The sequence below is a fragment of the Niallia sp. WK069_GA_01 genome (genome assembly GCF_983173855.1).
On sequence record NZ_OZ470138.1, the window covers coordinates 2,941,242 to 2,998,912 of the forward strand.

Below are 57,671 nucleotides of genomic sequence, written 5' to 3' on the forward strand. Positions count from 1 at the left end.
GGCTTGCCAACAGCGATTGTCGATCATACTGTTTTTGATACTCTTTTGAATAATTTAGATCAAAGTATTCAAATGCAGTCAACCACTTATGTTGGAATCGATATAAACGATGAATCGAAACTAGAAAAAGCTAATCAAACTTTTCATGAGCTGGCACTCGATCAAAATATGCCCAACCTTTCTCGACTGGATATGCTAAACGATCGAAAAAGAACAATGGGACTAACGATGTTTATTGTTGCCTTTTTAGGACTTGCCTTCCTCGTTACCTCTGGATGCATTCTGTATTTTAAACAAATGGACGAAGGCGAAGACGAAAAATACAATTATACGATTTTACGAAAATTAGGCTATACACAAGGCGATTTGCTGAGAGGCATTCAAGGCAAACAGCTTTTCAGCTTTGGAATTCCGTTAATCGTTGGACTAGTTCACAGCTATTTCGCCGTCCAATCCGGCTGGTTCTTCTTCGGATCCGAGCTTTGGACGCCAATGATTATTGTTATGGTATTGTATACTGCCCTTTATTCGATCTTTGGCATTCTTTCTGTTTTCTATTATAAAAAGATTATTAAAGCGGCATTGTAATACAAAAAAGTGGTGTCTCTATAAATGGGACGCCACTTTTTTTGCTTGCCATACATGATTTCGTTTTTTCTTTATAGTGCGTGTTCAAAAAGGAGGATAAAAAGGACCGAGAAGTTCGCGGCGTCGTAACTTTGAGCATCGGCCTTTCACAGGATGTGGTGACTTCCGCGTTGCTCGCAGGACGTGAGCGCTTTTAGTGGAAGATCCTTTCGTTGAATACGTGAGAAGCGGAAAAGTAAGACAACGAAGAAATTCGATGTGTCATTTTTACCGGACTTTTTGAACAACCTCTTATAGCTGCTTTCTTCTCGTCTTTCTCGCTTTCCGTAGGAGTCTACTACTTCCAGCCATTTTTTCGGTTAAAAACACAATTTGAGAAAATAGTTTGCTTTTTATATTTGCACCTCTTGTAAAAACTGCATTTTCAGCTGTTTTCTTGCCCGGTAAATTCTTGTTTTTACGGTGCATGGTTTGATGCCAAGAAATTCTGCAATCTCTGCTTCTTTTAAGCCATGCTTTATTTTTAATAGCAATACTTGCTGATATTCTTGCTTCATTTTCCCGATTGCTTCATACACACGATTGAAAAAATAATCGGATTCTATCTTTTTTTCTACAAGTTGTTCCTCTCTATTTCCAATTAGCTCCACCATTTCTTTTTCCATAAAAACATCTTTCTTTTTCCGTTCTTTCCGTACAAAATCAATCGCGGTTCTTGTTGCCGTTACAGACAGCCACGCTCCGATTTTTTTCTCATCGTCTATGCTTCTCATTTTTTTCATTGCTTTAATAAAGGTTTCTTGGACTACATCTTCTGCTAAATGTCGATCTCTTGTGATGGAGTAGCTTATGTGAAACAAGCGTTGATAAAATAACGGGAATATTTCTGAAATATTTATTGGATCCGCCAATTGCTCCATCTTTTCACCTACTCCTCTTTTAAAGAAATGCTTACTTTAAACAAATCTCCATCTGTTTCCATCTGAAACATGCCGTTATGCAGCTCGACAATCGATTTGGCAATCGCAAGTCCAAGACCTGATCCTTCTGTATGACGTGATGTATCTCCTCGCTTAAATCGTTCATGCAGCTCCTCACTGTTGCCGCTCAGTTCATACTTAGAAATATTTTTAAAGGTAATAATGACTTGTTCATCTGCTTTTTCAACCGTAATATAAACGCGGGAATGATCAAGAGAATACTTTAATATATTGCCAATTAAATTATCAAAAACCCGCCAGATTTTTTGGCCGTCTACTAATACAAATATTGGCTTCTCTTTATGGGTTACCCGGAACTGCAAGGTAGATTCTGTGATGCTTTCATCGTGTTCTGCCAGCGCCTGCTGTAATAATTGAACAATATCTACCCTTTCCTTTTTCAAATCAATATTCCCGCTTGCCATTTTCGATACCTCAAATAAATCATCAATCAACACCTTTAAGCGCTTCGATTTACGGTCGATAATTCCAAGATAGCTAGCTTGATCTTCCTTTGTAACAGCACCTGATTGTAATAATTGCGTATACGTAATAATAGAAGTCAATGGTGTTCTTAAATCATGGCTTACATTTGTAATAAGTTCTGATTTCATTCGTTCACTTTTTGCCTGTTCGCTTTGAGAGTTTTTCACTGCCTCTGTTAATAGATTAATATTTCCTGCAAGCTGTGCAAAAACCGTTTTTCCGTACACTTCTAGATCGGGACCTAATTTCCCTTCTGCCAATTCATTTGTTTTTATGACGATTTGATTAAAATAGCCGATTTTTTTGACTAAAATCATCGTTATTGGTGTACCGACAAAAACAAGTACTAGTATATAAATAAGCATAAATACTGGATCTATTATCGCAACTGCTGCTAAAAGTCCTAATCCGAATATTGCTGCGAGCATAATAAATAACTGTGTGCCGACATTTCTATTTAAAAATGCATCTCGTATACGTACGCCTGTTTTTTTAACAAAATTTCTAATAAAAGAAATTATCCTGCTTATCAGTGACTTTTGCCATGCTTGTTTTAATAACTGCAACTTTCTGCATATTTTCCATATTAACTTGCCTTGAATAACAGCGAACCCCCAACAACATGCCCCTATACTTAAAAATAAGATAATATCTCTTATGCTTTCATAAGTACCTACAGTCTCTGGATTACTGAATTCTGTAATAACAACCCCTACACAAACAATCGCAAATATGAAGCTAGTAAGAAATAACACCCATTGCAAATCGAAAGGTATTTTACGGTAAATTCCTTCGCATGCATTGCTGACTTTTGAACTAATTTTCGATTTTATTCCAATGACAAAAGCAAGAATAAACGCTGCCATACATGCTATAGAATAAATAAACAATGTCTTTTTTGCATATTCATACTGATGATACTCTTGCATCAGTGGACTTGATGAATCAAGTGATTTAGATATGCCGATTTCTCCTACAAATTTCCCCTCTTGCTTTGCTGTTATCACATTCCGTCTAATGAGATCGATAAGTTTATATTCAATATATCCATGATCGTAGGTATCTTCTGTTATCGTATAATTTGTATGAAACAGCATATTTTTTGAGTTTATACTATTTTTTCCAGATTGTCGTTCGGAAGATGTTAAATTAGTATATACTTTTCCTGTTTGATCATTTTGAAAATAATAAGTAAAATCTTTCGTATAACTTTGATAATCACCATAATAAGATTCCTTCTCTTTATAAAAATCCTCTAATATCGCTTCTTTTTCTTTTTTTACTTTTGGTTCTATATGCTTATCACTTTCAAAATTTTCTTTAATATCTTCCAGCTTCTTATCTCTTTCAGCGATTAATACTTGCCCTTCTTTTTTATTTTCTTCTGCGTAAGCATCGCCAATTCGCTTTTTATACTGCTCTTTAATATTCTCAAGCTGCTCGTCTAAGTTTCCATATCGATAACAGTGTTCCTTAATATCTTCATCCGTTACTTTTATTAATTGTTTTGCCTCTTTTAATGGTATATTATATAGTTCATACTCATGTAAATACTCGATAAACGGAACAACCTTATACTCAAACTCTATTGTCTCAAAATAACTCCCCTGATATTCATTCATATATAGGTAAAAAGTAAACAACCCACTCACACCACTTGTAAACAACAACGTCCAAACAATAAAAACAATACTATTTTTCCATTTTGTAGCCAATGCCCCACACCACCTTTAAATACCTTGGATTTTTTGCATCAATTTCGATTTTTTCTCTAATTTTACGAATATGTACAGCCACCGTGTTTTCAGCATGATAGCTTGGCTCTTTCCAAACCCGTTCATAAATCTCTTCAATTGAAAAAACACGTCCAGCATACTGCATCAATAGCTCGACAATTTTGTATTCAATGGGAGTAAGCTTCACTGAATCTCCATTCACCTTTACTTCTTTTGCTGCTGTATCTAATGTTAGTCCATTTAGATCAATCACTTTGCTTGCACCTTCAAATGTGCCAAATGTGACATATCTTCTTAACTGCGACTTTACCCTTGCAACAAGCTCCATCGGATTAAAGGGCTTTGTAACATAGTCATCTGCGCCGACTTGCAAGCCTAATATTTTATCCGTGTCTTCACTTTTTGCACTTAGCATAATAATCGGAATGTTTTTTTCTGTACGTATTTTATAAGTCGCTGCAATCCCATCAAGCTTTGGCATCATAATATCTAAAATAATGAGATGAATTTCTTGCTCATGAATCAACTCTAGCGCCTCGATGCCGTCTTTTGCTTTTAACACCGCTACTCCTTCATTTTTTAAATAAATTTCAATCGCATCGCGGATTTCTTTTTCATCATCCACGACTAACACATTTAATTTCTGCATGTTTCCCCCTGCTTTCCGCTTTTCTTTATCTATTTTCTATCATAATGGTAAAATCTTAACATTTACGGATGATAATTCTTAAGATTTTCTTAAGGTTTTTGTTAGGTTTCTTTCAATAATTTTTTAATTCCCTCATTTATAAACCAACATACACTCTCTTTCTTATAAACTCTTAGAATATACAACTGTCTCATTTTACAGCTAATCCACGTGCAAATTGCTTTATGAGTATAATGTAGCGCTATTTTAATTAAGAAAAGGATCACCAGTGATTGGTAATCCTAAAAATATTGCTATCAAATTTTCATTTGCTTTTTCATTATATAATAGATTTGACTACATGAAACCCCAACTTCTCTGCTTCTTCCTTTTTGAAGCTTTCATCCAAATGCATACAATACACTTTCTCTCTAACCTCTTGTTTTACTAATTTATTCAATTTATTTAAGGATAAGTGGACATTCCCATTATAATCAGCCTTACATGTATCTTGATAAAAGTAAGAAAAATCCCCCTTATGCAATCGCTGCAGAATAGTTAGCGGGATATCGTTACAATCCCCACTATAATAAATCGTCTTATTTTCAAAATGAAGAATATAGCCAAAACAATTTAATGTTTTTACATGTGTTACTGGAATGGCCTCATATTGTATAAAAAAATCATTGCAGCAAATTTCCCCTTGATTTTTAAATGAAAACAATTCATATGTATTTTCTTCTACACCCATTCCTTTTAAAAGTGGTTGAATGCTCAAACCATCAGGCGCCAATACCGTTACTGTTGGTTCTGCTAATTTTCCTAAAGAATAATAACCATAAAAGATTAGATCCCCTAAAGAACCAACATGATCTGGATGTGTATGGGTTAGTAGTACAAATACTTGTTCGACTCCCTGTAACAATCCACTTCGTTGCATTCTTTCAAACGTACTACTGCCACAATCGATTAAAAATAAACTTTTTCCTTTTTTTATACATGCGGCATTGTTTCCTAATTGCGTATGAAAAGCACTGCCACAACCAATAAATTGAAGCAATTTTCACGCCTCCTTTTTAAGATATTATAGCAATTTACTCTACCTTTTCCCATTTACCCCACTCTTAATGGGCAAATTTGTCCGTAAAGGTCTGATAAGTGAACTAATCAATTTATGAGAAATCCTCTATTCTATAAGAGAATGACGTTATTCGAACGAATGGAATAGAATGAAAGGAAAACAGATTGCATAAATTGGTCAGATCATAATTGCATTGAATTCTTTTTGGATAAATAATGGAACTATAAAATAGATAACGGAAAAAAATTTAGGGGGAGAATATAATGAAAATTTCGAATGAGCAATCGAAAAATCAACGTGATCGAATTCTTCAAACAGAAGGTTCTGTTTTTCCTGGGAAAACGTATACAGAAGTGGTGCTCGCACCTGCGTATGACGAAGCAAAGCATCATTTGCTCGATCCAATGATGGCCATTAATAAAGCACAGCTTATTATGCTGCGTGAGCAAAACCTCCTTACGGTTGAAGAAGGAAAACAGATTGCAAAGGCTATTAGAAGCCTTGATTTACCTTCTATTCGCACCTCTCACTATACTGGTGAAGTGGAGGATTTATTTTTTCTTGTAGAAGATGAACTTCTTCAAAAGGCAGGAGATATTGCTGGGAATTTGCATATTGCCAGAAGCCGCAACGATATGTGCATTACAATGTTTCGTATGACACTCCGCCAAAAAATGCAGATTGCCTTCACTTCCCTTTTATCGTTAAAAGAGCAGCTTCTCCATTTTGCTGAAGAACATGCTGATACGCTTATGATTGGGTATACACATACTCAGCAGGCACAGCCTACTACATTAGGGCATTACATCATGGCGGTTGTCGATAGCTTAAACCGTGATATCGAGCGGTTTAAACTGGCATACAAACATTGCAATCAAAGTCCGATGGGCGCAGCTGCTTTTACCACGTCAGGTTTTGCGATTAATCGAGAAAGAATGGTGGAGTTGCTTGGATTTGATCGTTTAGTCGAAAATTCTTATGACGCAATTGCGGGAGCTGATTATATAGCCGAGGCTATGACCGCTACCCAAATTACCGCTATTTCCCTCGGACGTTTTGTTCAAGATTTATTATTATGGAGTACACAAGAGTTTGGCGTGTTAACAGTTGCAGATCCTTATGTTCAAATAAGCTCCATAATGCCGCAAAAACGCAACCCTGTGTCTTTTGAACATATCCGTTCTTTATTATCGAGCTGTGTAGGCAATACGCAAACCGTGCTCACGATGCTTCATAACACGCCATTTGGTGATATTGTTGATACCGAAGATGATATGCAGCCATATGCTTGGAAAAGCTTTGACTTATTAGATCAATTATGTCGACTGCTGGGCTGTGTGATTGGTACGGTAAAAGTGAATGAAGCGAAACTGCGGGAAAGAGCTGCTTCTAGTTTTGCGACCATTACGGAACTAGCAGATACCATTGTCCGAACAGATGGGTTATCCTTCCGCAAAGCCCATCAGATTACAAGTCTAGTTGTGCAAGAAGCAATGGCTCAAAATATTGCTGCAAACCAAATCACATTGCGTCTTCTTAATGAGGCTGCAAAGAAAGTGATTGGCAAAACGCTTTGTTTAAATGAAACCATGCTCCTCCAGTCTCTAGATGCTGATTATTTTGTCCGCAACCGCTCCTTGCCTGGCGGTCCAAATTCTGACGAGGTGAAAAGAATGATTTCGGCGCGATGGAGTCAGCAAGCTGTGCAGGGGGAATGGCTTGCTGATGTAAAAAGCAAGACGGAACGCTCATTGGAGAAAATGGATGATCTGTTAGCGGCATGGTTTTGAGCATTAGGAAGAGTAGACAATAAATCTTATCTTTCAAACTTGTTAGAGGGAGAGTCTTAGCAGTTTGTTCTTGATGATTATTCTTTATCGGACAGTTCTCCTTCTTTTCCTTCATTTTTTTGTCCTGATGCTCCTTTTATCGGACACTCCCCCCCTTTGTTTCCTTCCGTTTTTGTCCTAATGCTTCTTATTGTAATATGGTCTCTTCTTTTAACAAATAAAAAACAGCCCCTTCATGCACATGCAAAAGGGGCTGTTGTAAAAAACTTTTATTCTCCTAAATCTACATTATGGTACACTTGGCGGACGTCTTCTAGATCTTCTAGTACATCGATCATTTTTTCAAATTGTTCTTGTGCATCTCCGTCTAGTGTTACATCGTTTTGAGCAAGCATCGTTAATTCAGCAACTGTGAATTCTGTCACACCTGCTTGTTTAAATGCTTCTTGAACAGCATGAAACTGATCTGGTTCTGCATAAACAATGATATTATCCTCTTCTTCTAAAATATCTCGAACATCTACATCTGCTTCCATTAATAATTCTAATACTTCTTCTTCTGTTTTTCCTTCTACTCCGATAACTGCTGTTGCATCAAACATATAGGAAACAGAACCACTTACACCCATATTGCCGCCGTTTTTCCCAAATGCTGCACGTACATCTGAAGCAGTACGGTTCACATTGTTGGTTAACGCGTCCACTATCACCATCGACCCACTTGGTCCGAAGCCTTCATAACGAAGCTCATCATATGTTTCTTCTGAACCGCCTTTTGCTTTTTCAATCGCCCGATCAATTATCGCTCTTGGTACATTATATGTTTTAGCACGCTCAAGTACTACTTTTAATGCTTGATTGGACTCAGGATCTGGCTCTCCTTGTTTTGCTGCTACATAAATTTCGCGGCCGAATTTTGCATAAATCCGACTAGTATTAGCATCTTTTGACGCTTTTTTCTCTTTAATATTATTCCACTTACGACCCATTCTGAACACTCTCTTTCTACTTTTAACTCACCAATATTTATTATATAGAGAAATGCAGCACTTCTTCAACATTTTGTCCAAAATGTTCAACAGATGTCCCTATTCTCTATAATAAAAACGACTTTTTTTCCATTTTATATTATACCTTAATTAGATTATTTGTTCAGCAGTTCCGCTTAACTTTTTCTCATACAAAAAGGGCAGCCACTATTTATGGCCGCCTTTCTTCTTAATAATGATTCTTTATTTCCATCATTCTAATCTTTTTTGAGTTGGTTTGTGTTCCATAGCTGCGGAAAGAACGCTCTACTTCTTCTAAACTACGCCCTTTTGTTTCCGGCATACATTTATAAATAAACAGTATTGATAATAAACCAAGTCCAACAAAAACAAAAAATGTATTGGATAAACCAATTGTTCCAAGTAGAATCGGGAAAAGGAAGCCAATGATAAAGTTTGCCAACCATAAACAGCAAATACTAATCCCAACACCAATTCCCCTTAATCTTACTGGAAATATTTCAGCTATTGTCAACCATGTAACCGGACCAACTGAACCTTGCATAAACGCAAGAAATAAAACCGTTAACGATAGCGTTATATAGGGAAGTACAGGCGATCCGTCCATTGTTAAGGAAAAGATAGCTATTAATAAAAGTGAAGTTGTTGTACCAGCAAGTCCTATTAAAAACATAGGACGACGGTTTACTTTTCCTAAAAGCCAAATTCCGAATAACATGGCCGCGACGGAAACGACTCCGTTTGCAATATTTGCTACTAGCGCGGATTCTGTTGCAAAGCCTGCATCCTTAAGAATCTGAATCCCATAAAACATAATTGAATTTACCCCTGTAAGTTGATTAACAATTGCTATACCCATTCCAATAAATAATATTCTGCGCAGCCAAGGAATCTTAAAGTCTTTTAAACTGCCTTTATCTGCTGTCAATTTCTCTTCAACGGAAGCAACAATTTCCTTCCATTCCCGTTTCGCTTCCTGTTCTCCCCTAATTTTCTTCAGAACTTGTAGAGCATGATTGTTTTTTTCTTTTGTTACCAGCCAGCGTGGACTTTCTGGCACTTTCAACATACCGAAACCAAGCACAAGTGCTGGAATTGCTGCAAACATTAACATATAACGCCAAATATGGCCAGCCTCACCAAAATTTGTTCCCAATATTGCATTCACAATAAATGCTAATAATTGACCAGAAACAATCATTAATTCATTTCGTGTAACAATTCCGCCTCTTTGCTTGGAGGTAGACATTTCTGCCAAAAAGGTTGGTACAGATACAGATGCTCCGCCAACAGCCAAACCTAATAGAAAACGAAACATAACCATCGCTTCCACATTAGGAGCCACTGTGCATCCAATTGTCGCCAAAAAGAATAAAATCGCTAAATACATTATATTTTTCCGACGTCCGTACCGATCTGATAGCTTTCCTCCTAATACCGAACCTAAAGCTGCTCCTAAAAGCAAAGAGCTTGTCACTAAACCTTCTTTTAATGGTGTAAGATTTAATTGGTCTTTCTCTGCCATAAAAGGCAATGCTCCATTTATTACTCCTGTATCGTATCCGAACAAAAGACCTCCAAACGTTGAAATTAACACAATGAAACGTAATTGTTTTTTTGGTGTTTTTTGCTTTTTCTTTGCCTGCCTTTCTTTAAAATCTATTTTTCGTTTGCCAGCAATTCTCTCAGGTTTTTCCATTTCTTAGTTCTCCTCCTCAGTTATTTACAAAAAACACAATTTAGTTCATCCATGTAAATGTAGCAGAAGAAAATTGCTTGTTCTTTCACAATATGTAGCAAAAATTTCGGGAATCAAGTGAATACTTTTCATCTGATAAAAAATCCCTACTTTTTTCGTCTGAAGATAAGAACCCCCTCTAATATACGAAATAAAAATACAATGTTATTTATACATCTCTTTTTCCCTTCTCCTATTTTTTTGAAACATGACGAAAATAAGATTATTCGGAGGAGAATATTCACTTTTAAGAAATTTTGTGGGAATCGTTAAAAGAATTACAGCCTTTCCTTGTTATTTTCTTCAAGACTAACTACAACTTTATGGCATGCATCACTCTATTCCATTATTTGAATATCAATCATTTCATCTAAACCGATATATTCGCTGCCCTTTGCATGGGAAATTTTTATCTCTTTTCTTTCTACTAATATTTTTTGCACCTTACCGATAAAATAAACATCTTCATATTCATGAAATAATTGGATTTTCAATGTTAGTCCTTGTTCTATTGACCGCGTAATATACATAGAAAATAGCGCAATTTGCTGTTCATCCATAATAGGCTTTGTCTTTTTCGTTAACTCCTTTTGATGGCGTTGCAATACTTGTTTGTGCTCTGGCAGCATCATCCTACTAGACTCCCACATTAAATTATATCCTGGTGTCATTTTATTAGGCTTCATTCCTAATCTCTCCGTTCTTCGTTTATTTATAGTGACCACCAATCTTTTCAGCGCGAACAAACACCTGACCTGCTTCTGTTAAAGAGGACGCACGAATAATAGACGTTTTTCCATATTTAGAATAAATTTTATCGATTGCCTCATTAAGATGTTCTTTTCGCAGAGAAAAATCAAACAGGTTTAATTGCTGCATATCGGCTGATTCCAATTGTGCTAATGTAACCCCTAGACTTCTTACCGGAGATCCATCCCAATAGGAACAAAACAGTTTAACGATTGCATAAAAAATATCCATTCCAAAATTTGTAGGAGATGAAAGTTTCATTTGTCTGTGAAATCCTGTCGGAAAATCAAAATCAGCTCCTCTTACACTGATAGAAACGGTCGAACCAAGATAATTTTTAGAACGTACTCTTCTGGCAACTTCCTCACTTAATTCTAGTAGTACCACTTTTATTTCCTCTAGTGTTGTATAATCTCTTGGTAATGTCATATTGTGACCAACTGCTTTTTGATGGTTATGTGATGTCGTTGTAACCGGAGAATAATCAATGCCATTTGCTATTTGCCATAACACTTCTCCATTAATACCCCATCTATTTTTAAGAATCTCCAACGGAAATTTAGCCAAACTGCCTATTGTATAAATTCCCATGCCATTTAGATGTTTTTTCATCTTACTTCCTACCCCAAACATTTCCCCTATAGGCAATGGCCACATTTTTTCCTTTAAATTGGCGGGGGTTAATGAAAAAATCCCTTCCTTATTTTTCTTAGCAAATGCATCACAAGCTATTTTAGCGAGCACTTTATTTGAACCTATTCCGACTCGGGCGTATACTCCCGTATCAGCCTTAATCGAATATTGAACCGTTCTAGCCATTGTCAAAGGATCTCCAAACAACTTTTGACTTCCAGTAACATCCATAAACTGCTCATCGATCGAAAACGGCTCTACAAGATCTGTGAATCGTTCCAAAGCTTGTGTAATTTGATAGGATACATCAATATAACGCTGCATACGAGGTTTGACAATAACAGCATCAGGACATTTCAGCTGCGCTTCCCACAATGATTCAGCCGTTTTCACATCACATTTTTTAGCTAACGGACATGCAGCTAAAATAATCCCACTTCTTCTCTCAGGATCCCCAGAAACGATAACAGGTTTATTTTTCAACTCCGGATTATCTGCTTTTTCAACAGAAGCATAAAATGACTGCATATCAACAAGAAAAATCACTTTGTCTCTCATACAATATCTCCTTTTAAGAAAAGCACAAACTCCTTGTTCAGCACCGAAGAAAAATGTTCTTCTGGCTAAAGGGGCATCAAGCAATACTCACCAAGGCTAGGTGTTTGCGCTAGACACTCATCTAACTTGATTACATAGATTATGACGATTAAAAAAACGAACATACTTTCGTATTTATTATATACGAAAGTATGTTCGTTTAATACTGGAAATTAGTTCTTGAAAAAATTTGTAGTTATTCAGCAATGTCCCCTCTTGAAAAGGGTAGTATTCTTACGCTTAGTCCGCACTTCAACAGAACAACAGACTAAAGAAAACTGCCTATTTTCATCTTTTATGGTGCAAAATTTGTTTGCTTGGATATTCCCTTTCAAATAAACAAATACTAGAAGCATCCATTTTTATAAGGGGATATACTATGATTGGTTTGTTACTAGCCGTATTTCTTTTTAATTTTTTAGCTGTTACACTGAATAAACATTTAAATGGAAACTGTGTATTGCATATATGGATGTTCACCATTTCCTTTCAAATGTTATTTGACATTTTTATTGATTTTAAATACGCAGGATATTGGTATTTTAGCAAGGATATTGATTGGCAATCCATTCTCAATATTGTTTTTTTAGTACCACCGGTTAATATTATATTTTTGAATTATTTTCCTTTCAAACAGGCTATTTTCAAACAATTTTGCTATATTATTTGTTGGGATATTGCCTTATTGCTATATGAAAAAATCGCCTTATTGTCTGAACCTTGGGGATACTTTCATTATGGATGGTGGAAATTATCGTATTCTGCTTTGCTCAATCCAATTTTACTGTTTTTATTAGTCCTATATTTTAAATACATATGCTATCTTGAAAAAAGGCTAACCTAAAAAAATGGGGTATTAATTCTTCTCGGGTAATGCACCCTTAGTTTATTTAAGAAGGAGTCTTTAAGCTCGGAGAAAATCAGTTAAAACCTATATACTATTTAACTGATTTTCTCCGCCAACTCTAAAATAATTCCCTCTGGACCACGCACGTAGCATAACTTATAACTTTCTTCGTATTGCTGTATCTCACTAAAAATTCCCGTGCCATTCTTTTTCAATTTTGCAACAATAGATTCAATATCTTCAACAGCAAAGCAAATATGTCGGATGCCCAGCGTATTTGCAGAAGGTTGCTGAATACCTTTTTCATCTGACGGTGTATAAAATTTGACTAGCTCTATCCATGTCTCACCTTCTGGCATCCCCAATGCTACACATGCCGTTTTAACATCATTAAGTCCAACTATTCTATCCAATTGTTCTCCATCCAATTCCCATTCCGCTTGTACTTCAAGTCCTAAATCAAGAAAAAAAGCTTTAGCTCCTGAAAGATCATTTACGTTTATACTCACATGATCTATTCTATTGATTTTCATATTTAAAACCTCCCTATGTTCCGATTATTTTCCATACCTGTATTCGTGTAAGGTTTGTTTTTTAAATTCTAATTCGCTTAAAACAGAAAATATCCATCTTCAACAATTTAAAAGCTGTTTACCTAAATTAGCAGCAATTCTTTCCGTAAAAAATAACTTTATAAAAAAACCAAGTTTTGAAGAAATACACTTAAACAATTGGGGGCATTCCTTAGTTAATAGGAGGTCCTCCCACCAACATTTCGCTCGTACAACTTCTATTTCAAACGTTATCTACTATGTGATAAAAACTCCCTTAGCAGAAAAGTTTCCCTTATCGTGTTCACAGCATTACTCGATAATGTCGCATTGATTTAGGTATGCCTTTCATTTTTAAAACTCCGCTGTATACTAAATCTCGGATACGATATTCTAAAAATGGATCGCTCATTTTTTCGTCCATTGCATCTACTGCTTCGCCAATAATGTGAGAAACTTTTATAAATTCTTTGTTTTCCTGCTTTTTATGGAGTGCTTCAATTATTTTCAAAAGAAATGCATCGAAGTATTGTTCCGGCACACTGCAAATTTTATTATGCTGACAAAGACGCAGCATTTCTTTCGACTGTGCTAATGCCTCCCACTCTTTTATATAACGTTTTTTCTCCTTATTGGAAAGCGAATCCTCTTCTTGCCTGTTCTCAAAAAGAGCTTTTAATTTTTCTATCCTATAAGGATGATTTTCTTCATTTTGCCGACCAATAGGAAGCAGAAAGATTTCATTTGTTTTATCAGCTAATACATACAGCAGAAAACGAAGTGCTGTTTGTTCTCCCACATCATCATCGCAATACCATATATAAATGGGTGCCTGCTCTGGAATCTCGTCTATTTCTAAAAGGGTATTGGTAAACTTGACTTCTTGATTATATTCATCCATGCCTGTATTGATATGATTGTATAACCATTCAAATCGTTCAGCTTGTCCATTTTTTGTATGTAAATTTCTTATCGGTCCAATAGCAAGATAGTCTGACAAAACGATCACTTTTTTAGGAGAATCCAAAGCAGCATATAAAGAACCAGCTGTTGAATCAGATGCTGCAAGATGGATAGATGCATCGACATCATGAAAACGACCAGTATTGCTTATAGAATATTCTTTTTTGTGTCTACCTATTTGCAGATTAACCACTTTCGTCATAAGAGCAATTCCATCTTCACTTATAAAATAACCAGTTCCACCAGCTGGCCTCGTTTTTTTATGATTAAATGCAGCGAATTCCTCCCCTTCTGCTAATTCATAAACTTTCCACTCTCCAGCTTCCCTTAACTGCGATGGACTTACGTATTTGTTTGCAGATATTTTAAAAACAATCACATTTGGTTCCATCAAAAAATAAATATATGGATAGATGCATCTTGTTTCCAAATCTTTTCCCCCTTTATCCCTTCATAACAGGCAATGAGCTTCCTACTAATGTAAGGTTCATTTCATAAAATATTACCATATTTTTCTTTTTATATCTTAGTTTTTTAACACTTAATTTTGTTTATTAATTATTTTGGATGCGTAAAATTTATTGATAATCAAATAATGGCGGCTGACTCCACCATCATTTGAGTTTGCTCCCATCTTTTTAATTAATAGCACGAACACTCTTTATTCCCAAGTTCTCCATTTTTTTTAACGTTTCTTTCTATTTTGCATCCAATAATTCTTTCATCTTTTCATGTGGGAATTTATCATCCATGTCCGTCAAAACTTCCAATAAGATACTTTCCATATTTTCGGTTAAGTGTATTAATTCTTTTTGCACATTCCCCTTTTCAAATTGTTCTATCTTCTCTGGCAATTCGTCTTCGTCCAAAAGACAAAATTGCCCATCTGGAAAAACAAGCACATCCAGTATTAAATCTTCAAAACGAAGACATTCCTCCGTTCTAGATGTATGTTGAACCATATTAAAATAAGAGCCTAAATAATTACCTTGTTCATCTCGCCATAGATACACATTATAAGGACGGTCGATCCAATAATAGGCAATTGTGTAGCTACCTGCTAAGATAGTCATCTCCATTCCCTTCCCTGTCATCATCGTAAAAGAATCCCTGATTTTATGAAAAAGAACAATACTGGGTTCTGACTGCAATAATAAACAGCTATGCTCTACAATTGTTTTATCATAACGAATTTTTTGTTCGATTATTTTTTTGTTTTGCTGAAAGCTCATTTTAGTAGGTAATCCTTTCTATCATTGTTCTAATAGGTCATTTTACCATTCTTTTATTTATTCGAACCGTCTATTCTACATTCACTTTTTTCACATAAGATTATTAAAGAGGAGCTGAATGTTATGGGGAAAACCGAAGAACAGTTTGAAATCGAAACGCTTAAACTTATTAAAAATAAACTTGATTATATTCACTCTATTGCGAAAAGCTACAAAAATGATAGTCCAGAATTAATGGGAAGTATGGAAAGTTTAGCTTCTATTGCAAAGATGTTTGCAAAAATTAAATTAGAAGAGCTAAATGGCCATGTAGAAACGGAAAGCCCACAAGGATTCATTGTGAGTAAACTAGGAAACTCATACTCTCTTATGAAAGCTTATGAAAAACAGAAGGAACAGATAGATTTTCCGGCTTGGAAGCTTTGATGTTGATTTGCAGTCTTCTTCGATTTATCTTTTGCCTAGTTTCTAAAGCGTCTAATCGGCGCTTATTTTTTCTCATTAATCCGTTTTAAAACAAAAAATGTTTGTAATAAAAAAAACTCACCTTCTAACTAAAGCGAGTTTTTTCCTTGCTAAATAGAAGCAATTTTTTATTTCGACAGCTCCAAAAATCCTTTGCCAAACACATCGCGAACATCATGAATGGTAATAAAAGCATCATTGTCTACTGCTTTGACGATTTTCTTTAAAGCGACCATTTCTTGTTTGTTTATCACAATATAAAGAATTTCCTTCGCATCTTTTGAATAGTAGCCTCTTCCGTACATAACAGTTACGCCTCGATCCATAATATCATTCACTTTTTCGGCAATTTGGCTTTGTTTGCTGGAGATAATTGTTACGGCTTTTTTCGGATTCAACCCTTCAATAATAAATTCCATTACTTTTGTAGCAATATACAACATAACAATCGTAATCATCAGTTTTTCTGCACCTATTATAAAGTAAGAAGAAAAAGCAACAATTAAATCAAAAAACAACAAAGAAAAACTAATATTCCAATCCAAGTACTTATTTGTAATTCTTGCTAAAATGGTTGTTCCTGCTGTTGTTCCGCCAACTTTTAAAATCATGCCAATTCCTACTCCAGCAAGCACTCCTCCGAATATGGCATTCACCAAAACTTCATCTGAATCAATATGCCAGCTTTCTGTCACATGCAAAAACAAAGAATTAAAAATAACCGCAATAATCGTATAAATACATGTTTGCTTATCTAAAAACTTGTATCCTATTAAAATCAAAAAAGCATTAATAATAAAGTTGACAAGCCCTGGTCCCCATTGAAATAAATAGTACAAAATAATGGTAATTCCGGTGACGCCGCCTTCTCCAAGATCATTCGGAATTACAAATAAATTAACTGCTAAAGCAAATAAAAAGGCACCTGCCATAATAAAAAGAATATCTTTTCCCATTTTATACAAATTTCTGTTCATCTTTTTCACCTATTCTATCATTTCTATTCATACAATATTATTTTTACATATTTTTGATTTATATCATGTTTTCCTTTGGTTTGTAAAGAGATTTTGAGAAAGAATTTTTTTCTACTGATATATGGGTAAACCAGAAGCAAAAAAAGGATTCATTACAAGTTTCCTACTCATAAGTACGGCAATTGCCAAAAGAGTTAAATAGGAAAAAAAGTGGATTCAGACCGTAACTTACACTACTACAGCCTATAAGAAAAAGATATTTACAGGAATATTCACATCATAAGTGGGTAAAGAACACTAAGCTTTTCTCTAGGAGTACCCATTACTAAATTTTCTTTTTTGATGAAAGAAGATTTGGTGGGGGGTGATTACATGAGGAAAGTAAACGGAATAAAAAATCTACTTATTTATCTTGATTCGTTAGGCTATGCTATAACAAAAGAAGAAGTTATGCTATTAATGAAAAAAAGAGAAATTCCCCATCAAAAACCAATGCGTCATTTAGTAATTTTTGATTTAGACCATATCGATTGGTGGGTAAAAGAACAAAGAAACAAAGAGTAGATTAAGAGAGAATTTCCAGGGTATTTATGCCTGATTCTACTCAAAAAACAAAAGGATAATCAGTTCCTATTAAACTGATTATCCCATAGGCTGTCGAAAACTGGATTGTTCATGCAAAATTCGTTATTATTCTGGTTCGCTAGATTTATGCATAGAATCAATCCGCGTTTTCGCCTAGCCAGAAATGATTTAAATATCCTTTTTTAAGCTTCCGTTACAAGCAGCTTTGCTCTTGTTTGTTTAGCAGCTTCTACCATCACTTTTAACGCTTCTACCGTTTCATATTCGCCACGTGTCTTTAATCCACAGTCCGGATTAATCCAGAATAATTTTGAATCAAGCACTTTTAAAGCGCGGTCGATATTTCTTGTGATTTCTTCTAATTTTGGAATACGTGGGCTGTGAATATCATATACTCCTAGACCAATTCCTTTTTTGTATTCATTCTCTTCAAAGGCATTAATTAATTCACCGTGACTCTTAGATGTTTCAATAGAAATAACGTCTACATCTAATGCATCAATGCTGTGAATGATGTTTTTAAAGTCAGAATAGCACATATGTGTATGAATTTGCGTATCATTTTCTACACAAGATACAGCCAGTTTAAATGCATATACCGCACCATTTAAGTAGTTTTCTCTTTTGCTTTGTTTTAAAGGCAATCCTTCACGGATAGCTGGCTCATCCACTTGAATCATGCGAATGCCGCTTTTTTCTAATTCTGCTACTTCTTTGCGAAGTGCCAACGCGATTTGATTTGCTACTTGTTGTCTAGAGATGTCATTTCGTACAAAAGACCAATTTAAGATTGTAACTGGACCTGTAAGCATTCCTTTTACTGGTCTTTCTGTTAAACTTTGTGCATATACTGTTTCTTTCACTGTCATTGCTTTAATGAATGCAACATCTCCAAAAATAACTGGTGGTTTTACGCAGCGTGAACCATAAGATTGCACCCATCCGAATTTTGTAAACTGGAATCCAGCTAATTTTTCACCGAAATATTCCACCATGTCTGTTCTTTCAAATTCACCATGTACTAATACGTCAATATCTAATTTCTCTTGGATTTCAATCCATTTTTTTGTTTCCTCTTCAATAAATTTATTATACGCTTCGTTAGATAATTCGCCTTTGCGCCATTTTAAACGCTCTTTTCTTACTTCCGCTGTTTGTGGGAAGCTTCCAATAGTTGTTGTTGGCAAAATCGGCAAGTTGAATACTTTTTCTTGAAGCGCTAAACGTTCTGCAAATCCAGCTTTTCGTTCCGAAGCGTAAGAAGAAATATTTTGAATTGCTTCTTGTACTTCTGCATTATTACGATGAGACGATGCTGCTAATGCGGCAATTGCTTTTTCACTGTTGTCCACTTCGTTTTGAATCGCAGCTTTGCCTTCTTGTAATCCTTTCGCAAGAATCGCTACTTCTGCTAATTTTTCATCTGCAAAAGAAATAGCTTCTTTTAATACTGCTTCTAATGCTTGTTCACTATTAACTGTAACTGGTACGTGCAAAAGACTACAAGAAGGTTGTACAACGACACGATCTTTGCCTACTGCTGCTTCAATTTCTTCTAATAGAGAAGATGTTTTTTCAAGGGATGCTTTCCAAATATTTCTGCCATCGATTACACCAGCAAATAATACTTTATCTTCTGGGAAACGATTTTCTTTTAATGCCGCAAGATTTTGTCCTTCATCATGAACAAAGTCAAGTCCAATTGCCTGAACTGGAAGAGAAACGACTTCTTCATACTGCTCAACTGCTTCAAAATATGTTTGTAAAATGAATTTTACTTTTGGTGCCGCATTTGTTAACGCAGTATAAACTGGTTTAAATAATGCCAACTCTTCTTTTGTAATCGTTGTAGATAAGATTGGCTCATCGATTTGTACCCACTCAACGCCCTCTTCTTGAAGTTGTTTCGCAATTTCTTCATATAAAGGCAAGAATTGATTAACAACCTCTGCAAAATCTTCTTGTTTATAGCCTTTTGATAATTTTACAAACGTAATTGGACCTAAAATAACTGGTTTCCCGTTAATATCAAGCTTTTCTTTCGCTTCTTTATAAAAACGTAATGGACGGTTTTCCACTAGTGCTGGTTTTGCTCCTTCTAATTCAGGAACGATATAATGATAGTTTGTGTTAAACCATTTTGTCATTTCGGATGCTACAGCATTTTTTGCGCCACGAGCAATTTCAAAGTATGTTTCAAGAGATACTTGACCACCATTATATTCAAAACGATTTGGCACAAGCCCAAACATTGCAGCTGTATCCAATACATGATCATATAAAGAGAAATCGCCAACTGGAATTAAATCAATGCCCTTGTCTTTTTGCTTTTTCAAATGGTTTAAGCGAAGATCTTCAATTGTTGTTAAAAATTCTGTTTTTTCAATTTTCCCTGCCCAAAACTGTTCTAACGCTTTTTTCCACTCTCTGTTTTCCCCAATTCGAGGGTACCCTAAATTCGAACTTTTCACTTGACTCATTTTTCCCACTCCCAATTTTAAATTTTTCAATAAAATAAAAATCTCCCTGTTCCTATTGGAAAGGGAGATTAGATGGCATTATAAATAAAGCTGAGATATATTGATTTTCTCAACAATATGAAATGTGCACCTCCCCTATATCCACGTAGAGTATTAGCTGACACATTAGGCAGGTCTCCTGACTTAGGTTCAACGCAACTTACCCCTTCCCATTTCTTTTTTGAAACAGTGGTTTGTACTAAATAAGTTGCTCCCCATCACAGTGGCGGGACCGTGCCGGATTTTAACCGGTCTTCCCTTTTAAACTGTATAACGTTGTACACAGTACCTATAGTGTTATGTATGAAATTTTCAAAAGAAAAATATTCCCTTTTCTTCAAGCAATATCTTCCTTAAGACAACAAGCCTCTCTAAATTTAGAGAGGCTTGTTGTCTTAAGGATTCCTCTCTTATTTTTCAAAGCAACTATGCTTTGCTGGAATTAGCACCTTTTCCAATCAGAATGGTTGCTGAGGCTTCAAAGGGCCAGTCCCTCCACCTCTCATCATAAGAGTTTATATGCGCTTTTTTTAATGTAATTGGATAGTATCACATTTAATAATAGTCTGTCAAAAAGAATTTTCAAAAAAAATGAATTTTCTTTATTATCTTAATGAACCAAAATCAGCAATTCTACACATTATTTTATTGTAAAAAAACAAATACAAGAAAAATCAGTTTATACACAAAAAGAGCACCCATCATAAATGAGTGCTCTTTTTGTGTTTTTACACCTGCTTTATACTAACTTATCTGTTTCGTCTTCTGCATGGTCTGCTTGGTCTGCAAGAAGGATTATTCAAATCACTTCCGCAGTTGTAGTTTTCTACAACGGTTTTATTTACTTCTCTTTCGGTAGTTGGATAATAATGCTCATTACGGTAAACATCTCGATTCACATTAACAACATTGGTTGGATGCACATATCTTACTACATGTTCATTAGTCGTTGTATTAACGATAGTTTCCGTTGGCTCCGTCACCGTTCTTACGTCGTCTTGTGCAGGGGATACATTTGAACAGCCGTTTCTTCTACAGTTTCCATTGTTGACAGAGTTTCGACGGCCATTTCCATTACGCTGATTTCTACTCATTTTCTATTCCTCCTTGTTTTTTGTAATGCCTTACTCTATAAACTATGAAAAAAGAAAAAGCTTGTCCAAGCAAAAAAACTAGATTTGTAAAAATATGCTATTCACATATAGTAAAACGCCTTTTACTTGTTTCTTTATTACAAACTAAAAATTTGACAAAAAATATTATTTGTGCTATAATTTACAGTTAATCATTATAGGTTTATAATAGGATTCTCATGGCCATGAGAATCCTATTTTTGTGTATAAAAAGGAGGCTGCTTTTTTTGAAAATAAGTGAGTCTAGTGTTACTTCATTGGTTTCCGCTTTTAGCAGAGCTTATCATAGTCAGTATGACCATCCATTACTATTTGATGATTATATAGCAAAGGAATTAATCTCCCATCCAGAACAAAAGATGATAAAAGAGAATTTGATTCAAGGAATACATTTTTTCAACAAAGATATTGCCAGCAAATTAAACAATAATGCTGATGAACTTTTAAAATGGATTACACAAATCCAGCTTTCGCCAACTCCTTTAGCACGAGCCTCTTTTTGTGAAAACGTCCTATTAAAAGAAATAGTATTAGGCGCAAAACAATATGTGATTTTAGGAGCAGGCTTAGATACTTTTTGTTTCCGTCATATGCCTTTAAAAGATAAGCTGCATATTTTCGAGGTGGATCACCCAGCCACACAGGAAGGGAAAAAACACCGATTAAAAGAGGCAAATCTGCAAATTCCAGATCATTTGCATTTTATACCAATGGACTTCACAAAGGACTTTTCTTATAAAAAGTTAATAGAAGCAAGTTTTAATGATAAGAAAAAAACTTTTGTTAGTCTTTTAGGCGTTTCCTATTATTTAACAGAAAAACAACTATTTCATCTATTAGAACAAGTATTTGCGCATATACCAGCCGGAAGCTCCATTATTTTTGATTATGGAGATGAACATCTTTTTACAGAAAAAGGACGCTCTAACCGAGTTGAAAACATGGTGAAAATGGCTTCAGCAGGTGGTGAACCAATGAAATCTTGCTTTTCTTATCAAAAAATAGAGAATCTCCTTGAAAAAGCAGGCTTGCTGATTTTTGAACATTTAACACCAGATGATATTGAAAAACGTTATTTTCAATATCGAAACGATTATTTATCAGCCTTTGAAACTATTCATTATATTCATGCAGTAAAAAATAAAAAATGATAAATAGACCTCTCTTCCATGTTTGAAGAGAGGTCCTTTTATATACTTATAATTACTCAAACTTCGCAGTTATAAATTCTTCTTCATGTATTGACGTAACATGGTTTAGAGCAATTAGAAAAGGATGATTGATTCGTCTTTTAGGATGTTTTTTTGCAAATATTATTCCTTATAAATAGGGGCAAGATTCTCGTTTCAGGATGCTCGCTTTCCGTGGGGCTCAGCTTTAGCCGCTTCGGCCCCTGGCCTGCAGGATCTCAGCTGTCTCGCTAATCCCACAGGAGTCTCGCACCTTCCACTTCAATCAAGCAGTTTTTGATCCATTAGTTGCTGTTGTCGAACTGGTAAAAACATCCATCTTATAGAAATAGACTAACAGTGAACATTTTGGGAGAACAACGTTGAATAATAACATAAAAAATCAACCCTACTAGTGTTTAGTCATCATACCTTGTCATGAAATTCGAAGACAAGAACTTATTCTAAAACAGGTTGCTTGTAACGGAGGGTGCGAAGACTCCTGCGGGAAATGTGGGAAGGCTGAGACCCCGCAAGGCAACGCCGAGGAGGCTCAGATCCCCACCCCGCGGAAAGCGAAGCAACCCGTAGTGGAAAGCAACCCCATAAGAAAAGTGCAAGCGCCTTGTTTAGCCCCGAAGAAAAATGTTCTCCAGACTCAAAAAGTGTTTTTTACTTTTAGAGGCTGGAGGCAATACTCACTGGGGCTAGGGCACTGACCGGCTAAATACGCCACGGCCTTATGTCTTCGCCGGCACTTGTACATCCTGTACGGCGAAGCTAGATAGCCTTCACATTTCAAAAAATATATACTTTTTCACCTTTTAAAAAACAAACCTCCCATTTTATTGTTCTAAACCGAGTAATATCAAGACTTGCAAACGAATTTGATGGTGCGAAGTTTGAGTAATTACTAATAGGCAGTTCTGCTAACAAAGAAAAAGAGCTAATCAGCAGAATGACAGCTCTCTCACATCGTATAAAGGAATGGTGTCCTATCATTTAATGCGAATTTTTTGATTTACATATATTACGTTTATATCTTGGATATCTGGATTTAGTTTTTTAATAGAGGTTATCGTAGTATTATACTTTTCAGCAATTTTTGTTAATGTTTCTCCCGCTTTAACAAGATGATAATTTGCTGCTGATTCTGATGAAATTATTTTGTTTTCGGAGGGATTGATCCAGCTGCCAGGAACCTCTTTTTCCTTCGTTACATTTATCATTCCTTGAAATTCATTAAATACATAGTACTTCCCTTTTGCAACAGTTCCCTTTTTATTTCGTTTTGTCTTTGCATCAGCTGCATTTATATAGGCATTCACTGATTTTACGATAGAATAGATCCTCGCTTTTGTCTCTTTCTCTTTTTTCTCTGTCGTTACAGTTTTCGTTGTTTTTTCTTGCTCCCAATGACCAGGACTTTTTTTTATAATATTGCGATCGATTACCACTCCCGCCACTCGAACATCATTTTCATATTGATGCATATGAATAAAATCTGCAACTTGACCACGAGACCAAGCATATGTTTGCCAATAATAATCAACAGTCCCCTTTACTGCATTTATCACTGCATAAGATCCATAAATTCCTATCCGATAGTTCCTTAACGTTTTTTTTACTCCACTGAAATAGGATTGAACAGATTTAAGCTCGGAGGAATACGCATCAAAGTCAACTGCAAAATAGATGGCAGTCATCTTAGGCTGTCCAACTGCTTGTGCATATTCCATCGCCTCTTTCGCATCCACCACTCCCTGCTCATAGGTAAAGTAATCTCCAAAATTGGCACTCTTTTGAAAAATACTAATTAAGCGTAATCCTGCCCCTTGAATACCTGCTGCCTCTGCTTTATCAAATGATTTCCAGCTGTTGTTACCAAGATAGCGAGCGACATACTCAAATCCAGCATCCTTTAGACTTCTTGCTGTTTTGCTCGTTAATTTTGTAGCACAATCAAATCCATTTGCCATACACAACACACTCCTCTACTATTTATTTCTTAAATAGATAAAAGTGCATCTAAAAGACACCCTTTTTATAATTTTCATTGGTAAAATAGGTGAAATGGTATTAGTGCGCCAAAGGTACATTAATAGGTTTTATGATTTTGCTAAAACTTAAATATAAAATTAGATATTTCTATTATTTTCATCATGTTTAAAAATCACATCATTTTTATTTCTAAATAATCCCTTTTTTAAGTTTGTATGCTCCTCTAATTAGGGTACATACAGAATATAGACAATCTCTCTCGCCTTTGTATAGAAAAAACTTAGTTTGGAGGTCTGTTATGACTAAAATCAAGGTATTATACCAAGGGAAAGAATATACCGTTATTTTTCAATACGACTCAGGATTTTATGAAATAAGGCAAATTGACAATAGTAATGTAGTCGAGCTAGTGCATCTTTCTGAATTAACCATATTAGATTAGGACTTTGATCTGGAGGGAAAACTCCTCCTTTTCACTTTATTACTATAATAAAGTTTATAACGATAGAATAGGGGGAATCATTATATTATCATGAATTACTATTCGGAGGTTTTTTTTATGTCTTCATTAAAACAGCTTAGCGACAAATTTTTAATTGACGCATACATAGACGCCAGAAAACTCAAATTATCGTCTGACTTTATTCGCATTCTTAGAGAAGAAATGTTTAAAAGAAAATTAAATAGATAATATATCTATTGTTGAAATAAGATAAGATGTAAGTTATTTCTTATAGATAGCCCTAAAACCACTGGGATAATGTAAATGTATCCTTCTATTTGTCTGTGTAATTCTTTTTATTTTCCCTCTTTCTATTACTAATCCTCCCTATTTAGCCATCCATTTATTGAAGGATCTAAGGATAATTATGCTCTATTTAGTGAATATTCTGCTGATACCTGTAAATACTATCTGTAGATGAAGAAAAAGGATGATTATATATGGAGGACCGATTACAACAATTTAATCAGTTTGTTGAACAACGTAAAGCTTCAACAGAAAAGCTAATAACGTATTGGCATACATATTCAGATATTCATACATGGCAATTTTGGTTTATTCTAGCCATGTTAATCATTCCATTGATCATATTATATATGAAAATCGATCGTACAAAAATTTTCCACATTTGTTTTTATGGGTACACGATCCATCTTTTCTTTAGCTATATGGAATTAATCGGGATAAATAAAGGGAAAATTGGCTATGCCTATCAAATCTTTCCTCAATTGCCAAGTTTCTCACTAGACTCTTCGTTAATACCAGTTGCATTTATGCTTGTCTATCAATGGACATTAAATCACCAGAAAAATTATTTTTTATATACGATAGTCACTGCCATTATATTTTCCTTTCTATTCAAACCGTTTCTTGCCTGTATAGGAATATTAAAATTATATAATGGCTTTAATTTTCTTGATATATTTTGGGTTTATCTTCTTGCTCTCTTTATAGGAAAAATCTTCGTATCCCTATTTCTAAAATTACAGAAGCCAGTAAATGATTAATTCAATTTCAGAAAAAACGGAGCACAACAGAAACATTTGCTTCTTTATTTCCCCTTTTCTATAAATTTTCTCAGCAAGTTAAGGTCGTTTTGTTATAAAATTCGGGTAAAAGAAAGGTGTAATTACATGGATTTTCCTACCATTCAAACGAATTTTTGGGATGCTGTGATTGCTGTACCTGCTGTCATGATCATCACACAATTACTGAAGATTTTTCTCAAAATACATAAAAAGTACGTTCCAACAACTGCACTTATCATCGGACTTTTTATTTCTGTCTTTATAAGCCACCGTCATTATCTTGTTGCTGGATTGTTTATGGGGTGGTTTTACGGGTACGCGGCAATAGGCTCCTATGCCTCTTTAAAAACAACGATATTGTCTTTCTTTAAGAAGAACTCAGAATCTTGAAAGAGTAGTCCTTACATCAGCAGAAGTATTTCAGAAAATAAAAATACTTCTTCCATTACGAAATACCGTTATCTTCAAATGGATTATCATACAGATCTATAATTATGCTACTGGCAAATTGAATCAATTCGTCTTCTAAGTACATGCTAGGTGTTTGGCCATTCTCTATTATCATTACGATATAAATTTTACATTCCAGTTTATATTCTTCTTTTAACTGATTTATAATAACAGCTCCTTTTTCTAATGGGTTAAAAATCTGTTCTATCTGTTCCTGCACATCACAAAATTCTTGATATCCAGTACTTAATTCCCACTCTGAATCTTTCCGGTATTACGGGGGTGGGTTTACTTCGAATGAGTTCCCGTTTTTTTGTATGTATGAGTTGGCGTTATTCCTAATTTTTTTGTTATATCACTTATTGAAAATTCCTCACCAAACAAACTGAAATATACTTTTACTTGTGTTTTCTCGATCAATATTATCCCCTCGAATAGCTACTGTTTCTTCATTAGAAATAATCGACATACAATTAAGCTGATTTTCTGTATTAATTTGTTTCATTTATCTCCCCACTTGATTCAACTATACATTCAATTCTCAAAATGGTATAAAAATCCTTTCTCCTATAAATTCCTACTTTTATTTATGGTAAAATAAAGAAAGCAGCTTATGTTTAGAAAGAAGTCAATTTTTCCATTCAGGATAGGAAAGATGAAACCTCTAAAAAGACAAAGTATTATAACTGAATGAAGAAAGCGGTGAATAATATGAAAAAAATTCATGAAACACAAACAAATGAAGATCTTACTAATCAACAGGACAATGATGTTTTTGTTCCACCTGAATTAGATGCATTAGCAAAAAGCACTAGTAGTAAAATGGTAACAAACTATGATATAAAATCACTCCCTAAACCACTTAAGATTATTGGTTATATTATCTTGAGCTTTCTAGTGTTCACAGCTATTGCCTGTATTGTTCTAACTATCTTTTTTTAATACGCATTGAACTTAATAATTTATTTACAAGCCTCTTCTTTTTCCTTAACATGTCAATGCTAAAGTTTAAGTAGTGGGGATAGCATGCGTGGCTATCATGGTATATGGCGAAGGAGGAGCCAATACTTTTTTCTATTTAAAATTTATTTGGTCAAACTTCATTAGTAGATAACCATTATAATAAACTGTTTTTTCTAACAATTCACAAAATAGACAAAAAACCTTATGCTTTAACCATTTCTGATCTGATTTATACGGTTTATAATAAACCTATAAGTGCGTGTTCAAAAAGGAGGAGTTAAAGGATATGGAAGAAACGTATGAATTATGTAAAAAAATCTATAATGAGAATATCCAAACAATCGACAATTTGGCAGGTTATGAATATATTGGTTTACGCTGTGAAGAGAGAGAAAGAGCAATCGGAGAACTCTGTGAATATAGTATACATACTGTCACGAAAGAAAAACTTGACGGAACAATAGTCTGGAATTTATCTGAAGAAGTTACATCTCCCCCTCCATTTATACAAAAAGAAGATGATGTTCCCCTTCACTGTTATGTAGTTGCAGGAAACACCCTTGGTCGCACATCCCATTTACCGCTTGATACAAACGAGCTTGTAATCAAAGGAGCTCTTGTCATTGCTAAAATTTTCTAAATACACTATTAAACTCTTCTTTTTAAAAGGAGAGTTTTATTTGTAAAACTTTCTGTACTTTTAAGAAACTAAACATACCTTTGCTAACTCTCTCCATATTTTTACTAAATAAGAAATTGTACTATCCTTCCTAACGTACTAGTTTAGAATTGTGACAAAATTTCTATTTTAAAACAGAAATTTATGGTATAATTCCCTAAAAAAAGGAGACTATCATGAGACAGTATCTATTAACAACAACAAGAACACCTGAATTTAACAATGAATTTGTACAACCACACTATGATTTTTTAAACAGCCTTAAAGAAAAAAAACAATTAGAGGCATATGGCCCTTTTGGTGATGGATCTGGCGGAGCCTACCTCATTACATGTGGTTCACTAGATGAAGCAACTAAAATCGGAAATTCTGATCCATTAATGAAAAGTGGTTCTTCTACTGTCATTATTAAAGAATGGAAAATTAAAAAATAATAAACGGAGGAGATACATTCTCCTCTTTCTTTCACACTTCTCTCTTGTAATTTCCCCCTTTCGTTGATAAATATTGAAAAAATAAAATATTACATATGTTTTTATTGTAAATAGAAAAGAGGACGAAATGAAATTACTTAATGAACCATTATATCCGCCTGTTTCTCCATTCGATTGGGAAATGGAGTTATTTCAATCGAGATATGTTAGACGTCTCAAGCATTTGGCTCATTTTGGTGCTGGTTCCTTTGTATCGTCTGTTACACACTCCCGATTTGAACACACCATTGGAGTATGGAAATTAGCTGCTTATTTTTTTCCTAAAGATAATTCATTACGAGCTGCGGCTATTCTGCATGATATTGGCCATCTTCCTTTTTCCCATTCTGTTGAACGAATCCTTGGTTTTAATCATCATTCATTAACGAATCAATATATACAATCTGAACAAATAAATCACATTCTTTATCAAGCTGGTATGAATGCTGATGAAATATGCACTATTTTAAACCGCGATTCCTCCTTAACTGGAAGTAAAGAAATTCTTGGTTTCGATCACTTGGACAGCTTTTTTAGAGATAATTATATGGCTGGCACACTTGATAAGTCTCCTATAGAATATTTACAAAAAATCACATGTACGGAGCAAGGAATAGAAACGGATTCTGTCACCGCACAACATTTAATGAAGCTAATTATTTTAGATAATACTTTTATCCATTCTCCTCTTTTATTAGCTGCAGACCGATTATTAGCAGAGGCCGTCAAATTGCATTGGAAGGAAGAAAAAGAAGGCTTCTCCAGTTTAATAGATGCAGAGGTTATTACCAAATTAAAACATTCACCAATTGAAAAAGTTAAAAATATAATCGATGTTTTACTATTTCATCCAAGTAAAATTTATATAACGGAAACCCATACAAAAAAAGGATTAGAAATTAACAAAGGAAAAGTATACAACAAACAGCCTCTTGTCAATGGCAGACCATTTGCAGAAACAACAATTGGAAAAACATGCAATTTACAGCTTGCTTCCTTGTTAAAAGAATACACAGTGACTATTATTTAAGTACCTATTCCCCCTACTCTATGGCAAAATAGAAAACAGCCCAAAACGGAACGACCGTCTTTTTTGCTGATGACATTAGCCTAAAATCCATTTTACTATAGTGATTGTTGTTGTTTTTTGGATTCTTATCCTTAATTATGCTAGTGTAATTTTGTATAAGTGTACTCTACTAAGCTATCTTTTTTTCTCAGCATTCGCCAAAAAAACGAAGACTCCTCTGTTGTCGATTACAATCAACTACTACATTTACTGAAAGGTGATTAAAAATGTTACATGGTACAGCTGTCTATTTAAAGTTATTTGAACTATCAGATGCAGAAAATTTATTAAAATTACAGCTTCATAACAAAGATTTTTTTGAACAATTTTCAATGGAGCGTCCCTCTAACTATTATTCGTTAGAAAACCAAAAAAATTTGATAAAAAATTGGGAACTTTCATCTCAAGAAGATAGCATCTATCAATTTGGGATTTTTCAAAAAGAAACTAATCAATTACTTGGTACGATTAACCTTTTTCAAGTCACCCGTGGCTCCCTTCAAAGTGCCATCATTGGATACTTCCTTGATTTAGAACAAAATGGAAAAGGATACGCTTCAGAAGCTGTTAAACTATTAATCGAATATGCTTTTAACACCCTCAAGCTTCATCGGATTGAAGCAGGAGTAATGCCGCATAATATTGGTTCTATTAAAGTTTTAGAAAAAAGCGGCTTTCATAAAGAAGGAATCGCTAAAAAAAATGTCAAAATAAATGGAAAATGGGAAGATCATCAAGTATTAGCCATTATTAATCCCAATGATTGAAGCCACAACAAAAATTTAATCCAAGCTTAGAATTAGCTTTAAGAATATGCGTGTATTTCCAATGTAAAGTAGAAGATTTATTTAAATTAGTCGAAACGGAGGACGATAAATAATGAAAAAATCCAATATAATCTCAACAATTGTTGTTTTATTTTTAGGTCAATTATTTGTATTTTTAGGAAACGGTGAAGAAACTCGTTCTGAATCTCTCTTCACTGGCTTAGTTTGTTTCGTAGGTGCAGTCATCATTTATTTCTTAATCTTGCTAATCACAGGAAAACTCAAAAAAAATAATTCAACACCTTTACCTGAAACAGACGAAAGAGTTCAGCAAAATAGCCTTAAATTTTTCGCCCAAATGCTTGGATTATCTCACATTATTGCTGCTGTAATAGTGATTATTTTAATGGTTACAAACCAATCTGTAATCCAAACAGAATACATCCTTTATTATGTAGTTGCAGTTCTTTTTTTAACTATGATTATTGGAGGTTCAATTATTAGAAAACTATAAAAAGGGAGCAGAAATTTCTGCTCCCTTTTTTTTATAAAATTAGTCTACCCAAGCACAAGCTGCATTTGCACCATAACCGCAACCAACCGTTGCTAATCCCCAGCACAATGGAGTACAAATTAACGCACCAGGTCCGAGAGTCATACATCCGGCAGCACAACCACTAATTGAACCCGCTACTCCCAAACCACAAATCGCAGATACTAAAGCTTTACATTCAGTTTTGGAAATTTTATTAGCTTGAATATCATTATCAGCAATAACTTGTTGAATCGCTTGACCATTTTCGAAGTAAATTAGATCAAATTTATCAGGATTTTGTTGAACATGTTAATGCTGAATTTCAAAAAGTAATACGTCTTCGTGAAGTTGATGGTTTTACAGTGGATCAGGAAGCTTTTATTAGAGAAATAAAAGCTAATGATGGTGAAAAGGATGTTGTTTTTCTTACTGTTACTCGTGTTGTAAAAAACAAAGATCAAGAGAAGTTGGGGAAGTTGTTTACATCAACACTCCAAATGAGGAAACAGCTTATTCTAATTATTCCTCCAACAAGTACTGCTTAACACTAATACGTATCAGCGTAAAAAAGGTTTCAACACATAAGTTGATGTGCTATAAAGGTTAATGAAGTTATCCTACAAGTTAAATTATGGTCGTTCTGTTAATATTATTAATCATTCCATCTGCATCGAAGTTAAGCAGTTTACCACAAAAATAAAAAAGCTATCCATTAGCCAAGCTTACTGACAAAATGGGATAGCCTTTCGAAGAAGAATTAATTTTTATTAAGCTTTTCTTGGTAATAGCCCCAAGCGGATAAAGCCCATGCTGAAATGACGTCACCGATAAAATACAATAAACCGGCAATCAGTCCCATCGCCATCAACTCTTTCTATATGATTATTGCATTTCACAGAAATGAAATCCATTATTATCCTTTTAGCAAAGAAAACGTTATACCAGAACTAATAGAAGTGTAGACAAAGCCAATGATGCGAGTGATAAACCTAACTTTTTCTTTTTCATCATTTCTTGTTCCCCCCCCATGATTTTTTAATGAATTTTTACATATAGGTACAATTATCTAAAAAATTAGAAAAACCTTCTTTATTATGGTTAATATTTGAAATATTTATTCTATTTTTTGGAATCTGTCTTTTTCTGTCATAATGACTTCAAATAAAGTTTAGATCAAAGAAGAATTGCTTTTTTGTTAACAAACAAAAAATGGAGGTTACAAGAGTAGATAGAAATAATAGAATTTTAATCATAAAATACTTTTTTTGGAATATCATGAATTATGGGTAGTCGTTTCAGAGATTTTAATGAATATTTTTTTATTTTATATAGATGAATCAATTTCATAAATTAAACCCTTAGAGCCGCAAGCTATCTGAGGCACAAAAAAAGGAGTACCTCCCCAAAATGTCGAAATAAGTAAGCACCACACAAACTTATGAGACTGGAGGAAGACTCCCTATGACTATTATACGACAAGGAAGCCTGTTTGGCCTACAAGAATTATATGATTTAGAACCTACCCAACGTTTTGAAGCTATTTTTTCTTCTATTGACATGGAACCAATCTTCGCTGTGGTAACGAAGAAATCACGTTTTGGAAGACCCGTTGAGTTGAATTATGTAGCGATGATTTGTTCACTCGTTGCTAGAATCACAGAGCGTATTCCATTTATTAAAGATTTAGTGAAAAGATTACAGAATGACATGATTTTTCGCCTCGATTGTGGCTTTTTAGTGTCCGATACTATTCCGTCAGAAGCAGCTTATTCCAGAATGGTCACCATCCTCAGTGAATCGAATGTACTTGAAAAAGTCCAAGGAACCTTGCTTCATCAAGCGATTTCAGAAGGCTTTATTTCCGATGATACAGTAGCCATTGACGCTACTCACTTTCTCGCAAAAGATGCAGCACCACCAAAGGAAGAACAACCGAAAAGTGAACCAAAAAAGCGTGGGCGTAAACCAAAAGAAGAACAGGAAAAATGGCTCATCGAAAAAGCGGAATGGAAAGCCAATCTGCCTCTTTTTGATAAAAAAATCGAAGATCAGTTAGCCATTCCTTTAGCCGAACTTCGAGCTGAAATTCCTCAAGATCCACAGTGGGGTGTGAAGAAAAACAGCGAAGGAAAAAACGTTTTTTGGTATGGATTTAAAGCTCATTTGGCTGTTGGAACATCCAGTCAATATATTCTTCAATCCCTTCTTTCATCGGCTAACTTGAATGACGGAAAGGCTGCGATTCCTTTATTAAAAGGAATTCACGAACGACTATCACTTTCTTCTTTACTCTATGAAACAATGGACGCTGGTTACGATTTTGAAGCCATTTATACGCAGATACATCGAATGGGTCATCGAGCTGTGATTGCTTATAATAAACGCAATGAACCAGAACCAATTGGTTTTGATAAGCATTTCGCTCCTACTTGTGTCCGTGAACATTCCTATCGTTATGATAGCTTTGATGGTAAATATGAAACACTAAAATACACACGTCCAAACGAATGTATGGACTGTCCATTAGCCAATGATGGTCTATGTCAAAAGGTGTATAAAGTAAAAATCACTACCGATTTAAGAAAATATACAGCGCCAGCACGTGGATCTCAAATATGGAATAAGATCTTCAAAAGACGCACGGCGGTAGAACGTGTGAATGCTTATCTTAAGGGATATTTTCAATTAAACAATGTTCGTTATCGTACAGGAAAAAAGGCTAAAGTCCATTTTGACCTCGTTACGTTAGTTTATAATGCTTCAAAATTAGCTGCAGATCGTCTGAATCAAATGTCCAATCAACACCAAGTTGCTTAATCAAAGTAAAAAAAATTAAAAGCATTTAAATTCTGCAAGTTTTTGATTTTTTAAAAGTTGGACTTATGAAATTGACTCAGATGAATCAATTTCATAAATTAAACCCTTAGAGCCGCAAGCTATCTGAGGCACAAAAAAAGGAGTACCTCCCCAAAATGTCGAAATAAGTAAGCACCACACAAACTTATGAGACTGGAGGAAGACTCCCTATGACTATTATACGACAAGGAAGCCTGTTTGGCCTACAAGAATTATATGATTTAGAACCTACCCAACGTTTTGAAGCTATTTTTTCTTCTATTGACATGGAACCAATCTTCGCTGTGGTAACGAAGAAATCACGTTTTGGAAGACCCGTTGAGTTGAATTATGTAGCGATGATTTGTTCACTCGTTGCTAGAATCACAGAGCGTATTCCATTTATTAAAGATTTAGTGAAAAGATTACAGAATGACATGATTTTTCGCCTCGATTGTGGCTTTTTAGTGTCCGATACTATTCCGTCAGAAGCAGCTTATTCCAGAATGGTCACCATCCTCAGTGAATCGAATGTACTTGAAAAAGTCCAAGGAACCTTGCTTCATCAAGCGATTTCAGAAGGCTTTATTTCCGATGATACAGTAGCCATTGACGCTACTCACTTTCTCGCAAAAGATGCAGCACCACCAAAGGAAGAACAACCGAAAAGTGAACCAAAAAAGCGTGGGCGTAAACCAAAAGAAGAACAGGAAAAATGGCTCATCGAAAAAGCGGAATGGAAAGCCAATCTGCCTCTTTTTGATAAAAAAATCGAAGATCAGTTAGCCATTCCTTTAGCCGAACTTCGAGCTGAAATTCCTCAAGATCCACAGTGGGGTGTGAAGAAAAACAGCGAAGGAAAAAACGTTTTTTGGTATGGATTTAAAGCTCATTTGGCTGTTGGAACATCCAGTCAATATATTCTTCAATCCCTTCTTTCATCGGCTAACTTGAATGACGGAAAGGCTGCGATTCCTTTATTAAAAGGAATTCACGAACGACTATCACTTTCTTCTTTACTCTATGAAACAATGGACGCTGGTTACGATTTTGAAGCCATTTATACGCAGATACATCGAATGGGTCATCGAGCTGTGATTGCTTATAATAAACGCAATGAACCAGAACCAATTGGTTTTGATAAGCATTTCGCTCCTACTTGTGTCCGTGAACATTCCTATCGTTATGATAGCTTTGATGGTAAATATGAAACACTAAAATACACACGTCCAAACGAATGTATGGACTGTCCATTAGCCAATGATGGTCTATGTCAAAAGGTGTATAAAGTAAAAATCACTACCGATTTAAGAAAATATACAGCGCCAGCACGTGGATCTCAAATATGGAATAAGATCTTCAAAAGACGCACGGCGGTAGAACGTGTGAATGCTTATCTTAAGGGATATTTTCAATTAAACAATGTTCGTTATCGTACAGGAAAAAAGGCTAAAGTCCATTTTGACCTCGTTACGTTAGTTTATAATGCTTCAAAATTAGCTGCAGATCGTCTGAATCAAATGTCCAATCAACACCAAGTTGCTTAATCAAAGTAAAAAAAATTAAAAGCATTTAAATTCTGCAAGTTTTTGATTTTTTAAAAGTTGGACTTATGAAATTGACTCAGATGAATCAATTTCATAAATTAAACCCTTAGAGCCGCAAGCTATCTGAGGCACAAAAAAAGGAGTACCTCCCCAAAATGTCGAAATAAGTAAGCACCACACAAACTTATGAGACTGGAGGAAGACTCCCTATGACTATTATACGACAAGGAAGCCTGTTTGGCCTACAAGAATTATATGATTTAGAACCTACCCAACGTTTTGAAGCTATTTTTTCTTCTATTGACATGGAACCAATCTTCGCTGTGGTAACGAAGAAATCACGTTTTGGAAGACCCGTTGAGTTGAATTATGTAGCGATGATTTGTTCACTCGTTGCTAGAATCACAGAGCGTATTCCATTTATTAAAGATTTAGTGAAAAGATTACAGAATGACATGATTTTTCGCCTCGATTGTGGCTTTTTAGTGTCCGATACTATTCCGTCAGAAGCAGCTTATTCCAGAATGGTCACCATCCTCAGTGAATCGAATGTACTTGAAAAAGTCCAAGGAACCTTGCTTCATCAAGCGATTTCAGAAGGCTTTATTTCCGATGATACAGTAGCCATTGACGCTACTCACTTTCTCGCAAAAGATGCAGCACCACCAAAGGAAGAACAACCGAAAAGTGAACCAAAAAAGCGTGGGCGTAAACCAAAAGAAGAACAGGAAAAATGGCTCATCGAAAAAGCGGAATGGAAAGCCAATCTGCCTCTTTTTGATAAAAAAATCGAAGATCAGTTAGCCATTCCTTTAGCCGAACTTCGAGCTGAAATTCCTCAAGATCCACAGTGGGGTGTGAAGAAAAACAGCGAAGGAAAAAACGTTTTTTGGTATGGATTTAAAGCTCATTTGGCTGTTGGAACATCCAGTCAATATATTCTTCAATCCCTTCTTTCATCGGCTAACTTGAATGACGGAAAGGCTGCGATTCCTTTATTAAAAGGAATTCACGAACGACTATCACTTTCTTCTTTACTCTATGAAACAATGGACGCTGGTTACGATTTTGAAGCCATTTATACGCAGATACATCGAATGGGTCATCGAGCTGTGATTGCTTATAATAAACGCAATGAACCAGAACCAATTGGTTTTGATAAGCATTTCGCTCCTACTTGTGTCCGTGAACATTCCTATCGTTATGATAGCTTTGATGGTAAATATGAAACACTAAAATACACACGTCCAAACGAATGTATGGACTGTCCATTAGCCAATGATGGTCTATGTCAAAAGGTGTATAAAGTAAAAATCACTACCGATTTAAGAAAATATACAGCGCCAGCACGTGGATCTCAAATATGGAATAAGATCTTCAAAAGACGCACGGCGGTAGAACGTGTGAATGCTTATCTTAAGGGATATTTTCAATTAAACAATGTTCGTTATCGTACAGGAAAAAAGGCTAAAGTCCATTTTGACCTCGTTACGTTAGTTTATAATGCTTCAAAATTAGCTGCAGATCGTCTGAATCAAATGTCCAATCAACACCAAGTTGCTTAATCAAAGTAAAAAAAATTAAAAGCATTTAAATTCTGCAAGTTTTTGATTTTTTAAAAGTTGGACTTATGAAATTGACTCAGATAATAAAAATAATAACGTTAAGGAGAGTAGACAATGAAAAAATTATTTAGTATAGGACTAGCTATTTGTTTAGTAACATTAAGCGTTTATACTTTTACGGTTCATGCTCAAAATCGGCATACGGATGTACCAAAGTACAATCAAGCCACCCAAAATTTAATATTAAGTCTATTTGGTGATAAACTAAACAAAGCAGTAGGGGATTATTATAATGAAAAGGTAAGCGTAGGCAGTTCTGATTCCATTTTCTTTGATTATGGTCATGGTAACAATACTCCTGTATTTGAAGTAGAACAAGCCGAGAAAGGGCATGAATTGGAAAAACCATTTGTAGTAAAAATTCATGTTACTCCTCAGAAAAATGGAATATTAGGAAGGGATACCATTACTTTTGGAGTAGGATATAAAAATGAAAAAGGAGATCAGGAAATAAAAATGTTAGATTATAAACATGTTTCTCCTTCAGAAAAATAATTTCAACTTATAATTTTTATTAAAAGCTCCGTAATATTTAGTATGCGATACTTCAAGCAGCTACAATGCAGCAGGCCAGAAGTATCGCTATTTTTTTGTGTGGTGTAGCATTCTTTTTTTTTGTTCTCCTAAGTATAATCTCATGAGGGTAGTAAAGGGTCTTCATTCGCTAAAGGAGTAAGAAACCAAGTAGGCTTTCGAGTTGAATGTTTACAAAACAAGAGAAAGCAGATGCATAGAATTGCTTAAGTCCTGCATTTATTGTCTAAATTATTTAAATTAAGAACCTTTTATTGTGTTTGAATCGTTATTCTATCTAATTTATTAACAAGAATTTCTTTTTGATTTTCTACATATTTCATTCCATTTTTTGCAGGTGTAATTTTCTCTACAAAGAACGTTTTCGGAATATGATACCCCAAATCTTTATCATATTTAATCCCTAAATGAACATATGCATGTGAAAAATGCAACTATACATTCAAATGGAGTACAATTTATAAATCACTGTTAATCGGTTACAAACCACTTAATTGTCCAAAATGTACTACTTTACATAAAGTGAAATTCATGTCCAGAATAATAGCTGTACTTACTTGTTTTCTTCCTTTATATTCCTTCTTGTTTATAGTATTTAAGGAATCAGATATTAATTCTATAATTACTATTTTAATTGGTTTACTTATTCCACTTGCCCTCTCTTTTCTGTATCCATTTTATGCAAGTTACTATTCAAAAAGCTAAGGGAGTTATTTAGGGTGAAACCTAACATGTCAGCAAGAAGATACTCTTTCGAAAAAAAGAATCCATCCATGCCCTGAATCTAAACAAAAAGATTTAATAGAGACATTTCACCATTTTGATATGATAAAAAAAGGATAAGAGCAATCAAAAAATCTCCTGTTTTTTTTTGAATTTGAACCTTTTAACTTTTATATCACGTAAATTAAGTTAAACATATTTGCAAGGAGTACGATACTATGAATGACAAGAAATATCTTATTTTTATGCCTCCATTTATCTTTATAGGTTTATTTTTATTATATTATTTACCACCAAATAAAACGCCTTATATATTCCTTATACCAATTATTTTTTGGATTGTTTATTATAAGAAATTCAATAAATAATAGAGAGAATACACCCAAAGTACGAGGAAAGAAATCTCCCCAGCTTATTCTCACTAAATTTGTGTTTTAATATAACGACAGTTTCATACATATATGTATACATTCGTTCTGCTATTGGTTTTAGGAAATTTAAAAGTACATCAAGATAATGAATTTTTAACCCCAAGTTGCTAAATGATAACTTTCAGTTTACATTCGTCAGTAAAATCTAGTTTCTTTTGACATAATTACAACTTATAATATATTTGAATCCATAATAAGGAGAAATATATGAAAACATCTACCCCTTGCCCAAACTGTAATAACTCGCTTACAATTGAACATTTCGAAGACTTTTCATCACCATTTACTATGAAATGTCCGCATTGTAAAGCTAAATTAAAAGAAACAAAAGTAACAGCAATATTAATTTTAATAGCATTAGTCATGATTCCTCTATTTATTTTTCTTGGTGTCACTGTGAAGAACTTTTTAATTAACTTCTTTCCTGTGGTGGAAAAAATCCCGACAGCAATAGTTTTCCTAGCTTTTTGCTATCCCGTTTATGCTTTATACGAAGCTTTCAATGCTGTTATTATCTTTAATAAAGGAAACTTACAAGTAAAAAAACATCAGTAGTATTTCTAAGCGTGATTCTTTCACGCTTTTTTATTAGTAATAGAGCCATTCTCTCCTCTTATACTGTTGTTATCTATACTGACGTAGTGTTAAGTTTTTAGAAATGGTTAATTCCGCACCATCTTGATTGGAAGAAAGATGCCAATCTGTATTGTTTAGCATACGTGTAATTGCTTATATAAGTTTATGAAAAAACAAACGAAAATTAGTGAGAGGGTGTGTGATTATGAACAACGAATCAAAATTTAATGGAAAATCTATCGTTTATTCAAAGTATCGTCCAGATTATCCGGAACAATTAGTAATCGATTTAATAATTGAAAATAAACTAAATAAAAATTCACTGATAGCGGATATTGGATCTGGCACCGGTATCTTCACAAAAAAATTATTAGATTTCAGCTTAAATGTTTATGCGGTTGAACCGAATGAAGTAATGCGTAACGTCGCCGAAGATAAACTGCAGGAGTATAAATGCTTCACTTCAGTAGAAGGTTCTGCTGAAAATACAACATTGCTTGATAGCAGTGTAGACTTCATAACTGTAGCCCAAGCATTCCATTGGTTTGATTTGGAAAATTTCCAAAGAGAATGCCAAAGAATACAAAAGAATGTTGGTAAAGTGGCAATCATTTCAAACGAGAGAATCACAGAAACTTCTATCAATAAAGAAATTGCCGATACCTATCAACGTTTCTGTCCGAATTTTAACGGGTTTTCTAATGGAACACTTGCCTTCCAAGATGTATACGATGCATTCTTTAAAGAAAATTATTCAGTAAAGACTTACAATAACCCGCTGCTATATAGTAAGGAAAATTTTATTGGCCGTCATTTATCCTCCTCTTTTTCTCTTACTAAGGATGAAGAATTGTATCCAATGCTTGTTGAGTCATTGAGCGGCATATTTGAGAAATATAGCAAAAACGGCTATCTAACTTTGCCTAACATAACTAAATGTCGATGCGGTTTTGTTAACAATAGTGATTTCAAATAACAAAATGAAAGAAATTTCCACTCTTCTACACTTCTGTTTGATAGGACTATTATGAATATGGCAACAAATTTTTCCTAACAAAAAAAGAAGGAATTTTACGCCTTTACAGCGATTCCCTTCTTTTTTATGAAAGTTCTTATCTAAAAGTTTCTTATATTCCATCTTCATTTAAATAAATTCTTTCTGTCTTGTCTTTTGTAAAAATTTGATATTCTTGATAAACAGCACTATCATTTTCATGTAAGGAATAGACTTTATTTGTTCTAAGCAAGTCTTTTTCTTCCTGACTTAAATCATTGTATGTTATTCCATACTCCGATCCTGGTCCAGCGTTTTTCCAAGGCATAAAATCCATTGGACGATATAATTCAAAAAAAGTATTAAACTGAATTTTTGGATGAATAACTCCACTTGCCAATATTGCCCGTTTTTTGCCATATTGAACATCTATTTTTGAAATGGTATTAAATTCGATTAATGAATTGCTCCAATTCATCATGCGAATCGCATCATTCCGCATATTTTCTATAACATTATGGGTCACAGATATGTTTTCATGGTAGTTGCCTTCCGAATATTTATGGGTTCCTATTGCTCTATCCAGCTGGTTAAAATAATTGTAAGAAATATCTACATTCTTATTCGGTGTTCGATCAAATTTGCTCCACACTTGACTATAGCCTTGTGTAGCCTTGTCAGGTGTATCTAAATTAATCGCCTCCTTGACATTATTTACAGATGGAATAGAAAATTCAAAAATATTATTTTTTACAGAAGCATTTTCCGTCGCATCCATTTCAATAAAATGACCACTGTTCATATTTTTAAAATGAATATTTTCAATGCGGACATTTTGATTATGTCCTGTGATAATAGCAATTGAGTTTTCAGCGTTTTTCAGATCAATAACTGCTTTTCCTTCTCCAATAATCGCAATATTTCTCTCGCCGTCATATTGACCGTATACTCCCTTTTTATTCGACAAAGATGGGCGAATAAATTGAAACATCGATTTAGCAGCCTTATAATTTACTTTCCCTGTTGATGTTGCTTTTTCTAATACCACGCCATCTTGTAAAATGATGGTTACATCAGAAGGAACAAACAATGCATTCGTTATTCGATAAGTGCCTTTTTTTAGTGTCAGCACACCGCCGCCTTTTTTCTCTAACTCTTCTAAATAAGATTGAATAAGGAAAAATTGCTTTGTATTTTTTGTATAATAGCTAGAAGACATATACTTTTTATGTATTGGTTTACTCGCAGGAGAAACTTCATATAGAACCGGTTCCTCCGCCTGCGCAAAAAGTGGTTGCCATGCAGCAAAAACTAGAACTAAAACAATAAGCGACAAAACTTTTTTTATCATGCCATTTCCTCTCCTTCCATCTATTATTCTCATACGTTTTTAAACCTAATAAAATAAGTATAGCATAGATTTCCACAACAAAAACAATTCTTTTATGTACTCACCAAATTTTCAGAAAAATCACCTTTACAGTATCGCTATAGACTTATACTCTAGTAAAACGAAAGAAATAGGCGGTTTTTTTTAAATAGGACTAAATCGGAACTACCCAAAAGTTCCCTTATAATTACCTCTTTAAAACAATATAATTCATTTAATACCCCTCTTTTTTTTATCATCCATGTATTAACAAAGAGTTTACAAATATTCCTTATAACATTAACATAGTCATGATATGGTTATTATAGTGGGGATAGCGAGCGTGGCTATCATGGTATTTGGCGTAGGAGGAGCCTGTACTTATTGCTTTCAACATACTATATATAGTGATTTTAATGAGCATTTATTGAAATATCTAAAAAACATACATAACGAGCTGCTGCCTATTTTCTACTCAGCACACGAAAAAAGACTGCAAAATGTCAGACTCGCATGATGCAAATCAATCGGCATTGTCAAAAGAAAATGTGGAGTGCTTAGTTGATTTTCCATGATTGTAAAGTTAGTCTATTTTTCTTCCACTTACTTAGCCGTTTAACCTCTTCTCATTTGGATAAGAGCACTGCAACAAATAGGAAGTGATGAAGAGAGCGAGGTTTTTTTCAGGTAGAACCTATAATAAAAATCCGCATCACCTCACATGAAAAGAGGCAGATTCCAATACTTCCAGCAGGGAGCAGCTAGAGACTCCTATGGGATTAGCGGAAAAGGGGAGAACCCCGCAGAAGCAATACTCTGAAGAGGCTCTGATCCTATCCTATGGAAAGCGAAGTGTATTCCGGCTGCGCACTATATAAAGGTGTGCATTATCTTTTTTAGGTTGGCTTCTGGAACTATTTATTTTCTTGCTGGTTTTGCGATCGATCCCATTGAACAGCCTATAAAACAAAATATTATGCGTGCCTTTAAACTAAAAAGCTTCCAGCAATGCATATAATAAACTTTAAGCAATGTAATACAACAATTCAAGCACACGAAAGAATAAGCAATACTCTCCCATTTCTAAAAGAAATTACCGTGTAGAAAATTGGCACCTCACCGTTTTTTCATCCTACCAAAATACATAACCAGCTGTTTCTGTTATTTTATACCACTGTTCTCGTGTCATCTGTACCCCTTTTAGAGAATGAAGTGCTTGTTCAATGCGTAATTTCTTACCTGTCCCTAAAACGATAACAGGGTTGGATGCATGCATAAATAGCCATTTATACACCACTTCCTCCAACGTTTCCACGCAAAGCTCCTCTTTTATTTCCTGTAAAACATTCATAATTTTCACTTCAAAGTCAGTGGATGGTTGAAAAATTTTTCCTCCTGCCAGAGGCGACCAAAACATTGGATGAATTCCTTCTTTTAAACAATGTGTCATTGTTCCGTTTTTAAAGTTTTCGATGCCCAATGGATTAAGTAAAAATTGATGTGTAACAAATTTTTCATCAATATATTTCTGGAGCATATCAAATTCTAAAGGGTTATGATTGGATAAGCCGAAATTTTTCACCTTTCCTTCTGTTTTTAGATCCTTTATCGTTTCATTTAATTCCTCTGGTTTAACAAGCAAATCATGCATGTGAAGGAGCAGCAAATCAATAGACCCGCATTTTAAATGTGCTAGAGATTTATTTACTTGATTCATAATATAAGCTCGATCGGAATTAAAATATCTCGTTTTAATAGTTGGATTCTCTTTATTGGGAACACAGATAGAACATTTGGTAATAATTTGGATTTTTTCTCTCAGTGAAGGTTTTCTTTGCAAAACTTCTCCAAATAATGCTTCATTATGGTGATTGCCGCCATATATATCCGCATGATCAAAGGTTGTAATTCCTTGTTCGATGCACCATTCCACAAATGCAAGCCTTTGTTCTACACTCCAATTCCATTCATTCATCCTCATACAGCCAATCACTAACTTGGAGATGGAGAAATTATCTTGTAATATTACCTTCATTATAAAAACCCCCACTCTAAACATTTATTTTTCTCTTCTTTTTTACTTTAACAAGTATAAAAACAAGAAGATTTTAATGTTTTTGGAGAAGGTTATTTAATATCTTTGGATACAAATGATATAGGCTTAATTTAAAAAAAATACATCGTCAATCATTTTTTTGTAAATAGCTTATTTAGGTTCTGCAATTTATTTCTTTCCGTACTTTTAAAATACTTTACATAGCAACCTGTTAGTCCGTTGCCTGGTCCCTCTTCTTCCTTATCAAAATCTAATTTAGAATTTCTAACAAATAATAAAATTATATACCTAAAATAACAAATCATCTAATTTATATAAATTTTTTTAGAATTCTAAACAATTCAGTAAGAAAAATGCACCCCAATTATTTAGACTAGAATCTAACAATTGGGAGGCACCTCTCACTAGAGAATTTTTTATTTTCAATTCAAAAGTTCATGGTAATTTTTCTCTAATTTTTTAAATTTCTTATCAAAATTTTTCCTTTTTAATAAGAATAATAGAATCTCTTTTGCCTTTTTTTTATTTCCACTTTGCAAGTAAGAATCAATTACCACATCAAATTCTTTTTTGTAGTAAAAGTCTTCTTCGTAATTTATAAAAGCCTCATTAAAATATGAAACTGCTTTTGAATATTGTTTATCTTTTGCATGCCACATTCCAACTATAAAGTTTAAATCTATATAATTGATTTACTGGGTAAAGTGTTAATTTTTGTATTTCGATGATATAATTTACACAACACCACACCCCCTAATTTTGAAAGGAGAAAATATACTTGGAAAGTTTATTACAAAAAATTAATTTATTAAATTTAGTGACTGATATAACAGAATATAAGAATTTTGTCGTGTCTGAAGTCAATGATCATGTATTAAGAATTGCTGTAATTGATGGAGAATTTCATTGGCATGAACATGAAACTGACGAATTATTTATGGTACTCGAGGGAGAACTCATAATTGACTTAGAAAATGATAAAACTTTTAAATTACTACCAGGTGAAATTTTCAATGTACCAGCACATACACAACATAGGACACGGTCTAATGTTAGAACTGTAAATCTCTGTTTTGAGAAAAACGATAACAATATAAATGGATCTAATTAAGTGCCAATTTGTTGGTGCTTTTTTTTTGCACATTTGTTATCTAATTTGGTTTCTAAAATCTTACAACCAATTAAATTTTGATAATCTTTTTCAAATTTATCGTTTGCTTCCTTTTCATTTCCGACAGAAACAAAAACCTTTAGAATTATTTTGGGCTGATTTGGAAAACAAAATTTCAATTTATAATGTGACATACGCCCATCCTCTCCTTCGTTTTTGCTGTCAACATTTCGGAATTTTCGAATAGTTGTCTATTATACCTCCTTCACTTATTCCTCCTGCGCTCACCAATTTTTCCGTAGATATTAGCAATAATAATTCCTGTCTTGATTAGACCTGAGTCTTCTAAAATTAATTTATTTTGATTCAGTCTAGCTAATTGTGAATTAGAAATTTACTACTACAACATCAAAGATAGCTGTTCTATACTTGATACCTTTTTCTTATTTTTGGAATATTTTTTAGTTATTCCTTCAAAAGCCTCTTTAGTAGCTTCAATAATGTCCTTAGTATCTTCTGTCATCTGCAGCTCGTCTAACATCGCTAAAAATTCATTTTCAGCTTGAGCAATTTCTTTATTTAAGCTAACTATTTCTTTACTGACTGCAACAATATCAATAGGTTCTTCTTCCTCGAATGTATCCACATAACGAGGAATGTTTAAGTTAAAGTTAAAGTTAAAATCATTCTCTTCAATCTTATCAAAACCAGTAACATGAGCGTATTTGTCAACGTCTTTGCGCTTTTTATAGGTTTCAAAGATTTTTTGAATGTGCTTGTCTTCTAAAATATTTCTATTCTTACCCTTCTCAAAACCCTTGCTTGCGTCAATAAACAGGACATCACGATCAGTACGGTTTTTCTTCAAAATGATTAGCGTTGTCGGAATTGGTGTACCAAAGAATAAATTAGCTGGCAGTCCAATTACGGCATCAATGACACCTTGCTCTAAAAGAGCCTTTCTTATTTTTTCCTCTGCTGCACCCCTAAATAGCACCATGCGGCAAGAGAAGCGCCATCGTTCCGCCATCCGCTAGCTTGTGGTAACCGTGTAGCAAGAAGGCAAAATTTTCTTTGGATTTAAGAACTAGCACTCCGTATGGCGAAAACCGTTCATCTTTTAGAAGCTCCTTATCTGCTGACCAATTCGCCGAGTAAGGTGGATTTATCAACACTGACTTTGACTTATTCATTTGATTTCTCCTCTCATGATTACGCTGATTTTATGACGTTGCTAAACTGGCCATTGTTAATGATTTGATATCTTGCATTAAATTGATTTAATAAGCTATCATTGAGCAATACGCCCTATATTTTTGGGCTTTTCTTTTAAAATTAAATCAGAACATATATTCTACCACAAGGGATTATTATGATAAATTATCAAACAACATTATTAGAAGACTGGATTAAAAATTTTTTAAATAGCATCACTATTTACCATCATCATTAATTAAACATGGAAGTGATTATCGAACGATTAGGATTATATTATTGCGAAAGAGAAATTAGAAGTAGGATCATGAACAGAATCGTTTTTATCGACTCTCGATTGAGTAAGCAAGAAAAATGGCAAGAGTTTGCTCATGAACTAAAGCATTATTTATGAGATATCGGGAGCCAGCTGCTACTGCCAAAAATGTTTATTGAAATACAAGAATATTAAGCGAAGATTTTGCCCTACTTTTATGTGTACCAACTTTTATGCTATTAAAATACGATACTAGCAATTTTAAAAACTTAAAAAGTATCATTCTATTATCTCGGAAACTTTTAACGTAACTACAGCTTTTGCAGAACGCAGGCTGCAGCATTTAGATAAAAAAATATCGTTCCTGATGGAATCCGTTATCAAGTAAACAGCGGAAATTAGGTCATTATATGGATTATTTGCTAGTTGTAATTTGGTTCATCACCGTAACTTGGGGTTGACCTCATAAAAAATCAATAAATTTGCATTTAGTATAGAAGAAAAGCGAAAACTCACGTATCGTAATTGTTGTCGAGACAAATCACGTTAGGAGTTTTCGCTTTGTACAACCAGTTTATCAAATTGATTTTACCGTTACCATCTTTTTTTACAATTTCTTTGCCAACTGATGAAGAGCCGAATATATTCCCAGTAGAAGTAACCCCGCAAAGAACTGAAACAAGATCTCAGATCCAACTTTCGTGAATGGTACATATCCGGGTTCATCTATGATAAACAAATCAAATTTGAGCCACCTCTTTTCCAATTCACCTAGCTTGTGTTCCTCATTAGCCAAAAGGAGTTCTTCTACTAATTCTGCAGCCGAGATAAATGTAACTTTATAGCCTTTTTTAATCATTTCAATGCCGAGACCCCTTGCTAGATGCGACTTTCCAGTCCCACTGTTCCCTAAAAATATTATGTTTTCCTTCTTCTTCTCCACAAAATCTCCCTTTGATAGAGTCTTAAAACGATTTCGGTTCAAGCTTTGTATCAAACTAAACTCATAGCTATCTAGTGTTTTCTGGACAGGTAAAGCAGCTTGTTTAAGCCTTCTTTGTCTTTGGTTTTCTTCTCTAGACTCTGATTCTGCTTCTAATAAAGCTAATAGAAATTCCTCATAGATCAAGTTACGATCCTCAGCTAGAGAAGAAGTCAGTATATTCCTTGAAACAGCTAAAAATTGCCAAAAGCATCATTATTTAATTGCTTCTCTACTCTTAAGAACTGAGATTAGAAAAGGAGAATTATTAGGTTTACTTTGGAAAGATGTTGATTTGGAAGAAAAGACAATCAGTATTACAAAGACGCGAAGTAACTATGGTGTTAAAGAACCTAAAACTCTTGCAAGTTATAGAACTATTTGAATTGATGATAATCTAATAGAAGAAATAAAAGAATACAAATTTTGGCAAGATAAGAATAAAGAAGAACACGAAATTAATTACGTTGAATCTAAATATGTCATAACTACATGGAATGGCACACCAATGGGAAGTTTTGGTGTAAACAAAGTTATTAGTACAATTATTGCTAAAGCAAATTTACCGAAGATCAGTCCACACGGGCTGCGCCATACCATTATGATGTTAGAAAGTGGAAATGATATAAAATTGGTGAGTGACCGCCTTGGCCACTCGTCGTTAATTACTACAACAGATGTCTATCTGCACATTACAAAAAAGCATGAAAAAGAAAGTATCTTACGACTTGAATCCTACCTTAAAGATTAAAAATGGGGGCAAATTAAAATTCACCCCCTAGAACCCCCGCTACATCACCCGCTTAAACATCTTCTCCATCTCATAGCTCGAGTAATGCACAATAATCGGTCTTCCATGTGGGCATGTGAAGGGATCCGTTGTGGTGCGCAGTTCGTCGAGCAGGCTTTGGATTTCGTCATTGCGCAGATGGCGGTTTGCTTTGATGGAGCCTTTGCAGCTCATCATGATGGCTGCTTCTTCGCGCAGTCGTTTTATATCGACTTTTTTCATGGAGAGTACTTGTTCAATCATTTCTTCGATTGTTTGTTTTTCTTCTCCTGTTGGAAACCATTGTGGATGGGATCGGACTAAATAGCTTTGTACGCCAAATGGTTCTAAAAAGACGCCGACTTTTTCTAATTCTTGTTTACTTTCTTCAATTTTCATCCATTCATCTAATGAATATTCAAGGGTAAGGGGGATTAATAATTCTTGCAGGTCATTATGCACCTCCCCGACTTTTTCTCGGAAAAATTCATACTTAATCCGCTCTTGTGCAGCATGCTGATCGATAATATATAATCCTTTTTCATTTTGCGCAAAAATATAGGTCCCGTGCATTTGTCCAATTGGATATAAAGGTGGAACTCTATATTCCGTTTCTACATCTTGTAATCCTTCCTCTTCCCAATCTTCCGCTTCTATTATTTGTTCCTCTTCTTGTACCGCTTCCTTTTCTTGAAAAATGACATCTGTTTTTTCTATTTCCCACTCTTTTATTGGCTCCAATGTTTCTTCCAATCTAATTGGCTGCTGTTTTTCTTCTTCTCTTTTCGTCTCAAACGTGGAAGCAGTTGTTGTTTCTTTTTGTGTAAAAGAAGAAGGCATCGCCGGTTCTTTTACCGTATCAAAGGAAAGGAAGGTTTGTTCATCCTTAGGTCCTTTTTCCTTTTCTCGAATAAAGCCTGCAGGAATTAATTCTTTTTTCTTAAAAACCGCTTTAATACTTGAACTTACTAATTCATACAGCTCTTGTTCTTTACTAAAACGAACTTCCATTTTCGATGGATGCACATTTACATCGACTAAAATTGGGTCCATTTCTACATTTAACAGTACAATTGGAAATCTGCCAATTGGCAATAATGTATGGAAACCCTCTTGAATACTGCGCACTAATGAGTAATTTTTAATAAAGCGGCCGTTAATCATTGTTGAAATATAATTTCTAGAGGCTCTAGTGATTTCTGGCATGGCCATATAACCGGACAAAGTAAAATCAAGGGATCTTCCAGTAATCGGAATCATTTTTTTGGCAATTGCTAATCCATAAATGCTAGCAAGGACTTGTCTTACATCACTATTTCCGTTTGTATGAAGAACTTTTCGGTCATTGTGAACTAAACGAAACGAAATCTCCGGATGGGAAAGAGCCAAACGATTGACAATATCGGTTATATTTCCAAGCTCTGTATGAATCGATTTCATATATTTTAATCGGGCAGGGGTATTAAAGAATAAATCCTGTACCGTTATTTCGGTACCTTTTCTACTTGGAGACTTTTCCTGTTTAACCAGCTTGCCGCCTTTTAATTCAACAAATGTCCCTGCATCCCCTGTCGATGTGGTAATGAAAACATGAGAAACAGAAGCAATACTTGGCAATGCCTCCCCTCTAAAGCCTAGAGTTCGTATGCGAAAAAGATCATTTTCATCTTTTATTTTGCTTGTCGCATGGCGTTGAAAAGCGGTTAAGACATCCTCTTCATCTATCCCCGCACCATTATCAATAATACGAATGCTTGCAAGCCCTGCTTCCTCCAAAAATATTTCAATAGCAGTACTGCCGGCATCGATGCTGTTTTCCACTAATTCCTTTACAACAGAAGCGGGCCGTTCTACTACTTCACCTGCAGCTATTTTATTCGATAATGCATCATCTAGCTGAAATATTTTTGCCATTTATATCCCCTTCTTTTTATAAACCATTTTTGTTCCAATTATAAAGCCAATACGAGCGAGATTTCGCCCGTATTTTATCTATTAATCATTTTTAATTTTTTTGTGAAGCTCGTACAATGTATTTAATGCTTGCATCGGCGTCATTTCTAAAATATCCAATGACTTTAATTTATTTAGTAACTGTTTTTCTTTTGTTGATGCTGATTTTCCGGCTTTCTTTTCTGCTTCTCCAAAGAAGGAAAGCTGCGCTTCACTGATCTCCGCTTCTTTAACTGGTGCAGCTTCCGGCTTAACAGTGTGAGCTCTTTGATGTGTTGGTGTTTCGTCTTTTTGCTCAAATGCTGTTAATAAGTTTTGTGCACGATCAATGAGCGAGTCTGGCAATTCTGCAAGTTGGGCAACATGAATTCCATAGCTTTTATCTGCTGCGCCTTCTTTGATTTTATGAAGAAAAACAACTTTTCCGTTCTGCTCCATTGCGCTGACATGAACATTTCGTAATGCCTCAAGCTCCGTTTCTAATACGGTCAGCTCATGATAATGGGTCGAAAATAATGTTTTCGCCCCAACAATATGATGAATATGTTCTATAATTGCCTGTGCCAATGCCATGCCATCATAAGTACTCGTACCGCGGCCAATTTCGTCAAATAGGATTAAGCTGTTTTTTGTTGCATGCAATAGTGCATTTCTCGCTTCTAACATTTCTACCATAAACGTACTTTGGCCTGAAATCAAATCATCTGCAGCGCCAATTCTTGTAAATACTTGATCAAATAAAGGAAGCACGGCATGCTCTGCTGGTACAAAACAACCTATTTGCGCCATAATGCTTGTTAATGCCACTTGTCTCATATACGTACTTTTTCCTGACATATTCGGACCTGTAATTAGCAGTACTTCTCTTTCTTGATGCATATCACAATCATTTGGCACATAGTTTTGTGCATCCATTACTTTTTCCACAACAGGATGGCGACCATTCTTAATCGATAAAACACGCTCAGAAGAAAACGCTGGTTTTACATAACGGCGCTCTTCACTGACAGTCGCAAAGCATTGTAATACATCTAGTTCACTGACTTTTTTTGCTAAAGTTTGCAGTCTTGGTATATATTCTTTTACCGTTTCACGGATTGTCGTAAACAGATCATATTCCAACCCAACAATTTTTTCTTCCGCTTCCAGTATAAGACTTTCTTTTTCCTTCAGCTCTGGTGTAATATAACGCTCAGCATTTGCTAAAGTTTGTTTCCTTTCATACTGTCCTTCTGCTAGTAAATGTACATTTGCTCTTGTTACTTCTATATAATAGCCAAACACACGGTTATAGCCAATTTTTAATGATTTAATCCCGGTTTTTTCCCGTTCTTGCTTCTCTAATTGCGCAATCCATGTTTTTCCGTTACGGCTGGCATCTTTATACGTATCCAGTTCTTCATTATAGCCGTCTAATATAATATTTCCTTCTTTTATGGACAATGGCGGATTTTCGACGATTGAGCATTCTAATAGGTCGGTTACTTCTTCACATGCATCCAAACGCTCAGCAAGCAGTTGTGCTTCTTCTGTCTCAAAGGTAGACACCAGCTGTTGAATAAGCGGTATTTGCTGAAGAGAACGTTTCAATTGTACTAAGTCCCTTGCATTGACATTTCCAAATGCCACTCTTCCAGCCAAACGCTCTAAATCATACACTTCTTTTAATTTTTCTCTTAAGTCCATTCGCTCAAAATAGTGGCTGATCATCGTTTCTACCAATGCCTGGCGATGCTCGATTTCCCCCTTATTTAATAGCGGACGATCAATCCATTGTTTTAATAATCTTCCACCCATTGCCGTTTTGGTTTCATCCAATAACCACATTAGCGAACCTTTTTTTCCTTTCGAACGAATCGTTTCTGTTAATTCCAAATTTCGTTTCGAAAAGTAGTCAATCTTCATATATTGATCGATTACATACACCGATACTGGCTGGAGATGGTCCAGACTTCTTTTTTGCGTTCGATATAAGTAATGAAATAACCGAGAGGCAGTTTTTCTCAAGTTATTTTCTGTCACGTCTTGTAGAAGCGGCTGATGAGCATCTTTTTCTTCTATCTCATCTTCATAGGAAATCGTTATTACAGCGCGTTCTTGCAAGCGTTTCTTTTTTTCCTCTGAAAAATCACTGGAAATAATAACTTCTTTCGCACCAGAAAGAGACAACTCATTTAAACAATCATCAAAACCTACTAAACTAGTGGCTTTACATTCTCCTGTCGAAAGATCGCTGTAAGCAAACCCAAATATATGTTCATCGAAAGCGGTAATGGTTGCAATATAATTATTTTCTTTATCAGAAAGATTTCTTCCTTCCATCATCGTTCCTGGTGTAATAAGCTGGACGACTTCCCTTTTTACAACCCCTTTTGTCAGCTTTGGATCTTCTGTCTGTTCACAAATTGCCACCTTGTACCCACGTTCAACAAGCTGTTCAATATAATTGGGAGCAGCATGATGGGGCACACCACACATTGGAATTCTTTCCTTTCCACCTCCATCTCTGCTTGTTAAGGTGATCTCTAATTCTTGAGAAGCTTTCATCGCATCCTCAAAAAACATTTCGTAAAAGTCTCCTAAACGAAAAAATAAAAAGGCATCCTGATAATCTGCCTTTACACGTAAGTATTGTTGTATCATCGGCGTATACGTTGTCATATCTTCCTCCATGCACTTGCACTCTTTCAGAGCAAATTCTATTTTTCTATTATAACATAAAAATAATGAAACTCGCAGTAGCTCCTACTTCCAAAAGACCGCTTGCAGCTTGAAGATTTTTCAAAAAAACAAACTAATTACACAGCTAACACTATTACTTATTTACTCTATATGTGTAAAAAAATACTAGTCTTTTGTCCTATTTTAACGTATACTAATATTGTTAAAAAAAGTAAGAAGTAGAAAGGAAAGTAAAAAATGAAACGTATTTTTTCTGTTGTATTAACGCTAACACTTATTGCTGGTTTTTCTTCTTTACACACAAACAACGCAGAAGCGAAAACAAAAGTGAAAACCTATGCAAATTGCAAAGCACTAAATGCTGATTATAAAGGCGGCGTTGCAAAGTCTTCTTCGACTAAAAACAAAGGCGGCAAAACAAAATATAAACCTTATGTATCAAAAGATTTATACAATGCAAATAAAAAAAGCGATCGCGATAAAGACGGCATTGCCTGCGAACGTTAATAGTTAACACTATATTAACTAGATAAATAATAGTAAAAAAAAGAACTAGGAAAACTGCTCCTAGTTCTTACTCTTCTTCGCATCCAACAATAAAGTCTGGATTTAAATCTTCAAATTCTTCATCTTCTACATCATCGCACCAATCATCATCGTCACTTGCACAATGTTCTGTGCAAACTTCTACACAGATGGTTGTTTCTCCAATTACTTCTACAATAAATTCTCTTTCTACATGAACAATAATTTTATTGCCATTTGGAGAAATTACTGCTTCGATGCAATTTGGCTGTTGAAGAACACGTGCAATTACATCATGATCTTCTAAACAATCTGGATCACGATATTTTAACTTCACAACGTCCTTGTATTCAACACGTTCTGTTACTACTTCTGTTTTTGTATTATCAGCATAAGAATACCAAACATTGATATCATAGTAACCACATATCTCTACTTTTTTCCCAACCTTTTCCGCTTCGTACGTATGGTTAATAATCCAGCACCCTAATATACTGGAAGGGCTGTGATCTGGGCAGATCGTATGGTGGGACTTTGTAAATTTACGTCCTTTCGCTACGACTGCTTTTGTAATAATCTCTCTATATTCTCCCATTTCCGAGTCGTACCTCCTCATTCATTTTCATTTCATCCTATGCGTGATAGGAGACTAGTGTGCGATAATTTTTTCATGCATGTTAGGTAAATCCTAAGCCTACTTCATTGTATGAAAAGCTAAGGCAAGTGTTCCGGTTTGCCCCCTATTTTCTAGACAGTTATCCTCCAAATAGAGAAATCACCTTTCCTAATTGCACACTATATGAAATTCCCAAGGCCTCGTAGCTTTTTAGAAATCTTATTAACAATAATTTATTTCTTTCTATAGAAACACTCTGCTAAACAATCAAGTTAATAATCATAAGAATCCTCAACCTTTTCCTCAGAAAAGAGAATTGCATCCATACTACAAGTCTAAAAAACGAAAATAGGCAGGTTGATTAAGTTCGTTGCTTAGTTGAAGCAGAGAGCAGACGGAATACACGTAGACTCCCGCGGGAATGCGAGAAAGACGAGACCCCGCAGCGCAGCGAGGAGGCTCGACGCTCGCCCGCAGGAAAGCGAAGTGTATTCCGGCTGCGGACTCATTAAGAGTGCATTCCCTCTTTTCAGGGTAGACATCCTTGCAAACAAATTCGCAACATGGTACATGAAAAGAGCAGTTTCTCTAAGTTTTGGTTAGTTGAAACAAGGAGCAGACGGAATACACGTAGACTCCCGCGGGAATGCGAGAAAGACGAGACCCCGCAGTGAAACGAGGAGACTCGACGCTCGCCCGCAGGAAAGCGAAGTGTATTCCGGCTGCGGACTCATTGAGAGTGCATCCCCTCTTTCAGAGTAGACATCCTTGCAAACAAATTCGCAACATGGTACATGAAAAGAGCAGTTTCTCTAAGTTTTGGTTAGTTGAAACAAGGAGCAGACGGAATACACGTAGACTCCCGCGGGAATGCGAGAAAGACGAGACCCCGCAGTGAAACGAGGAGACTCGACGCTCGCCCGCAGGAAAGCGAAGTGTATTCCGGCTGCGGACTCATTAAGAGTGCATTCCCTCTTTTCAAGGTAACTTATAAAACAGAAAAGAAAAAAGAAATTCAAAAAATATGCGTTTGTATCAATACATTAGCGGATACAGCTTGGTCTCATTTCTATATACTGTACTATACGGTAAGGGGGTGAGGGAGTTGGCAAAGAATTTTAATATAAAAGACCAATTAGATTTTAAATTTAATGTAAATGGAAAAGAAGTTTCAGGTGAAGAAGCAGTAGAACAAGCACAAGAATTTCTTACGAAGATGTCAAGCGAAATGGGCGGACTCGTAAAAAAATTAGGAAAAAACGTAACAAACAATGTAACAAACAGTAGCATAAACGCCATAAAAGATAAAGTACTTCCAAATAGTATAAACACAGATTCCATTAAAGACCTACTCAATCAAGATAAATTAACTGCGTTAAGAGAAAAACTGCCTGTCATTGATGCATCAACAGATGATGGGAACATTCAAGTAAATGTGAATGGTAAATCTCTTTTCTCATTAGATCTTTCCAACTTTATTAAAAAATAAAAGAATTAATTTGAAAAGCCACTTTATTTTGAAAGGAGGTGAAGTCAAATGTTATCTGGTAACAATTCTCATTGTGGAAGAAGACCTTCTAATTCTGATGTAGAAGGAAACTCAACTGAACTACGTGCTTTTACAAACGCTACTCAAGGGAACGGTAACCTTGCTAACCAATTTACTGCATCCGGTGCTGCTGGTGGTGCTGCTGTAGGTGTAAACTTATTAAACTTCTTTGTTGGTGGAATCCTTGTTAATGCTAACAAAGCTGGAGATGCTACTGCAGTTTCTTACAACGAAAACAGTCCTGAAATGGTGAATGAAGCTTAATTTCCCTCTTTCTTGAAAAAGAAATAAAAAATTTATTTAACAGGCAATCTTCCCTCCGCTGATTTTTTAATCAATGGAGGGTCTGATTGCCTTTTTTCGTATATATATATACATAGAGAGGAGTGAAAAAATGAAAGAAGAACAAACTAGCGGGTTAACGGCCGAAAAGTTAAGAAGTTTAGGGGTGCCAGAAGAGTTAATTGATACAATATTAGAGTCAGGTGGACCATCTGTTAATACACATGCGGAAGGTGGAAATGGAGGCAGCGCTGTCAGTCTGACATATGTAGATAATTATTCTACCCTTTTTCTTGTCTATACCTTCCTTCTTCATACAATCAATAGTGGTGATAATAAAGACAAAGAAACAAAACTGTTAAATAAATCCTTGCTCTCCACCTTACAGTCCGCAATGAAAGAACAGAAGGAATATCGAAAAGCTTTTCTGCAGGCTGTTCAAATCCTTAATAATAAATAATAAATGAGATGAAATTTTTAATCATCACTTCTTACAAAAAAATAAAAATGTCCTAAAAGCAAGCCGTTTGCAGACAAAATTCCAAACAGAATACTTGTCCACTTACCCTCCATGCTTTTAGGACACTACAATATTTCAGCTTCTTTTATTGTTTTTCTTGTTCTTTTTCAGTCAGCTTATTTACAACTTGATCAGAAATGGTTTTCGTCACTACTTGCAGCAGCTCATTTACTTCTGCTTGTGATTGTTTAAACTCGTTCACAATAGGCAATTCATCAATTTCCTGCTGAAGTGTGTTGATTGCTTTTTCTGTTTCTTTTAGCGCAGAAAATTTTCCATAATGCTGCAAATTAACTGCTTGTTTTTGCAGTTTTTTTATTTGGGCAATTTTATCGTTCACCTTCACATTTTGGTTAATTTGCTGCTCTGCTTTTTTATAAAAATCTACTTCTTCAGTTTCTCGAATCATATTGGCAAGTTTTTCAGTACGACGAATAATTTCTTCTCGTGTGAATTTTGCCATTAGTTTGCCTCAACAGCTTCTAATACCTCAATCATTTCTCCATTTAATGACCAAGTTTTTGCTGCAGTAATTTTAACTTTTACTAATTTACCAACAGCCGATTTTGGTCCAACAAAGTTTACTAATTTATTTTTCCGTGTATATCCTGCAAGAACATCTGGATTATTTTTACTTTCTCCTTCAACCAATACTTCTAAAACATGGCCTTGATATCCTTGCATCGCTTTTGCTGACATTTCATTAACAAGGGCATTTAATCGCTGCAAACGCTCCTTTTTCACTTCCATTGGCACATTATCTTTCATCTTCGCAGCAGGAGTTCCTTCACGCGGTGAATAAATAAATGTGTACGCAGCTTCAAACCCAACTTCTTTATATAAAGACATTGTTTCTTCAAACTGCTCGTCTGTTTCGTTTGGATAGCCAACAATTATATCTGTTGTTAACGTTAAATTAGGAATTGCCGCCTTCATTTTGCGAACTAATTCTAAATATTGTTCTCTAGTATATTTACGAGCCATGATTTTTAACACATCCGTTGAACCTGATTGAACCGGCAAATGAATGTGCTCGACTAAATTACCGCCTTTACTTAGCACTTCAATTAAATGGTCATCAAAATCACGAGGATGACTTGTTGTAAAACGAACTCGTGGAATATCAATTTTACGCATTTCATCCATTAAATCGCCTAAACGATAGTTGATGTCTGTAAAGTCTTTTCCATACGCATTCACATTTTGTCCTAACAAGGTAATTTCTTTATAGCCTTGTGCAGCCAGTTGACGCACTTCTTGAATAATATCTTCAGGTCGTCTGCTTCGTTCTTTACCTCTTGTAAATGGCACGATACAATACGTGCAGAATTTATCACAGCCATACATAATATTAACCCATGCTTTAATTTTTCCATTGCGGACTTTCGGAAGGTTTTCAATAACATCCCCTTCTTTAGACCATACTTCTATGACCATTTCTTTTGACATATAAGCTTCTTGTAAAATATTCGGCAAACGATGGATATTATGTGTTCCAAAAATCATATCTACTTGGTTATACGTTTTTAAAATTTTGTTAACAACTGATTCTTCTTGGGACATGCATCCGCAAACACCAATTAACAGATCTGGTCT

At 34.8% G+C, this 57,671-nt stretch carries 60 protein-coding genes, 3 pseudogenes and 2 riboswitches (2 of these 65 cut by a window edge); of the genes and pseudogenes, 33 read left to right on the top strand and 30 right to left on the bottom strand.

Translation table 11 applies throughout. The annotated features are described in order from the left end of the window. A protein-coding gene (locus AC5LWL_RS14020) for an FtsX-like permease family protein (protein ID WP_493434881.1) crosses the window boundary here: on the top strand, positions 1-588 show its 3' end. Its footprint begins 1,359 nt before the window's first position; the window shows 588 of its 1,947 coding nt (coding positions 1,360-1,947); its start codon lies beyond the left edge, outside the window; its stop codon occupies positions 586-588. 392 nt (positions 589-980) lie between these two features. Here the strand turns inward: AC5LWL_RS14020 and AC5LWL_RS14025 are convergent, their stop codons facing one another. The 4 genes from AC5LWL_RS14025 to AC5LWL_RS14040 all read right to left on the bottom strand — a co-directional run bounded on the left by AC5LWL_RS14025 (position 981) and on the right by AC5LWL_RS14040 (position 5,478). Beyond that, positions 981-1,508 (bottom strand): RNA polymerase sigma factor, encoded by a 528-nt coding sequence (locus AC5LWL_RS14025; RefSeq protein WP_493434882.1) that lies wholly within the window; start codon positions 1,506-1,508, stop codon positions 981-983. Positions 1,509-1,516: 8 nt separating this feature from the next. Further along, a complete protein-coding gene (locus tag AC5LWL_RS14030) occupies positions 1,517-3,769 on the bottom strand; it encodes a sensor histidine kinase (RefSeq protein ID WP_493434883.1) in 2,253 nt (750 codons plus the stop codon). After that, entirely contained in the window at positions 3,747-4,439 is a 693-nt protein-coding gene (locus AC5LWL_RS14035) for a response regulator transcription factor (RefSeq protein ID WP_493434884.1), read from the bottom strand. Before AC5LWL_RS14035 ends, AC5LWL_RS14030 begins: the two co-directional genes overlap by 23 nt. 319 nt (positions 4,440-4,758) lie before the next feature. Beyond that, complete coding sequence (locus AC5LWL_RS14040) at positions 4,759-5,478, bottom strand: MBL fold metallo-hydrolase (protein WP_493434885.1); 720 nt, start codon at positions 5,476-5,478, stop codon at positions 4,759-4,761. A gap of 284 nt (positions 5,479-5,762) precedes the next feature. Between AC5LWL_RS14040 and argH the strand changes: the two genes are divergently transcribed. Further along, positions 5,763-7,289, top strand: coding sequence for an argininosuccinate lyase (gene argH, locus AC5LWL_RS14045; protein WP_493434886.1), 1,527 nt, complete (start codon positions 5,763-5,765; stop codon positions 7,287-7,289). Between the two features lie 269 nt (positions 7,290-7,558). Here argH and AC5LWL_RS14050 read toward each other — a convergent pair whose 3' ends face one another. The 4 genes from AC5LWL_RS14050 to AC5LWL_RS14065 form a co-directional block, all read right to left on the bottom strand. Then, positions 7,559-8,278: a YebC/PmpR family DNA-binding transcriptional regulator gene (locus AC5LWL_RS14050; protein ID WP_493434887.1), complete on the bottom strand. Its 720-nt coding sequence runs from the start codon at positions 8,276-8,278 to the stop codon at positions 7,559-7,561. 229 nt (positions 8,279-8,507) lie between these two features. Further along, entirely contained in the window at positions 8,508-9,998 is a 1,491-nt protein-coding gene (locus AC5LWL_RS14055) for a sugar porter family MFS transporter (protein ID WP_493434888.1), read from the bottom strand. 377 nt (positions 9,999-10,375) lie between these two features. After that, positions 10,376-10,723 (bottom strand): YolD-like family protein, encoded by a 348-nt coding sequence (locus tag AC5LWL_RS14060; RefSeq protein ID WP_493434889.1) that lies wholly within the window; start codon positions 10,721-10,723, stop codon positions 10,376-10,378. A 22-nt stretch (positions 10,724-10,745) separates the two neighbouring features. After that, on the bottom strand, positions 10,746-11,978 hold the full coding sequence (locus AC5LWL_RS14065; RefSeq protein WP_493434890.1) for a DNA polymerase IV: 1,233 nt from the start codon (positions 11,976-11,978) through the stop codon (positions 10,746-10,748). A gap of 418 nt (positions 11,979-12,396) precedes the next feature. Here AC5LWL_RS14065 and AC5LWL_RS14070 point away from each other — a divergent pair, with 418 nt between their 5' ends. Further along, positions 12,397-12,861, top strand: a complete 465-nt coding sequence (locus AC5LWL_RS14070; protein WP_493434891.1) for a hypothetical protein — start codon at positions 12,397-12,399, stop codon at positions 12,859-12,861. 98 nt (positions 12,862-12,959) lie between these two features. Here the strand turns inward: AC5LWL_RS14070 and AC5LWL_RS14075 are convergent, their stop codons facing one another. The 3 genes from AC5LWL_RS14075 to AC5LWL_RS14085 form a co-directional block, all read right to left on the bottom strand. Beyond that, positions 12,960-13,397, bottom strand: coding sequence for a VOC family protein (locus AC5LWL_RS14075; RefSeq protein WP_493434892.1), 438 nt, complete (start codon positions 13,395-13,397; stop codon positions 12,960-12,962). Between the two features lie 322 nt (positions 13,398-13,719). After that, a complete protein-coding gene (locus AC5LWL_RS14080) occupies positions 13,720-14,808 on the bottom strand; it encodes a DUF1835 domain-containing protein (protein ID WP_493434893.1) in 1,089 nt (362 codons plus the stop codon). Positions 14,809-15,076: 268 nt separating this feature from the next. Beyond that, on the bottom strand, positions 15,077-15,610 hold the full coding sequence (locus AC5LWL_RS14085; protein ID WP_493434894.1) for a DUF402 domain-containing protein: 534 nt from the start codon (positions 15,608-15,610) through the stop codon (positions 15,077-15,079). A 123-nt stretch (positions 15,611-15,733) separates the two neighbouring features. Here AC5LWL_RS14085 and AC5LWL_RS14090 point away from each other — a divergent pair, with 123 nt between their 5' ends. Then, the gene (locus AC5LWL_RS14090) at positions 15,734-16,036 is read left to right on the top strand and encodes a hypothetical protein (protein ID WP_493434895.1); all 303 of its coding nucleotides are present in this window, start codon (positions 15,734-15,736) and stop codon (positions 16,034-16,036) included. A 167-nt stretch (positions 16,037-16,203) separates the two neighbouring features. Here AC5LWL_RS14090 and AC5LWL_RS14095 read toward each other — a convergent pair whose 3' ends face one another. Beyond that, positions 16,204-17,052 (bottom strand): YitT family protein, encoded by an 849-nt coding sequence (locus AC5LWL_RS14095; RefSeq protein ID WP_493434896.1) that lies wholly within the window; start codon positions 17,050-17,052, stop codon positions 16,204-16,206. Between the two features lie 372 nt (positions 17,053-17,424). On the opposite strand from AC5LWL_RS14095, the gene AC5LWL_RS14100 reads away from it, so the two are divergent. Then, on the top strand, positions 17,425-17,616 hold the full coding sequence (locus tag AC5LWL_RS14100; protein ID WP_493434897.1) for a hypothetical protein: 192 nt from the start codon (positions 17,425-17,427) through the stop codon (positions 17,614-17,616). Between the two features lie 203 nt (positions 17,617-17,819). On the opposite strand, the gene metE is transcribed toward AC5LWL_RS14100, so the two are convergent. Next, positions 17,820-20,117 (bottom strand): 5-methyltetrahydropteroyltriglutamate--homocysteine S-methyltransferase, encoded by a 2,298-nt coding sequence (gene metE, locus AC5LWL_RS14105; RefSeq protein WP_493434898.1) that lies wholly within the window; start codon positions 20,115-20,117, stop codon positions 17,820-17,822. Between the two features lie 151 nt (positions 20,118-20,268). Then, a riboswitch (cobalamin riboswitch) is annotated at positions 20,269-20,464 on the bottom strand. Positions 20,465-20,563: 99 nt separating this feature from the next. Beyond that, positions 20,564-20,670, bottom strand: a riboswitch (SAM riboswitch). A 235-nt stretch (positions 20,671-20,905) separates the two neighbouring features. Further along, positions 20,906-21,250: a CotD family spore coat protein gene (locus AC5LWL_RS14110; RefSeq protein ID WP_493434899.1), complete on the bottom strand. Its 345-nt coding sequence runs from the start codon at positions 21,248-21,250 to the stop codon at positions 20,906-20,908. A gap of 266 nt (positions 21,251-21,516) precedes the next feature. Between AC5LWL_RS14110 and AC5LWL_RS14115 the strand changes: the two genes are divergently transcribed. Beyond that, positions 21,517-22,440, top strand: coding sequence for a class I SAM-dependent methyltransferase (locus tag AC5LWL_RS14115; RefSeq protein ID WP_493434900.1), 924 nt, complete (start codon positions 21,517-21,519; stop codon positions 22,438-22,440). Between the two features lie 1,016 nt (positions 22,441-23,456). Here AC5LWL_RS14115 and AC5LWL_RS14120 read toward each other — a convergent pair. Continuing rightward, on the bottom strand, positions 23,457-24,437 hold the full coding sequence (locus tag AC5LWL_RS14120) for a glycoside hydrolase domain-containing protein (RefSeq protein WP_493434901.1): 981 nt from the start codon (positions 24,435-24,437) through the stop codon (positions 23,457-23,459). 320 nt (positions 24,438-24,757) lie between these two features. On the opposite strand from AC5LWL_RS14120, the gene AC5LWL_RS14125 reads away from it, so the two are divergent. From AC5LWL_RS14125 to AC5LWL_RS14140, 4 genes are all read left to right on the top strand, one after another. Continuing rightward, a complete protein-coding gene (locus tag AC5LWL_RS14125) occupies positions 24,758-24,901 on the top strand; it encodes a hypothetical protein (protein WP_493434902.1) in 144 nt (47 codons plus the stop codon). 117 nt (positions 24,902-25,018) lie between these two features. Further along, the gene (gene sda / locus AC5LWL_RS14130; protein WP_493434903.1) at positions 25,019-25,150 is read left to right on the top strand and encodes a sporulation histidine kinase inhibitor Sda; all 132 of its coding nucleotides are present in this window, start codon (positions 25,019-25,021) and stop codon (positions 25,148-25,150) included. A gap of 251 nt (positions 25,151-25,401) precedes the next feature. Then, positions 25,402-25,968, top strand: coding sequence for a hypothetical protein (locus tag AC5LWL_RS14135; RefSeq protein ID WP_493434904.1), 567 nt, complete (start codon positions 25,402-25,404; stop codon positions 25,966-25,968). A 126-nt stretch (positions 25,969-26,094) separates the two neighbouring features. Then, positions 26,095-26,379, top strand: a complete 285-nt coding sequence (locus AC5LWL_RS14140; RefSeq protein ID WP_493434905.1) for a hypothetical protein — start codon at positions 26,095-26,097, stop codon at positions 26,377-26,379. Positions 26,380-26,434: 55 nt separating this feature from the next. Here the strand turns inward: AC5LWL_RS14140 and AC5LWL_RS14145 are convergent, their stop codons facing one another. The 3 genes from AC5LWL_RS14145 to AC5LWL_RS14155 form a co-directional block, all read right to left on the bottom strand. After that, a complete protein-coding gene (locus AC5LWL_RS14145) occupies positions 26,435-26,659 on the bottom strand; it encodes a DUF4279 domain-containing protein (RefSeq protein WP_493434906.1) in 225 nt (74 codons plus the stop codon). Between the two features lie 68 nt (positions 26,660-26,727). After that, a complete protein-coding gene (locus AC5LWL_RS14150) occupies positions 26,728-26,859 on the bottom strand; it encodes a DUF4279 domain-containing protein (protein ID WP_493434907.1) in 132 nt (43 codons plus the stop codon). Next, entirely contained in the window at positions 26,813-26,944 is a 132-nt protein-coding gene (locus AC5LWL_RS14155) for a hypothetical protein (protein ID WP_493436699.1), read from the bottom strand. The genes AC5LWL_RS14150 and AC5LWL_RS14155 overlap by 47 nt, the downstream gene beginning before the upstream one ends. Before the next feature lie 206 nt (positions 26,945-27,150). Between AC5LWL_RS14155 and AC5LWL_RS14160 the strand changes: the two genes are divergently transcribed. From AC5LWL_RS14160 to AC5LWL_RS14215, 12 genes and pseudogenes are all read left to right on the top strand, one after another. Continuing rightward, complete coding sequence (locus tag AC5LWL_RS14160) at positions 27,151-27,381, top strand: hypothetical protein (RefSeq protein ID WP_493434908.1); 231 nt, start codon at positions 27,151-27,153, stop codon at positions 27,379-27,381. Positions 27,382-27,688: 307 nt separating this feature from the next. After that, a complete protein-coding gene (locus AC5LWL_RS14165) occupies positions 27,689-28,042 on the top strand; it encodes a hypothetical protein (RefSeq protein ID WP_493434909.1) in 354 nt (117 codons plus the stop codon). A gap of 215 nt (positions 28,043-28,257) precedes the next feature. Continuing rightward, a complete protein-coding gene (locus tag AC5LWL_RS14170; protein ID WP_493434910.1) occupies positions 28,258-28,515 on the top strand; it encodes a YciI family protein in 258 nt (85 codons plus the stop codon). A 127-nt stretch (positions 28,516-28,642) separates the two neighbouring features. Next, a complete protein-coding gene (locus tag AC5LWL_RS14175; protein ID WP_493434911.1) occupies positions 28,643-29,584 on the top strand; it encodes an HD domain-containing protein in 942 nt (313 codons plus the stop codon). A gap of 266 nt (positions 29,585-29,850) precedes the next feature. Further along, positions 29,851-30,390 (top strand): GNAT family N-acetyltransferase, encoded by a 540-nt coding sequence (locus AC5LWL_RS14180; protein ID WP_493434912.1) that lies wholly within the window; start codon positions 29,851-29,853, stop codon positions 30,388-30,390. Between the two features lie 5 nt (positions 30,391-30,395). Further along, positions 30,396-30,503, top strand: a pseudogene (locus tag AC5LWL_RS14185) (transcriptional regulator); the annotation flags it as partial. Continuing rightward, complete coding sequence (locus tag AC5LWL_RS14190) at positions 30,503-30,904, top strand: hypothetical protein (protein WP_493434913.1); 402 nt, start codon at positions 30,503-30,505, stop codon at positions 30,902-30,904. The pseudogene AC5LWL_RS14185 and the gene AC5LWL_RS14190, both read left to right, overlap by 1 nt. 383 nt (positions 30,905-31,287) lie before the next feature. Beyond that, complete coding sequence (locus AC5LWL_RS14195) at positions 31,288-31,470, top strand: hypothetical protein (RefSeq protein ID WP_493434914.1); 183 nt, start codon at positions 31,288-31,290, stop codon at positions 31,468-31,470. Positions 31,471-32,386: 916 nt separating this feature from the next. Then, complete coding sequence (locus tag AC5LWL_RS14200; RefSeq protein WP_493432662.1) at positions 32,387-33,742, top strand: transposase; 1,356 nt, start codon at positions 32,387-32,389, stop codon at positions 33,740-33,742. A gap of 209 nt (positions 33,743-33,951) precedes the next feature. Then, positions 33,952-35,307 (top strand): transposase, encoded by a 1,356-nt coding sequence (locus AC5LWL_RS14205; RefSeq protein WP_493432662.1) that lies wholly within the window; start codon positions 33,952-33,954, stop codon positions 35,305-35,307. Between the two features lie 209 nt (positions 35,308-35,516). Further along, a complete protein-coding gene (locus AC5LWL_RS14210; RefSeq protein ID WP_493432662.1) occupies positions 35,517-36,872 on the top strand; it encodes a transposase in 1,356 nt (451 codons plus the stop codon). 114 nt (positions 36,873-36,986) lie between these two features. Continuing rightward, on the top strand, positions 36,987-37,427 hold the full coding sequence (locus tag AC5LWL_RS14215; RefSeq protein WP_493434915.1) for a DUF3888 domain-containing protein: 441 nt from the start codon (positions 36,987-36,989) through the stop codon (positions 37,425-37,427). A 290-nt stretch (positions 37,428-37,717) separates the two neighbouring features. On the opposite strand, the gene AC5LWL_RS14220 is transcribed toward AC5LWL_RS14215, so the two are convergent. Beyond that, positions 37,718-37,900, bottom strand: a complete 183-nt coding sequence (locus AC5LWL_RS14220) for a hypothetical protein (protein ID WP_493434916.1) — start codon at positions 37,898-37,900, stop codon at positions 37,718-37,720. 40 nt (positions 37,901-37,940) lie between these two features. Here AC5LWL_RS14220 and AC5LWL_RS14225 point away from each other — a divergent pair, with 40 nt between their 5' ends. The 4 genes from AC5LWL_RS14225 (at position 37,941) to AC5LWL_RS14240 (ending at position 40,172) form a co-directional block, all read left to right on the top strand. Then, the gene (locus AC5LWL_RS14225; RefSeq protein ID WP_493436614.1) at positions 37,941-38,171 is read left to right on the top strand and encodes a hypothetical protein; all 231 of its coding nucleotides are present in this window, start codon (positions 37,941-37,943) and stop codon (positions 38,169-38,171) included. A 236-nt stretch (positions 38,172-38,407) separates the two neighbouring features. Further along, positions 38,408-38,557 (top strand): hypothetical protein, encoded by a 150-nt coding sequence (locus AC5LWL_RS14230; RefSeq protein ID WP_493434917.1) that lies wholly within the window; start codon positions 38,408-38,410, stop codon positions 38,555-38,557. Positions 38,558-38,827: 270 nt separating this feature from the next. Next, positions 38,828-39,175 carry a hypothetical protein gene (locus tag AC5LWL_RS14235; RefSeq protein WP_493434918.1) on the top strand — a complete coding sequence of 116 codons (348 nt, stop codon included), beginning with the start codon at positions 38,828-38,830 and terminating at the stop codon, positions 39,173-39,175. A 226-nt stretch (positions 39,176-39,401) separates the two neighbouring features. Then, complete coding sequence (locus tag AC5LWL_RS14240) at positions 39,402-40,172, top strand: class I SAM-dependent methyltransferase (protein WP_493434919.1); 771 nt, start codon at positions 39,402-39,404, stop codon at positions 40,170-40,172. Between the two features lie 151 nt (positions 40,173-40,323). Here the strand turns inward: AC5LWL_RS14240 and AC5LWL_RS14245 are convergent, their stop codons facing one another. The 3 genes from AC5LWL_RS14245 to AC5LWL_RS14255 form a co-directional block, all read right to left on the bottom strand. After that, positions 40,324-41,541, bottom strand: coding sequence for a glycoside hydrolase family protein (locus AC5LWL_RS14245; protein WP_493434920.1), 1,218 nt, complete (start codon positions 41,539-41,541; stop codon positions 40,324-40,326). Positions 41,542-42,691: 1,150 nt separating this feature from the next. Next, complete coding sequence (locus AC5LWL_RS14250) at positions 42,692-43,594, bottom strand: aldo/keto reductase (RefSeq protein ID WP_493434921.1); 903 nt, start codon at positions 43,592-43,594, stop codon at positions 42,692-42,694. 443 nt (positions 43,595-44,037) lie between these two features. Next, complete coding sequence (locus tag AC5LWL_RS14255) at positions 44,038-44,274, bottom strand: hypothetical protein (protein ID WP_493434922.1); 237 nt, start codon at positions 44,272-44,274, stop codon at positions 44,038-44,040. A gap of 119 nt (positions 44,275-44,393) precedes the next feature. Between AC5LWL_RS14255 and AC5LWL_RS14260 the strand changes: the two genes are divergently transcribed. Then, on the top strand, positions 44,394-44,726 hold the full coding sequence (locus AC5LWL_RS14260) for a cupin domain-containing protein (protein WP_493434923.1): 333 nt from the start codon (positions 44,394-44,396) through the stop codon (positions 44,724-44,726). Here the strand turns inward: AC5LWL_RS14260 and AC5LWL_RS14265 are convergent. After that, a complete protein-coding gene (locus AC5LWL_RS14265) occupies positions 44,723-44,920 on the bottom strand; it encodes a hypothetical protein (protein ID WP_493434924.1) in 198 nt (65 codons plus the stop codon). The genes AC5LWL_RS14260 and AC5LWL_RS14265 overlap by 4 nt on opposite strands. Before the next feature lie 281 nt (positions 44,921-45,201). After that, positions 45,202-45,904, bottom strand: a pseudogene (locus AC5LWL_RS14270) (N-6 DNA methylase); the annotation flags it as partial. Positions 45,905-46,185: 281 nt separating this feature from the next. On the opposite strand from AC5LWL_RS14270, the gene AC5LWL_RS14275 reads away from it, so the two are divergent. Next, positions 46,186-46,335, top strand: a complete 150-nt coding sequence (locus AC5LWL_RS14275; protein WP_493434925.1) for an ImmA/IrrE family metallo-endopeptidase — start codon at positions 46,186-46,188, stop codon at positions 46,333-46,335. A 469-nt stretch (positions 46,336-46,804) separates the two neighbouring features. Here AC5LWL_RS14275 and AC5LWL_RS14280 read toward each other — a convergent pair whose 3' ends face one another. Continuing rightward, positions 46,805-47,359 (bottom strand): ATP-binding protein, encoded by a 555-nt coding sequence (locus tag AC5LWL_RS14280; protein WP_493436615.1) that lies wholly within the window; start codon positions 47,357-47,359, stop codon positions 46,805-46,807. Here AC5LWL_RS14280 and AC5LWL_RS14285 point away from each other — a divergent pair. Then, positions 47,358-47,930: pseudogene (locus AC5LWL_RS14285) on the top strand (site-specific integrase). The gene AC5LWL_RS14280 and the pseudogene AC5LWL_RS14285 overlap by 2 nt on opposite strands. 39 nt (positions 47,931-47,969) lie before the next feature. Here the strand turns inward: AC5LWL_RS14285 and mutL are convergent. Together mutL and mutS are read right to left on the bottom strand one after the other, a co-directional pair. Then, positions 47,970-49,862: a DNA mismatch repair endonuclease MutL gene (gene mutL, locus AC5LWL_RS14290; RefSeq protein ID WP_493434926.1), complete on the bottom strand. Its 1,893-nt coding sequence runs from the start codon at positions 49,860-49,862 to the stop codon at positions 47,970-47,972. Positions 49,863-49,943: 81 nt separating this feature from the next. Beyond that, positions 49,944-52,562, bottom strand: coding sequence for a DNA mismatch repair protein MutS (mutS, locus tag AC5LWL_RS14295; protein WP_493434927.1), 2,619 nt, complete (start codon positions 52,560-52,562; stop codon positions 49,944-49,946). Positions 52,563-52,820: 258 nt separating this feature from the next. Between mutS and AC5LWL_RS14300 the strand changes: the two genes are divergently transcribed. Further along, the gene (locus AC5LWL_RS14300) at positions 52,821-53,090 is read left to right on the top strand and encodes an excalibur calcium-binding domain-containing protein (RefSeq protein ID WP_493434928.1); all 270 of its coding nucleotides are present in this window, start codon (positions 52,821-52,823) and stop codon (positions 53,088-53,090) included. Positions 53,091-53,157: 67 nt separating this feature from the next. On the opposite strand, the gene cotE is transcribed toward AC5LWL_RS14300, so the two are convergent. Continuing rightward, positions 53,158-53,703 (bottom strand): outer spore coat protein CotE, encoded by a 546-nt coding sequence (gene cotE / locus AC5LWL_RS14305; protein WP_493434929.1) that lies wholly within the window; start codon positions 53,701-53,703, stop codon positions 53,158-53,160. Positions 53,704-54,829: 1,126 nt separating this feature from the next. Between cotE and AC5LWL_RS14310 the strand changes: the two genes are divergently transcribed. From AC5LWL_RS14310 to AC5LWL_RS14320, 3 genes are all read left to right on the top strand, one after another. Beyond that, on the top strand, positions 54,830-55,213 hold the full coding sequence (locus tag AC5LWL_RS14310; RefSeq protein WP_493434930.1) for a hypothetical protein: 384 nt from the start codon (positions 54,830-54,832) through the stop codon (positions 55,211-55,213). 48 nt (positions 55,214-55,261) lie between these two features. Continuing rightward, complete coding sequence (locus tag AC5LWL_RS14315) at positions 55,262-55,537, top strand: hypothetical protein (RefSeq protein ID WP_493434931.1); 276 nt, start codon at positions 55,262-55,264, stop codon at positions 55,535-55,537. A gap of 130 nt (positions 55,538-55,667) precedes the next feature. Beyond that, positions 55,668-56,015 carry a hypothetical protein gene (locus AC5LWL_RS14320; RefSeq protein WP_493434932.1) on the top strand — a complete coding sequence of 116 codons (348 nt, stop codon included), beginning with the start codon at positions 55,668-55,670 and terminating at the stop codon, positions 56,013-56,015. A 145-nt stretch (positions 56,016-56,160) separates the two neighbouring features. On the opposite strand, the gene AC5LWL_RS14325 is transcribed toward AC5LWL_RS14320, so the two are convergent. Further along, positions 56,161-56,538, bottom strand: a complete 378-nt coding sequence (locus AC5LWL_RS14325) for a YlbF/YmcA family competence regulator (protein ID WP_493434933.1) — start codon at positions 56,536-56,538, stop codon at positions 56,161-56,163. Further along, positions 56,538-57,671, bottom strand: partial view of a tRNA (N6-isopentenyl adenosine(37)-C2)-methylthiotransferase MiaB gene (gene miaB / locus AC5LWL_RS14330; RefSeq protein WP_493436616.1) — the 3' portion only. The gene runs 411 nt beyond the window's last position; 1,134 of the gene's 1,545 nt are visible here — the last part of the coding sequence; its start codon lies off the right edge, out of view; its stop codon occupies positions 56,538-56,540. The genes AC5LWL_RS14325 and miaB overlap by 1 nt, the downstream gene beginning before the upstream one ends.

Bases quoted from the DNA above. Each gene is read 5' to 3' on its own strand.
- AC5LWL_RS14245 (WP_493434920.1), bottom strand. From the start codon at position 41,541: ATGATAAAAAAAGTTTTGTCGCTTATTGTTTTAGTTCTAGTTTTTGCT.
- metE (WP_493434898.1), bottom strand. From the start codon at position 20,117: ATGAGTCAAGTGAAAAGTTCGAATTTAGGGTACCCTCGAATTGGGGAA.
- AC5LWL_RS14325 (WP_493434933.1), bottom strand. From the start codon at position 56,538: ATGGCAAAATTCACACGAGAAGAAATTATTCGTCGTACTGAAAAACTT.
- argH (WP_493434886.1), top strand. From the start codon at position 5,763: ATGAAAATTTCGAATGAGCAATCGAAAAATCAACGTGATCGAATTCTT.
- AC5LWL_RS14215 (WP_493434915.1), top strand. From the start codon at position 36,987: ATGAAAAAATTATTTAGTATAGGACTAGCTATTTGTTTAGTAACATTA.
- AC5LWL_RS14170 (WP_493434910.1), top strand. From the start codon at position 28,258: ATGAGACAGTATCTATTAACAACAACAAGAACACCTGAATTTAACAAT.
- AC5LWL_RS14250 (WP_493434921.1), bottom strand. From the start codon at position 43,594: ATGAAGGTAATATTACAAGATAATTTCTCCATCTCCAAGTTAGTGATT.
- AC5LWL_RS14125 (WP_493434902.1), top strand. From the start codon at position 24,758: ATGACTAAAATCAAGGTATTATACCAAGGGAAAGAATATACCGTTATT.
- AC5LWL_RS14095 (WP_493434896.1), bottom strand. From the start codon at position 17,052: ATGAACAGAAATTTGTATAAAATGGGAAAAGATATTCTTTTTATTATG.
- AC5LWL_RS14300 (WP_493434928.1), top strand. From the start codon at position 52,821: ATGAAACGTATTTTTTCTGTTGTATTAACGCTAACACTTATTGCTGGT.
- AC5LWL_RS14100 (WP_493434897.1), top strand. From the start codon at position 17,425: ATGAGGAAAGTAAACGGAATAAAAAATCTACTTATTTATCTTGATTCG.
- AC5LWL_RS14315 (WP_493434931.1), top strand. From the start codon at position 55,262: ATGTTATCTGGTAACAATTCTCATTGTGGAAGAAGACCTTCTAATTCT.
- AC5LWL_RS14140 (WP_493434905.1), top strand. From the start codon at position 26,095: ATGGATTTTCCTACCATTCAAACGAATTTTTGGGATGCTGTGATTGCT.
- AC5LWL_RS14180 (WP_493434912.1), top strand. From the start codon at position 29,851: ATGTTACATGGTACAGCTGTCTATTTAAAGTTATTTGAACTATCAGAT.
- cotE (WP_493434929.1), bottom strand. From the start codon at position 53,703: ATGGGAGAATATAGAGAGATTATTACAAAAGCAGTCGTAGCGAAAGGA.
- AC5LWL_RS14070 (WP_493434891.1), top strand. From the start codon at position 12,397: ATGATTGGTTTGTTACTAGCCGTATTTCTTTTTAATTTTTTAGCTGTT.
- AC5LWL_RS14210 (WP_493432662.1), top strand. From the start codon at position 35,517: ATGACTATTATACGACAAGGAAGCCTGTTTGGCCTACAAGAATTATAT.
- AC5LWL_RS14065 (WP_493434890.1), bottom strand. From the start codon at position 11,978: ATGAGAGACAAAGTGATTTTTCTTGTTGATATGCAGTCATTTTATGCT.
- AC5LWL_RS14165 (WP_493434909.1), top strand. From the start codon at position 27,689: ATGGAAGAAACGTATGAATTATGTAAAAAAATCTATAATGAGAATATC.
- AC5LWL_RS14230 (WP_493434917.1), top strand. From the start codon at position 38,408: ATGAATGACAAGAAATATCTTATTTTTATGCCTCCATTTATCTTTATA.
- AC5LWL_RS14075 (WP_493434892.1), bottom strand. From the start codon at position 13,397: ATGAAAATCAATAGAATAGATCATGTGAGTATAAACGTAAATGATCTT.
- AC5LWL_RS14275 (WP_493434925.1), top strand. From the start codon at position 46,186: ATGGAAGTGATTATCGAACGATTAGGATTATATTATTGCGAAAGAGAA.
- AC5LWL_RS14265 (WP_493434924.1), bottom strand. From the start codon at position 44,920: ATGTCACATTATAAATTGAAATTTTGTTTTCCAAATCAGCCCAAAATA.
- AC5LWL_RS14050 (WP_493434887.1), bottom strand. From the start codon at position 8,278: ATGGGTCGTAAGTGGAATAATATTAAAGAGAAAAAAGCGTCAAAAGAT.
- mutL (WP_493434926.1), bottom strand. From the start codon at position 49,862: ATGGCAAAAATATTTCAGCTAGATGATGCATTATCGAATAAAATAGCT.
- AC5LWL_RS14055 (WP_493434888.1), bottom strand. From the start codon at position 9,998: ATGGAAAAACCTGAGAGAATTGCTGGCAAACGAAAAATAGATTTTAAA.
- AC5LWL_RS14240 (WP_493434919.1), top strand. From the start codon at position 39,402: ATGAACAACGAATCAAAATTTAATGGAAAATCTATCGTTTATTCAAAG.
- AC5LWL_RS14160 (WP_493434908.1), top strand. From the start codon at position 27,151: ATGAAAAAAATTCATGAAACACAAACAAATGAAGATCTTACTAATCAA.
- AC5LWL_RS14025 (WP_493434882.1), bottom strand. From the start codon at position 1,508: ATGGAGCAATTGGCGGATCCAATAAATATTTCAGAAATATTCCCGTTA.
- AC5LWL_RS14135 (WP_493434904.1), top strand. From the start codon at position 25,402: ATGGAGGACCGATTACAACAATTTAATCAGTTTGTTGAACAACGTAAA.
- AC5LWL_RS14320 (WP_493434932.1), top strand. From the start codon at position 55,668: ATGAAAGAAGAACAAACTAGCGGGTTAACGGCCGAAAAGTTAAGAAGT.
- AC5LWL_RS14085 (WP_493434894.1), bottom strand. From the start codon at position 15,610: ATGAGCTTTCAGCAAAACAAAAAAATAATCGAACAAAAAATTCGTTAT.
- AC5LWL_RS14110 (WP_493434899.1), bottom strand. From the start codon at position 21,250: ATGAGTAGAAATCAGCGTAATGGAAATGGCCGTCGAAACTCTGTCAAC.
- AC5LWL_RS14205 (WP_493432662.1), top strand. From the start codon at position 33,952: ATGACTATTATACGACAAGGAAGCCTGTTTGGCCTACAAGAATTATAT.
- AC5LWL_RS14235 (WP_493434918.1), top strand. From the start codon at position 38,828: ATGAAAACATCTACCCCTTGCCCAAACTGTAATAACTCGCTTACAATT.
- AC5LWL_RS14190 (WP_493434913.1), top strand. From the start codon at position 30,503: ATGAAAAAATCCAATATAATCTCAACAATTGTTGTTTTATTTTTAGGT.
- AC5LWL_RS14155 (WP_493436699.1), bottom strand. From the start codon at position 26,944: ATGAAACAAATTAATACAGAAAATCAGCTTAATTGTATGTCGATTATT.
- mutS (WP_493434927.1), bottom strand. From the start codon at position 52,562: ATGACAACGTATACGCCGATGATACAACAATACTTACGTGTAAAGGCA.
- sda (WP_493434903.1), top strand. From the start codon at position 25,019: ATGTCTTCATTAAAACAGCTTAGCGACAAATTTTTAATTGACGCATAC.
- AC5LWL_RS14255 (WP_493434922.1), bottom strand. From the start codon at position 44,274: ATGTGGCATGCAAAAGATAAACAATATTCAAAAGCAGTTTCATATTTT.
- AC5LWL_RS14120 (WP_493434901.1), bottom strand. From the start codon at position 24,437: ATGGCAAATGGATTTGATTGTGCTACAAAATTAACGAGCAAAACAGCA.
- AC5LWL_RS14175 (WP_493434911.1), top strand. From the start codon at position 28,643: ATGAAATTACTTAATGAACCATTATATCCGCCTGTTTCTCCATTCGAT.
- AC5LWL_RS14200 (WP_493432662.1), top strand. From the start codon at position 32,387: ATGACTATTATACGACAAGGAAGCCTGTTTGGCCTACAAGAATTATAT.
- AC5LWL_RS14035 (WP_493434884.1), bottom strand. From the start codon at position 4,439: ATGCAGAAATTAAATGTGTTAGTCGTGGATGATGAAAAAGAAATCCGC.
- AC5LWL_RS14060 (WP_493434889.1), bottom strand. From the start codon at position 10,723: ATGAAGCCTAATAAAATGACACCAGGATATAATTTAATGTGGGAGTCT.
- AC5LWL_RS14090 (WP_493434895.1), top strand. From the start codon at position 15,734: ATGGGGAAAACCGAAGAACAGTTTGAAATCGAAACGCTTAAACTTATT.